51 protein-coding genes and 1 pseudogene (1 of these 52 cut by a window edge) are annotated in these 57,142 nt (G+C 72.9%); 30 read left to right on the plus strand and 22 right to left on the minus strand.

Annotated elements, in window-relative coordinates; all coding sequences use genetic code 11:
• Positions 1-467, minus strand: a 467-nt coding sequence (locus WA640_RS27540; protein ID WP_335992063.1) for a cellulose binding domain-containing protein, incomplete at its 3' end; no start/stop codon positions are given.
• Between the two features lie 180 nt (positions 468-647).
• On the opposite strand from WA640_RS27540, the pseudogene WA640_RS28975 reads away from it, so the two are divergent.
• A pseudogene (locus WA640_RS28975) lies at positions 648-1,817 on the plus strand (ROK family transcriptional regulator); the annotation flags it as partial.
• A 225-nt stretch (positions 1,818-2,042) separates the two neighbouring features.
• Entirely contained in the window at positions 2,043-3,512 is a 1,470-nt protein-coding gene (locus WA640_RS28980) for a non-reducing end alpha-L-arabinofuranosidase family hydrolase (protein ID WP_442904853.1), read from the plus strand.
• Between the two features lie 573 nt (positions 3,513-4,085).
• On the opposite strand, the gene WA640_RS27550 is transcribed toward WA640_RS28980, so the two are convergent.
• On the minus strand, positions 4,086-5,237 hold the full coding sequence (locus WA640_RS27550; RefSeq protein WP_335992065.1) for a LacI family DNA-binding transcriptional regulator: 1,152 nt from the start codon (positions 5,235-5,237) through the stop codon (positions 4,086-4,088).
• 250 nt (positions 5,238-5,487) lie between these two features.
• Here WA640_RS27550 and WA640_RS27555 point away from each other — a divergent pair, with 250 nt between their 5' ends.
• The 7 genes from WA640_RS27555 to WA640_RS27585 all read left to right on the plus strand — a co-directional run bounded on the left by WA640_RS27555 (position 5,488) and on the right by WA640_RS27585 (position 14,487).
• On the plus strand, positions 5,488-8,013 hold the full coding sequence (locus tag WA640_RS27555; protein WP_335992066.1) for a carbohydrate-binding protein: 2,526 nt from the start codon (positions 5,488-5,490) through the stop codon (positions 8,011-8,013).
• A gap of 284 nt (positions 8,014-8,297) precedes the next feature.
• Positions 8,298-9,680 (plus strand): serine/threonine protein kinase, encoded by a 1,383-nt coding sequence (locus WA640_RS27560; protein WP_335992067.1) that lies wholly within the window; start codon positions 8,298-8,300, stop codon positions 9,678-9,680.
• Positions 9,681-9,839: 159 nt separating this feature from the next.
• Entirely contained in the window at positions 9,840-10,745 is a 906-nt protein-coding gene (locus WA640_RS27565; protein ID WP_335992068.1) for an efflux RND transporter periplasmic adaptor subunit, read from the plus strand.
• An 83-nt stretch (positions 10,746-10,828) separates the two neighbouring features.
• Entirely contained in the window at positions 10,829-12,034 is a 1,206-nt protein-coding gene (locus WA640_RS27570; protein WP_335992069.1) for an efflux RND transporter periplasmic adaptor subunit, read from the plus strand.
• Positions 12,034-12,756, plus strand: a complete 723-nt coding sequence (locus WA640_RS27575; protein WP_335992070.1) for an ABC transporter ATP-binding protein — start codon at positions 12,034-12,036, stop codon at positions 12,754-12,756. The genes WA640_RS27570 and WA640_RS27575 overlap by 1 nt, the downstream gene beginning before the upstream one ends.
• The gene (locus tag WA640_RS27580) at positions 12,743-13,948 is read left to right on the plus strand and encodes an ABC transporter permease (RefSeq protein ID WP_335992071.1); all 1,206 of its coding nucleotides are present in this window, start codon (positions 12,743-12,745) and stop codon (positions 13,946-13,948) included. The genes WA640_RS27575 and WA640_RS27580 overlap by 14 nt, the downstream gene beginning before the upstream one ends.
• A 23-nt stretch (positions 13,949-13,971) precedes the next feature.
• A complete protein-coding gene (locus WA640_RS27585) occupies positions 13,972-14,487 on the plus strand; it encodes a hypothetical protein (protein ID WP_335992072.1) in 516 nt (171 codons plus the stop codon).
• Positions 14,488-14,545: 58 nt separating this feature from the next.
• Here the strand turns inward: WA640_RS27585 and WA640_RS27590 are convergent, their stop codons facing one another.
• Complete coding sequence (locus tag WA640_RS27590; RefSeq protein WP_335992073.1) at positions 14,546-15,145, minus strand: dihydrofolate reductase family protein; 600 nt, start codon at positions 15,143-15,145, stop codon at positions 14,546-14,548.
• A gap of 55 nt (positions 15,146-15,200) precedes the next feature.
• On the minus strand, positions 15,201-15,674 hold the full coding sequence (locus WA640_RS27595; RefSeq protein WP_335992074.1) for a DUF1579 family protein: 474 nt from the start codon (positions 15,672-15,674) through the stop codon (positions 15,201-15,203).
• Positions 15,675-15,795: 121 nt separating this feature from the next.
• Here WA640_RS27595 and WA640_RS27600 point away from each other — a divergent pair, with 121 nt between their 5' ends.
• The 4 genes from WA640_RS27600 (at position 15,796) to WA640_RS27615 (ending at position 21,319) form a co-directional block, all read left to right on the plus strand.
• Positions 15,796-18,396 carry a helix-turn-helix transcriptional regulator gene (locus tag WA640_RS27600; protein ID WP_335992075.1) on the plus strand — a complete coding sequence of 867 codons (2,601 nt, stop codon included), beginning with the start codon at positions 15,796-15,798 and terminating at the stop codon, positions 18,394-18,396.
• Between the two features lie 57 nt (positions 18,397-18,453).
• A complete protein-coding gene (locus WA640_RS27605) occupies positions 18,454-19,026 on the plus strand; it encodes a hypothetical protein (RefSeq protein ID WP_335992076.1) in 573 nt (190 codons plus the stop codon).
• 116 nt (positions 19,027-19,142) lie between these two features.
• Complete coding sequence (locus WA640_RS27610) at positions 19,143-19,979, plus strand: helix-turn-helix domain-containing protein (protein ID WP_335992077.1); 837 nt, start codon at positions 19,143-19,145, stop codon at positions 19,977-19,979.
• 53 nt (positions 19,980-20,032) lie between these two features.
• A complete protein-coding gene (locus WA640_RS27615; RefSeq protein WP_335992078.1) occupies positions 20,033-21,319 on the plus strand; it encodes an FAD-binding oxidoreductase in 1,287 nt (428 codons plus the stop codon).
• Between the two features lie 63 nt (positions 21,320-21,382).
• On the opposite strand, the gene WA640_RS27620 is transcribed toward WA640_RS27615, so the two are convergent.
• The 7 genes from WA640_RS27620 to WA640_RS27650 are packed head-to-tail and all read right to left on the minus strand — an operon-like array spanning position 21,383 to position 26,937.
• On the minus strand, positions 21,383-21,799 hold the full coding sequence (locus tag WA640_RS27620; RefSeq protein WP_335992079.1) for a nuclear transport factor 2 family protein: 417 nt from the start codon (positions 21,797-21,799) through the stop codon (positions 21,383-21,385).
• A complete protein-coding gene (locus WA640_RS27625) occupies positions 21,796-23,292 on the minus strand; it encodes an FAD-dependent monooxygenase (protein ID WP_335992080.1) in 1,497 nt (498 codons plus the stop codon). The genes WA640_RS27620 and WA640_RS27625 overlap by 4 nt, the downstream gene beginning before the upstream one ends.
• The gene (locus tag WA640_RS27630) at positions 23,285-23,950 is read right to left on the minus strand and encodes a VC0807 family protein (protein ID WP_335992082.1); all 666 of its coding nucleotides are present in this window, start codon (positions 23,948-23,950) and stop codon (positions 23,285-23,287) included. Before WA640_RS27630 ends, WA640_RS27625 begins: the two co-directional genes overlap by 8 nt.
• Complete coding sequence (locus tag WA640_RS27635; RefSeq protein WP_335992083.1) at positions 23,947-24,606, minus strand: TetR/AcrR family transcriptional regulator; 660 nt, start codon at positions 24,604-24,606, stop codon at positions 23,947-23,949. Before WA640_RS27635 ends, WA640_RS27630 begins: the two co-directional genes overlap by 4 nt.
• Before the next feature lie 32 nt (positions 24,607-24,638).
• Positions 24,639-25,601, minus strand: coding sequence for a molybdopterin-dependent oxidoreductase (locus tag WA640_RS27640; RefSeq protein WP_335992084.1), 963 nt, complete (start codon positions 25,599-25,601; stop codon positions 24,639-24,641).
• Positions 25,598-25,954, minus strand: coding sequence for a gamma-glutamylcyclotransferase family protein (locus tag WA640_RS27645; protein ID WP_335992086.1), 357 nt, complete (start codon positions 25,952-25,954; stop codon positions 25,598-25,600). Before WA640_RS27645 ends, WA640_RS27640 begins: the two co-directional genes overlap by 4 nt.
• Positions 25,951-26,937 carry an NAD(P)/FAD-dependent oxidoreductase gene (locus tag WA640_RS27650; protein WP_335992087.1) on the minus strand — a complete coding sequence of 329 codons (987 nt, stop codon included), beginning with the start codon at positions 26,935-26,937 and terminating at the stop codon, positions 25,951-25,953. The genes WA640_RS27645 and WA640_RS27650 overlap by 4 nt, the downstream gene beginning before the upstream one ends.
• A gap of 90 nt (positions 26,938-27,027) precedes the next feature.
• Here WA640_RS27650 and WA640_RS27655 point away from each other — a divergent pair, with 90 nt between their 5' ends.
• Positions 27,028-27,423, plus strand: coding sequence for a MerR family transcriptional regulator (locus tag WA640_RS27655; RefSeq protein WP_335992088.1), 396 nt, complete (start codon positions 27,028-27,030; stop codon positions 27,421-27,423).
• 64 nt (positions 27,424-27,487) lie between these two features.
• Here the strand turns inward: WA640_RS27655 and WA640_RS27660 are convergent, their stop codons facing one another.
• Positions 27,488-27,901 carry an arsenate reductase ArsC gene (locus WA640_RS27660; protein ID WP_335992089.1) on the minus strand — a complete coding sequence of 138 codons (414 nt, stop codon included), beginning with the start codon at positions 27,899-27,901 and terminating at the stop codon, positions 27,488-27,490.
• A gap of 95 nt (positions 27,902-27,996) precedes the next feature.
• On the minus strand, positions 27,997-29,508 hold the full coding sequence (locus tag WA640_RS27665; protein ID WP_335992090.1) for a flavoprotein: 1,512 nt from the start codon (positions 29,506-29,508) through the stop codon (positions 27,997-27,999).
• Positions 29,509-29,616: 108 nt separating this feature from the next.
• Between WA640_RS27665 and WA640_RS27670 the strand changes: the two genes are divergently transcribed.
• Together WA640_RS27670 and WA640_RS27675 are read left to right on the plus strand one after the other, a co-directional pair.
• A complete protein-coding gene (locus WA640_RS27670) occupies positions 29,617-29,979 on the plus strand; it encodes an ArsR/SmtB family transcription factor (protein ID WP_106363866.1) in 363 nt (120 codons plus the stop codon).
• Between the two features lie 98 nt (positions 29,980-30,077).
• Complete coding sequence (locus WA640_RS27675) at positions 30,078-30,431, plus strand: iron chaperone (RefSeq protein WP_335992092.1); 354 nt, start codon at positions 30,078-30,080, stop codon at positions 30,429-30,431.
• A 33-nt stretch (positions 30,432-30,464) separates the two neighbouring features.
• Here the strand turns inward: WA640_RS27675 and WA640_RS27680 are convergent, their stop codons facing one another.
• Complete coding sequence (locus WA640_RS27680; protein ID WP_335992093.1) at positions 30,465-31,766, minus strand: hypothetical protein; 1,302 nt, start codon at positions 31,764-31,766, stop codon at positions 30,465-30,467.
• Positions 31,767-31,960: 194 nt separating this feature from the next.
• On the opposite strand from WA640_RS27680, the gene WA640_RS27685 reads away from it, so the two are divergent.
• The 5 genes from WA640_RS27685 to WA640_RS27705 all read left to right on the plus strand — a co-directional run bounded on the left by WA640_RS27685 (position 31,961) and on the right by WA640_RS27705 (position 37,409).
• Entirely contained in the window at positions 31,961-32,470 is a 510-nt protein-coding gene (locus WA640_RS27685) for a hypothetical protein (RefSeq protein ID WP_335992094.1), read from the plus strand.
• Positions 32,471-32,723: 253 nt separating this feature from the next.
• Complete coding sequence (locus WA640_RS27690; protein ID WP_335992095.1) at positions 32,724-35,279, plus strand: sensor histidine kinase; 2,556 nt, start codon at positions 32,724-32,726, stop codon at positions 35,277-35,279.
• Positions 35,280-35,395: 116 nt separating this feature from the next.
• Positions 35,396-35,812 (plus strand): pyridoxamine 5'-phosphate oxidase family protein, encoded by a 417-nt coding sequence (locus WA640_RS27695; RefSeq protein ID WP_335992096.1) that lies wholly within the window; start codon positions 35,396-35,398, stop codon positions 35,810-35,812.
• A 97-nt stretch (positions 35,813-35,909) separates the two neighbouring features.
• Positions 35,910-36,347, plus strand: coding sequence for a universal stress protein (locus WA640_RS27700; RefSeq protein WP_335992097.1), 438 nt, complete (start codon positions 35,910-35,912; stop codon positions 36,345-36,347).
• A gap of 66 nt (positions 36,348-36,413) precedes the next feature.
• On the plus strand, positions 36,414-37,409 hold the full coding sequence (locus tag WA640_RS27705; RefSeq protein ID WP_335992098.1) for a 2-hydroxyacid dehydrogenase: 996 nt from the start codon (positions 36,414-36,416) through the stop codon (positions 37,407-37,409).
• A gap of 54 nt (positions 37,410-37,463) precedes the next feature.
• Here the strand turns inward: WA640_RS27705 and WA640_RS27710 are convergent, their stop codons facing one another.
• Both WA640_RS27710 and WA640_RS27715 read right to left on the minus strand, forming a co-directional pair.
• A complete protein-coding gene (locus tag WA640_RS27710; RefSeq protein ID WP_335992099.1) occupies positions 37,464-39,842 on the minus strand; it encodes a phosphoketolase family protein in 2,379 nt (792 codons plus the stop codon).
• 117 nt (positions 39,843-39,959) lie between these two features.
• Positions 39,960-40,601: a response regulator transcription factor gene (locus WA640_RS27715; RefSeq protein ID WP_335992100.1), complete on the minus strand. Its 642-nt coding sequence runs from the start codon at positions 40,599-40,601 to the stop codon at positions 39,960-39,962.
• Between the two features lie 205 nt (positions 40,602-40,806).
• Here WA640_RS27715 and WA640_RS27720 point away from each other — a divergent pair, with 205 nt between their 5' ends.
• The 4 genes from WA640_RS27720 (at position 40,807) to WA640_RS27735 (ending at position 46,902) form a co-directional block, all read left to right on the plus strand.
• Positions 40,807-41,244, plus strand: coding sequence for a universal stress protein (locus WA640_RS27720; protein WP_335992101.1), 438 nt, complete (start codon positions 40,807-40,809; stop codon positions 41,242-41,244).
• 105 nt (positions 41,245-41,349) lie between these two features.
• Positions 41,350-42,600, plus strand: coding sequence for a GAF domain-containing sensor histidine kinase (locus WA640_RS27725; protein ID WP_335992102.1), 1,251 nt, complete (start codon positions 41,350-41,352; stop codon positions 42,598-42,600).
• A 162-nt stretch (positions 42,601-42,762) separates the two neighbouring features.
• Entirely contained in the window at positions 42,763-45,435 is a 2,673-nt protein-coding gene (locus WA640_RS27730) for a bifunctional acetate--CoA ligase family protein/GNAT family N-acetyltransferase (RefSeq protein ID WP_335992103.1), read from the plus strand.
• A 141-nt stretch (positions 45,436-45,576) separates the two neighbouring features.
• Positions 45,577-46,902 (plus strand): NAD(P)/FAD-dependent oxidoreductase, encoded by a 1,326-nt coding sequence (locus WA640_RS27735; protein ID WP_335992104.1) that lies wholly within the window; start codon positions 45,577-45,579, stop codon positions 46,900-46,902.
• Positions 46,903-46,942: 40 nt separating this feature from the next.
• Here WA640_RS27735 and WA640_RS27740 read toward each other — a convergent pair whose 3' ends face one another.
• Positions 46,943-47,428: a hydrogenase maturation protease gene (locus tag WA640_RS27740; RefSeq protein WP_335992105.1), complete on the minus strand. Its 486-nt coding sequence runs from the start codon at positions 47,426-47,428 to the stop codon at positions 46,943-46,945.
• Between the two features lie 148 nt (positions 47,429-47,576).
• Here WA640_RS27740 and hypF point away from each other — a divergent pair, with 148 nt between their 5' ends.
• Both hypF and WA640_RS27750 read left to right on the plus strand, forming a co-directional pair.
• Positions 47,577-49,652, plus strand: coding sequence for a carbamoyltransferase HypF (gene hypF, locus WA640_RS27745; RefSeq protein ID WP_335992106.1), 2,076 nt, complete (start codon positions 47,577-47,579; stop codon positions 49,650-49,652).
• Positions 49,652-49,903 (plus strand): HypC/HybG/HupF family hydrogenase formation chaperone, encoded by a 252-nt coding sequence (locus tag WA640_RS27750; protein WP_335992107.1) that lies wholly within the window; start codon positions 49,652-49,654, stop codon positions 49,901-49,903. The genes hypF and WA640_RS27750 overlap by 1 nt, the downstream gene beginning before the upstream one ends.
• 42 nt (positions 49,904-49,945) lie before the next feature.
• On the opposite strand, the gene WA640_RS27755 is transcribed toward WA640_RS27750, so the two are convergent.
• Positions 49,946-50,557: a hypothetical protein gene (locus WA640_RS27755; protein ID WP_335992108.1), complete on the minus strand. Its 612-nt coding sequence runs from the start codon at positions 50,555-50,557 to the stop codon at positions 49,946-49,948.
• Positions 50,554-50,805, minus strand: coding sequence for an SHOCT domain-containing protein (locus WA640_RS27760; RefSeq protein WP_335992109.1), 252 nt, complete (start codon positions 50,803-50,805; stop codon positions 50,554-50,556). Before WA640_RS27760 ends, WA640_RS27755 begins: the two co-directional genes overlap by 4 nt.
• 217 nt (positions 50,806-51,022) lie before the next feature.
• Between WA640_RS27760 and ppdK the strand changes: the two genes are divergently transcribed.
• Together ppdK and WA640_RS27770 are read left to right on the plus strand one after the other, a co-directional pair.
• Positions 51,023-53,716, plus strand: coding sequence for a pyruvate, phosphate dikinase (gene ppdK, locus WA640_RS27765; RefSeq protein WP_335992110.1), 2,694 nt, complete (start codon positions 51,023-51,025; stop codon positions 53,714-53,716).
• Positions 53,717-53,834: 118 nt separating this feature from the next.
• Positions 53,835-54,347: a flavodoxin family protein gene (locus tag WA640_RS27770; RefSeq protein WP_335992112.1), complete on the plus strand. Its 513-nt coding sequence runs from the start codon at positions 53,835-53,837 to the stop codon at positions 54,345-54,347.
• Between the two features lie 54 nt (positions 54,348-54,401).
• On the opposite strand, the gene WA640_RS27775 is transcribed toward WA640_RS27770, so the two are convergent.
• The 3 genes from WA640_RS27775 to WA640_RS27785 all read right to left on the minus strand — a co-directional run bounded on the left by WA640_RS27775 (position 54,402) and on the right by WA640_RS27785 (position 56,247).
• Positions 54,402-54,938 carry a DoxX family membrane protein gene (locus WA640_RS27775; protein ID WP_335992113.1) on the minus strand — a complete coding sequence of 179 codons (537 nt, stop codon included), beginning with the start codon at positions 54,936-54,938 and terminating at the stop codon, positions 54,402-54,404.
• A gap of 133 nt (positions 54,939-55,071) precedes the next feature.
• Positions 55,072-55,506, minus strand: a complete 435-nt coding sequence (locus tag WA640_RS27780; RefSeq protein ID WP_335992114.1) for a universal stress protein — start codon at positions 55,504-55,506, stop codon at positions 55,072-55,074.
• 63 nt (positions 55,507-55,569) lie between these two features.
• Positions 55,570-56,247 carry a hypothetical protein gene (locus tag WA640_RS27785; RefSeq protein ID WP_335992115.1) on the minus strand — a complete coding sequence of 226 codons (678 nt, stop codon included), beginning with the start codon at positions 56,245-56,247 and terminating at the stop codon, positions 55,570-55,572.
• Between the two features lie 351 nt (positions 56,248-56,598).
• Between WA640_RS27785 and msrA the strand changes: the two genes are divergently transcribed.
• Positions 56,599-57,142 carry the 5' portion of a peptide-methionine (S)-S-oxide reductase MsrA gene (gene msrA / locus WA640_RS27790; protein ID WP_335992117.1) on the plus strand. 11 nt of this gene lie beyond the right edge of the window, so 544 of the gene's 555 nt are visible here — the first part of the coding sequence; the start codon lies at positions 56,599-56,601; its stop codon lies off the right edge, out of view.

A 57,142-nucleotide genomic window follows, 5' to 3' on the forward strand; every position in this document is an offset into this window, starting at 1 on the left:
GTGGTGGTCGGGTCCTCGCTGGGGGTGGTGGTCGGGCCCTCGGTGGGTGTCGTCGAGCCGGTGCAGGGCGTGCCGTTGAGCGCGAAGGACGCCGGTACCGGGTTGGCGTCGCCCCATGCGCCGACGAATCCGATCGAGGTCGAGGCGTCGGTGGCCAGCGACCCGTTCCAGCCCATGCTGGCGGCGGAGACGCTGGCGCCGGATTGGGTCCAGACGGCGCTCCAGCCCTGGGTGACCCGCTGGCCGGCGTTCGGGAAGTCGAAGGTCAATGTCCAGTCGGACGTCGCCTCGCCGAGGTTGGTGACGTCCAGGTCGGCGCGGAACCCGCCCGGCCACTCGCTCTGCACGGTATAGGTGACCGCGCAGCCCGAGGCGGCCGCCGATGCGGGAAGGGTCGCCGTTGCCAGGCCGCCCAGGACGAGCGCGCCGACGGCGCCTGCGACCAGCAGTGTCTGACGATGTCGCATCTCAGCTCCTTTCGTGAGGGATGAATGGGAGCGCTTCCGTTCTCACCTTAGTTAGGCGCCCGAAGAAAGTCAAGAAGTGACATAGATCTATGCTTGGTGGGCATCGAGCAGCCCATCGGACGGAACGGGAAGCAGACGAGTAAGCAAGGCGCCCTAACGGGTACAGCGAAGGAGGCATACGTGGCGCTCGGCCCGACGTGGACGAACAGATCGAGGACCAGGGGCCTGATCCTGGACGCCATCCGCGCGGCCCGCACGGTCAGCCGGGTGGAGCTCGCGTCGGCGACGGGTCTCACCGGCGCCACGATCTCCGAGCTCGTGCGCGAGCTCATCGACGACGGACTGGTCGTCGAGGCCGGCCGAGGCGCGCCGACCGGCGGCAAGCCGCGCACGCTGGTGCGGCTCGACCCCCGGGCCCGCTACAGCGTCGGAATCCTGATGGAGCGCAACGCCTGCGTCATCGTCGTCGTCGACCTGGCCGGTCGCCCGGTGGCCCGAACCTCGTTCCACGGCGTGGCGTCGATGCCGCCGGACCGGGCGCTGCCGATGATCGCCTCGCATGTGGACGACCTGCTGGCCGCGGCCGCCGTCGACCGCGACCGGGTGCTGGGGGTCGGGCTGGTCAGCTACGGGCCGCAGGACCGCCGCGCGGGGGTGCTGCTGAGCCCGCAGCCTTCCGAGCCATGGCTCGAATACCCGGTCGCGGAGCGGCTCGCGCAGCGCCTCGGCCTGCCCGTGCTGCTCGACAACGACGCCGCGGCCGCCGCGATCGGCGAGTACTGGATGGGCGCGGTCGACCGGCGAAGCACCTACGGCTGCATCTACATGGCCAGCGGGATCGGCGGCGGGATCGTGGTCGCGGGCGAGGTGTACCGCGGCAGCTCCTCCAACAGCGTCGAACTCGGCCACATGTCGATCGATGTCGACGGCGACCAGTGCCCGTGCGGCAACGTCGGCTGCCTGGAGAACTACGCCGGCCCTTCGGCCCTGGTCCGGCAGGCCGCGGCCACGCCCGGGCTGGCCGAGCGTCTGACACCCGACCCCGACACCGCCGACTTCCTCACCGAGTTCGCGCGGATCGCGGCGGCGGCCGACGCCGGCGATCCGGACGCCCGCCGCCTCATCGAGCGGTCGGCCCGCTACCTCGGCGCCGCCGCCGTCACCATGACCATCCTGTTCGATGTGGACGCGATAGTCCTGGCCGGTCCGAGCTTCGCGGTGGCGGGCGCTGCGTACCAGACCGTGATCCAGGAGGAGGTGGACCGCCGCACCGCCCACTGGCGGACGCACCCGGTGCGGGTGATGCCGTCCGTCAACGGCCCCGACGCGGCGGCGATCGGCGCAGCGGCCCTCGTGCTGCAGAGCGAGCTGACCCATGGCCGCGCTCGACGCGACGGCTTAACGCCAGGTGCGCCAACAAACTTCGGTCGAGCCGTTGACTATACATCGAGACTTCTCTATAGTTCGAATCGCTGGAAAATCATCAGATGTTTCGGAGTCGAGTTGCGACATGTGAGCGATAACAAGCCACTTCACAACCGACGAACCTCAACTAAGGAGGCCACTATGGCCTGGATGGAAACCCCCAAGAGCCGCAGGCGAATGCTCATCGGCGGAGCCGGCGTGCTCGCCGGGGCCGCCGCCGCGACCGTCCTCAATCCCTTCGGCGGCTCGGCTGCGGCCGCCACAGTCGACACCTCCGCCTGGTACGTGCTGGTGAACCGCGGCAGCGGCAAGGTCCTCGACGTCAGCGGTGCGTCCACCTCCGACGGGGCCCTGCTGCAACAGTGGACCCGCACGAGCTCCAACAACCAGCAGTTCCAGTTCGTGGACGCCGGCGGCGGCTACTACCGGATCAGGGCGCGGCACTCGGGCAAGGTGCTCGACGTCTCCGGCTGGTCGACCGCCGACGGCGCCGCCGTCCATCAGTGGACCGACCACGGCGGCGCCAACCAGCAGTTCCGCCTGGCCGACTCCGCCGGCGGCTACGTGCGCCTGATCAACCGCAACAGCAGCAAGGCGGTCGAGGTCCAGGGCGCGGCGACCAACGACGGCGCGGCCGTCGTGCAGTACACCGACTGGGGCGGCGCCAACCAGCAGTGGCAGCTCGCCCTCGTCGACGGCGGCAGCGGCGCCTGCGCCCTTCCGTCGACGTACCGCTGGACCTCGACGGGCCCGCTCGCGGAACCGAGGAACGGCTCGGTCTGCCTCAAGGACTTCTCAGCCGTCCGCCACAACGGCAAGTACCTCGTCTACGCGACGACGCACGACACGGGAACCAGCTGGGGCTCGATGGCCTTCACCCCCTTCACGAACTGGTCCGACATGGCCACGACCGGCCAGAACCAGATGCCGTTCGGCGCCGTCGCGCCGACGCTCTTCTTCCACGCCCCGAAGAACATCTGGGTGCTCGCGTACCAGTGGGGCTGGCCGTACACCTTCTCCTACCGCACGTCGAGCGACCCCGCCAACGTCAACGCCTGGGGCGCGCACCAGGAGCTCTTCACGGGAACCCTGCCCTCCGGGGCCCCCATCGACCAGACGATCATCGCCGACGACAGGAACATCTACCTGTTCTTCGCCGACGACGCCGGCAGCATCTACCGGGCCAGCATGCCGATCGGGAACTTCCCGGGCAGCTTCGGCTCGAACTACACGAAGATCATGAGCGACACGGCCAAGAACCTGTTCGAGGCGGTCGAGGTCTACAAGGTCCAGGGCCAGAACCAGTACCTCATGATCGTCGAGGCGAGGGGCGCCAACGAGCACCGCTTCTTCCGCTCGTTCACGGCCACCAGCCTGGACGGCACGTGGACCCCGCAGGCCGCCACCGAGAGCAACCCCTTCGCCGGCAAGGCCAACAGCGGCGCCACGTGGACCAACGACATCAGCCACGGCGACCTGGTGCGCACCAACCCCGACCAGACCAAGACCATCGACCCGTGCAACCTGCAATTCCTCTACCAGGGACGCGACCCGAGATCTGACGGCACCGACTACGGCCTCCTGCCGTACCGGCCGGGCGTGCTGACCTTGCAGCGCTAGCGGCGCGACAGTGCCATCGGCACGACGCAGGTCCGGCTCGGGTGCTCCCGAGACGGCGGGCGGGCTCGGTGCGAGACCGAGCCCGCCCGGTAACCGGATCCCGGAGGCGGCCTGAAGGACGCTCCTTGATTCCAATGGATTCCAATGCAAACTGGCCGGTAGCGGTCGCGGCTGGTTTGCTGAAGAGCGCCCCCACTTCCACTCTGGAGCGATCCACCATGGCCGATCCCCCGCAGTACCCCGTGTACTCCTACCCGCCCGATCCGTACACTCGGCCCTCGTTCCCCGGGCCGCCGCGCCGACCGGGCCTGACGACCGCGGCGGTGGTCCTCATGTGGATCCTGTTCGGACTCGGGCTTCTCGGTGGCATCGGCACAGCGGTGACGTTGACGGCGGCTCGGGACCTTTTCGAGACGACCTACCCGGCGTTCGCAGGATGGACGCCGCTGGTACTGCTGGTGTGGTCGGCGCAGGCACTCGCGTTCGCAGGGCTCCGTGGGCTGTTCGCGGTGCGGATCATGCGCCGGAGCGCATCGGCACGGCGCGGTGCGATGGCCGTGGAGGGCGTGAGCATCACGTTTCAGGTGGTGTCGCAGGCGGTCCTGTTCTCGGCGATGTTCCCGGTCCGGGAGGGCGCCGGGTTCGGCTTCCGCTTCGACTGCACTGGGGTTGTCCTGTCGATCCTGGTGCTGTGCTTCCTCGGCGGGGCGCGGTCGGCGCAGTGGTGCCTCGCTCGATGAGGTGGACGTCCAGCGCGGTCGCCTGGTCGGGGCGAGGGGCCCCGGCCAGCCGGTCGAGGAGGAGCCTGACGGCCAACGCGGACTTGGCGTGCAGGTCCTGGGCGACGGTGGTGAGCTTCGGGGTCACCAGGGAGGCGACGTCGGCGTCGTCGTAGCCGACGATCGAGACGTCGCCGGGGACCGTCTTCCCCTCGGCCGCAAGGCCCTCCATGACGCCGATGGCGAGCGTGTCGGCGGTGGCGACCACCGCCGTCACGTCCGGGGTCCCTGCGGCGATCCGGCGCCCGACCTCGCGGCCGGCGGCGAGACTGGTGTCCACAGTGAATCGAAGTGACTCCTCCCAAGTGAGGCCCGCGTCGGCGAACGCCTGCAGGAACCCTTCGAACCGCTCCCGTACGACGCCGGTGGCCGGGCATTCGGGTCCGGCGAAGGCGATGCGGCGGTGGCCGAGGTCGAGGAGGTGACGCGTGGCGAGGCGCGCGCCCGCGCGGTCGTCGGAGCGCACCCGGAGCGCCAGCGGGTTGTCGGCGTAGGAGTCCATGGCGACCAGGGCGACGTCGCCGACGGACCGTCGCCGCAGCCGGTTGATCTCGGCGTCGTGGAAGCCGAGCAGCACCGCCCCGTCGAGGTTCCAGGTCCGCAGCGCCTCCGCGACCTCGGACGGGCGGGCGATGCCGCGGATCATCAGGTGGTAGTCGTGCGCCCGCAGGGCGCGTTCGAGCGTGCCGATGACGCCGGCGGTGTGCGGGCTGAGGGTGAGGCTGTCCTTGTCGGCCGCTGGGATGAGCAGGCCGATGATCCGTGAGGACCTGGCGGCGAGGCTTCGCGCGGGGGCGCTCGGCACATAGCCGTGGCGCTCGACGATCCGCAGGATGCGGTCGCGGGTGCCGGGGGAGACGCGCGACCGGTTCCCGTTGATCACGTTGGAGACGGTGGCAGCGCTGACGCCCGCCTCCGCGGCGATGTCCTTCAACGTGGGCGGCAAGGCGTGCTCCCTTCGGGGCGGGTCGGTGCGGCGTCGGCCGGACTCGCCTGGAATCGCGACATTGACAAGTCTGACATCCGGAGCTACGCTCAGCAATCAGGTTTAGCGCTTAACCTGCCTTCATCTGCAATTTCACTATCGAAACACCTTCGAATACTTCGAGATCCGTCGATGGTTGACCCTCCTCGGCGCTCGCCTCCGAACCGAGCCGGTCGGCCGAGCGCCGCGGTCGCCAGAAAGGACGACACCGATGCCGCACCGCATCAGACACCTCCTCGCCGCACTCCTCGCCGTCCCCCTGCTGCTGGGCCCCGCCGGCACCCCCGCCCAGGCCGCGCAGACCGTCATCGAAGCCGAGAGCGCCGCCCTGACCGGAGGGGCGCGCACCGAGACCGAGCACGCCGGGTACTCCGGATCGGGCTACGTCGGCGGCTTCACCGACGCCAACAAGGGCGCCGCGGCAGTGGCCTTCACCGTCTCCGCCTCCCGAGCGGGCGGGCACGACGTCGCGCTGCGGTACGCCAACGGCACCGGCGCCGCCATGACCCTCTCCCTGTACGTGAACGGAACGAAGAGCCGCCAGGTGACGCTGTCCTCCCCGGGCGGCTGGAGCACCTGGGGCACGGTGACCGTCCCGGTCGACCTCGCCGCCGGCGACAACGCGCTGGCGTTCCGCTTCGACACGACCGACTCCGGCAACGTCAACCTCGACCGGATCACCGTGGACGAGCCCGCCGAAACCGGTGGGGCCGTGGCGGTGCCGGGCGCGGCCGAGGCCGAGACGGCCGTCCTCTCGGGCGGGGCGCGGCCCGAGTCCGAGCACGCGGGGTACTCGGGCTCCGGCTACGTCGGCGGCCTGACCGACGCCAACAAGGGCGCCGCGGCGGTCGCGTTCGCCTTCACCGCCGCCGCAGCCGGTCCCCATGACTTGGAGCTGCGGTACGCCAACGGCACCGGCGCCGCCATGACCCTCTCCCTGTACGTCAACGGCGCCAAGGCGAGCCGGCTCGTCCTCCCCGCCACCGGCGGATGGGCGTCATGGGGCGCCGTCGACGCCGCCGTGAGCCTTGCCGCGGGCGAGAACGACATCGTCATCCGCTTCGACGCCGACGACTCCGGGAACGTCAACCTCGACCGGCTCGCCGTCGCGGCCGCCGACGGCGGCTCCGGCGGAGCGAACGGCGGCGACGGCGCCGACCTGCCCTACACCGAGTACGAAGCCGAAGCGGCGGCCACGAACGGGTCGGTCCTCGGCCCCGACCGCACCTACCGCACCGTCCCCTCCGAGGCGTCCGGACGCCAGGCCGTGCGCCTCGACCGGGCCGGCGAGTACATCGAGTTCACCCTCGCCGAAGCCGCCGACGCCCTCGTCGTGCGCTACTCGATCCCCGACTCCGCCGACGGCACCGGCCTCACCGCGCCGCTCGCCGTGTACGCGAACGGGCAGAAGCGCACCGACATCGAACTGACCAGCGCGTACAGCTGGGTCTACGGCGCCTATCCGTTCTCGAACAACCCCGCCGACGGCCTCGCGCACCGGTTCTTCGACGAATCCCGCATCGAGCTCGGCGGCCTCCCCGCCGGGACCGTCCTGCGGCTCCAGAACGACGCCGCGGCGGTCGGCCACATCGACATCGACCTCGTCGACGCCGAACAGGTCCCCGACCCGGTCGCCGCCCCCGCCGGATACGTCGACATCACCGACCACGGCGCCGTGCCCGACGACGGCGCCGACGACACCGCCGCGCTGCGCGCGGCCATCGCCGCCGCAGGCGGCAGCGGCGGCGTGTGGATCCCCGAGGGCCGCTTCACCATCAGCGAACGCGTCCAGGTCAACGGCACCGACGTGCGCGGCGCCGGCCCCTGGTACTCGGTCCTGGAAGGCGTGAACGGCCGAGGCGGCATCGAGCCCACCGGCGGGCAGGTCGCGCTCGCCGACTTCATGTTCGACGGCGACGTGCGCTACCGCGACCCCGACGACCGCATCACCACCGACACCGCGATCGAAGGCGTCTTCGGACCCGGCTCCACGGTCTCGAACGTGTGGATCGAGCACGCCAAGGTCGGCTTGTGGATCCACAACGGCACCGACGGACTCACCGTCACCGGCGCCCGGGTCCGCAACACCTTCGCCGACGGCATCCACCTCAACGGCGGCACCCGGAACACCGTGGTCGAGCAGAGCCACATCCGCGGCACCGGCGACGACGCACTCGCCATGTGGTCCAACGGCACCGCCGTGACGAACTCGGCGTTCCGCGACAACACGGTGCAGACGCCGAACCTCGCCAACGGCATCGCCATCTACGGCGGCGACGGCAACAGCGCCACCGGCAACCGCATCGCCGACACGGTCACCGCCTCCGCGGGCATCACCGTGAGCACCCGGTTCAGCCCCGTCCCCTTCAGCGGCGAGACCCTCATCGAGGGGAACACGCTCGTGCGCACCGGCGGGCTCGAACCGAATTGGAACAGCCAGTTCGGCGCACTGTGGATCTACGCCGACACCGCCGACATCACCGCGCCGGTCACGGTGCGCGACATGGTCATCGAGGACAGCACCTACGCGGCCGTCCTGATGAGCTGGCAGCGCACGATCCAGAACGTCACGTTCGAGGACGTGGTGATCGACGGCGCTGGCACCTGGGGCATCGAGATCCAGGCGACCGGCTCGGCCTCGTTCACCGACACGACCGTCACCGGCGCCGCCTCCGGCGGCCTCACCGCCTCGGCCGGATTCACCGTCCTGCGAGGCACCGGCAACTCCGGGTTCTGACCACCGGGCCGGACGCGCACCCGCCGCGTCCGGCCCGCAAGTTCCACGACTTGAGCGGTGGCTCTCGGTGGTCCGGTCGCACGGAAGGGTGAATTCCGCGCATGCGAATCCGCAGGTCCGAAGCGTTGGAGAACGTCGAAATGCCTGAGGGGCAGCGAAATCGGGGCCGCCCGCACCCCCGTGTTGCGGCGCGGTGCGGCGGCGGTGGATCGGTACGCTCCGGATGCCGTTCATTACCCGCCGAAGGCCGCCAGTGCGCCGAGTTCGGCTATCAAGGAGCCATTGTGGATACCGGGTCGCTCGTCGCCGGGCGCTACCGCCTCGACCTCCCCATCGCAGCCGGAGGCATGGGGGAGGTGTGGCGAGGCTACGACCTCCTGCTCGAACGACCGGTGGCGGTCAAACTGCTCCACCGGGCCCACCGGCAGTCCCGCGAGGCGCGCGACCGGTTCGCCCGCGAAGCCAAGACGCTCGCCGGCCTCCGCGGTCCCGGCCTCGTCGAGGTGTACGACTACGGCGAGGACCCCTATCGCCGGACCGTGCGCTTCATCGTCATGGAACTCGTCGACGGCACCTCGCTGGCGACCCTCATCGAGGAGCGGGGGACGCTCACCGTCGAGGAGACCCTCCGGTTCGTCGGCGCGACCGCCGAGACGCTCGCGCTCGCGCACCGCAACGGCGTCGTGCACCGGGACATCAAGCCGGGCAACCTCCTCGTGGAGTCCGACGGGCGCCTGCGGGTCGTCGACTTCGGCATCTCGCAGGCCGAGGGCGACGACCGGCTCACGCTGGTCGGCGACATCATGGGCACCCCCTCCTACATCGCGCCCGAACAGCTCAGCGGCGGGCGCGTCAGCGGAGCCGCCGACATCTACTCCCTCGGCGTGGTCGCCTACGAATGCCTCAGCGGGCGGCGCCCTTTCATCGCCGCCGACCCGCGCGGCGTGGCCCACCAGCACCTGCACCGCCGACCGCCGCCGCTCCCGGAATCCCTGCCCCCCGCCGTGACCGCGCTCGTGATGCGCTGCCTGGAGAAGGAGCCCGACGCGCGCTGGCCCAGCGCGGAGGCGCTCGCGGCCGCGTGCCGCGTCGCCGCCGATGCGACCCCCGTCCCGGGCGGCACCGGGCCTTCCGGCGCGCCGACGGTGCGCCTGCGCCGACCGCTGCCGTGGCTCGCTGCCGTCGCGCTGACACCGGTCCTCGTGCTCGCCGCGGTCCTAGCCATGTGGCACCCGTGGACGCCGGTCCGGGCCGACACCGAGCTCGAAGCCGATGCCGTGACCGCGGAAAGCCCCTCGGCGCCGGTGACCGCAGGCGCCACCCTCGACGCGGTCTCCGGGGCGCCGTCCGCCGAATCCTCCGAATTCGCGGAAGCGACGACGGTGCCCGCAGCGGACGAAGGCCGACCGGACCCCGCCGACCCGGCCGGGACCACCGCGGCGCTCGCAGCGGCGCTGCCCGACGTCGTCGGGATGGACGCGACCGAAGCCCGGGCCCACCTCAGTTCGCTCGGCTGGACCGACGTCCGCATCGTCCCCACGCTCCTGTTCGACGGGCCCGCCCCTGAAGCCTGCGAGATCGTGTCGCAACAACCGAGACCGGACACGGCCGTCGGCTACGGCGACCCCGTGGAGATCGCCTACTGGGGACTGCACGACTGTCCCTGACGACGCAACGGAGGCCCTCGGCCGCCGGGCGGCCCGGCGACCCGCTTGAACGGGCGGTGAACCGCATGTTGCCGGACGGGGAAGGTACGGCCGGGGCTCCGACGGAATTCCGAGGCGCGCATGACGGGCCCGCGATCTGCCCGCCCTAACTTCTCCCGCATGCGAACGCAACACTCCAAGCGCCGCGCGAAGGCGATAGGCGCGGGCGCCGTCGCGGTGGCCGCCGCAGCGGGCGCGACGGCGTACGTCCTGATGGGCGGCGACGCTCCCGACCCCGCCGACGCGACGGCCGTCGAGCGCCCTGACGCGGTGGCCCTGGCCGCGCCCGGCACCGTCGCGCCCACACGGTCCTGGTCGCTGTCCTTCAGCGACGACGCCCGGATCACCGAAGTGAACGTGGCCGCAGGCGACGTCGTCAAGGAAGGCGACGTGCTCGCCGTCGCCGACGACGGCGACGCCGCCGAGGCCGTCGCCGAAGCCGAGGACGCCCTGGACGAGGCGCAAGAGTCCCTCGACGACGCCGAGGACCTCTCGGCGACCTGCGAGGACGAGGAGGACGCGGCCGAGTCCGCGGCCGCAGCCCCTTCCGGAGACCCCGCCGGGGTCCCCGCTCAGAGCGGGACCTCGACGGCCACGACCGCGTGCACCGGCTCCGATCCGATCCTCACCGCGCAGCAGTCGCTCAACGAGGCCGAGCAGCAGCTGGAGGAGGCCGAAGCCGTCCTCGCGGGCATGACCATCACCGCGCCCGCCGACGGCACCGTCCTCTCCATCGCCGCCAGCGACGGGACCGAGGTCGCGGCGGGCACGACCCTCATCGAGTTCGGCCAGCTCTCCACCATCGTGGTCGACACCGCGGTCTCCGAGGCCGACGCCACCGGGCTCACGGTCGGACAGGCCGTCACCGTCGAATTCGACGACACCGCCGCCGAAGCCGAGATCGCCACGATCGCGCTGACGCCGACCGCCGACGGCGACCTCGTCACCTACGCCGTCACCGTCACCGTCGCCGACCCGCCCGAGAACGTCCTCTCGGGATCCAGCGTGGTCGTCACCCTCGCCTGAACCGCGGGGCGCCGCCGCGCGCTCCAGCGCACCTCATCCCCGCGGACGTTCCGCACCGGGCATCATCGAAAGGATTCGCTCCCATGCGAACACCAGCACCTGTCGTCCTCGTCAACGGGGGCCTCGCGCTCGCCTTGGCCGTCGGCGGCGGGGCCACCTACCTCCTGTTGCGCGGCACCGACCTCGCGCTTCTTCCAGCGGCCGAAGCGGCGGAGGAAGACGTGGCCGCCTCGACGACCGCGACAGCGGAGGTCGGGTCGCTGACCCGAACGGTCGCCGCCGACGGCACGGTCACCGCCGCCTCGACGCTCACCGCCGAGTTCGCGAACTCGGGCACCGTCACCGACATAGCGGTGCAGGTCGGCGACGTGGTCGAAGCGGGCCAGCAGCTCGCCACCATCGACAGCGCCGACGCCGAGCGCGACCTCGAGACGGCCGAGGAGAACCTCGACGCCGCCGAGGACAGCCTCGACCGCGCCGAGAGCGACAGCGAGATCGAGCAGGCCGAGCAGGCCGTCGACGACGCGGAGGACGCGGTCGAGGAAGCCGAGCAGGCGGTCGACGACACCGTCCTGACCGCCCCGGGGGGCGGCACCGTGATCGCCGTCAACGGGACCGTCGGCGGATCGTCGGGAGCCGCCGCCGGCAGCGGATCCGACGGCACCGGCATGACCGGCGACGACTCGGGGTCGACGGCCTCGGAGGGCTTCATCGAGATCGCGGACCTGTCGGACCTGACGGTGACCGCGTCGGTCGCCGAGGGCGACGCCACCGACGTCGCCGTCGGCCAGGCCGTCCAGACCACATGGAACGCCCTCGACGCCTCGATCGGCGGCGAACTGCTCGCCGTCTCGCCGACCTCGACCGCGGACGGCTCGGTCGCCGCCTACGACGTGACGGTGAGCCTCGCCGAACTCCCCGAAGGCGTGCGCCTGGGGCAGACCGTGTCCGTCTCGATCACCGTCGAAGAGGCGCAGGACGTGCTGTACGTGCCGACCGCGGCCGTCGAAGGCGGCGGCGACGCCGCCACCGTCACGCTCATCGGCGACGACGGCACCCGCACCGAGACCTCCGTGGTCCTCGGCGTCGAAGGCGACAGCGGCGTCGAGATCGTCTCCGGCCTGGCCGAAGGCGACACGGTGGCGGTGACGGTCGACGAGAGCGACACCGGCACCGGCGAGTTCACCTTCCCCGGCGGGGGCGGCACGCCCGAGGGCGGCTTCCCCGCAGGCGGCAGCGGCGGTGGCGGCGGCTTCCCCGCCGGCGGCGGCCTCCCCGGAGGCAGCTGATGCCGCCCGCCACCAGACCCGTCATCGACATCCGCGCGCTCGTCAAGCGCTACGGCCACGGCGACACCGAGGTGCACGCCCTGCGCGGCGTCTCGCTCACCGTCGAACGCGGCGAATACGTCGCCGTCATGGGCGCGTCGGGATCCGGCAAGTCCACGCTCATGCACATCCTCGGGCTGCTCGACGCGCCCACGAGCGGGACCTACCGCCTCGACGGCACCGACGTGAACGGCCTCGACGAGGGCGCGCTCGGCCTGGTCCGCAACCGCCGCATCGGGTTCGTGTTCCAGTCGTTCAACCTCATCCCCCGCACCACCGCCTACGCGAACGTGGAGCTCCCGCTCACCTACGCCGGGGTCAAAGCGCCCGAGCGGCGCCGCCGCACCGCGGCGGCCCTCGCGCAGGTCGGCCTCTCCGACCGGGCCGACCACCTGCCGAACCAGCTCTCGGGCGGCCAGCAGCAGCGCGTCGCCGTGGCCCGCGCCCTGGTCACCTCGCCCGCGCTCCTGCTCGCCGACGAGCCGACCGGGAACCTCGACAGCCGCTCCACCTCCGACGTCCTCGACCTGTTCGACCGCCTGAGCGACCTCGGCCGCACCATCGTGCTCATCACCCACGAGGACGACGTCGCGGCCAGGGCGAGCCGCGTCATCCGACTGCGGGACGGCGAGATCCTCTCCGACACCAAGACCGGCCTGGAGGTGACCCATGGGGCTGCGTGAACTGCTGCGGTTCGCCGCCGCCGGCGTGATCGCGAACAAGCTGCGCTCCTCGCTGACGGTCCTCGGCGTCCTCATCGGCGTCGCCTCGGTGATCCTCCTCGTCGGCGTCGGAACCGCGTCCCAGCAGAGCGTCCAGGAGTCGATCGAGTCGCTCGGCTCCGGGACGCTCACCGTCTCCGCCTCCGGCGGCAGCGGCACCCAGACCGAGATCGCCGAACTCGACCTCGGAGCGGTCGAGGCGATCGACCGGTCGGAGCTCACCCCCGACGTCGCGGGCGTCTCCCCGGTCGTCAACGGCACGGCCACGGCCGTCTGGCAGGGCGCGGAGTACGAGATCGCCTCCGTCGTCGGCTCCGACGAGGACTACCTGGACGCCTCGAACTACGAGGTCAGCGAAGGCACCGGCATCCTCGCCGAGGACGTGGCCGAGGACCGGCGCGTCCTGGTCATCGGCTCGACCGTCGCCGACGAGCTCTTCGGCGGCGACGACGCCCTCGGCCAGCAGGTCAACCTCGGCGCGGCCGTCTACACCGTCGTCGGCGTCCTCGCCGAGTCGGACTCCGGCACCGGGTTCAGCGACGCCAACGACATCGCGGTCGCCCCCGTCGGCGCCGTCCGCGACACCCTCACCGGCTACGGCGCGCTCTCCCAGATCCTCGTCCAGGCCGCCGACTCCGACGCCGTCGACGCCGCCTCCGCCGAGGTGAGCGCGGTCCTCGACGACTACTACGCCGTGGCGGACGGCGACACCGCGCCCTACCAGGTGCAGAACGCCTCGGACCTGCTGGAGACCCAGGAGGACACCGCCGAGACGTTCACGCTGCTGCTCGGCGCGGTGGCCGCGATCAGCCTCCTGGTGGGAGGCATCGGCATCACCAACATCATGCTCGTCTCGGTCACCGAGCGGACCCGCGAGATCGGCATCCGCAAGGCCCTCGGCGCGCCGCGGCGCGTGATCCTCACCCAGTTCCTCGCCGAGGCCACCGCGCTGAGCCTCACCGGCGGCGGGCTCGGAGTCGCGCTGGCCTACCTGCTGTCGAACTTCAGCTTCGCCGGCTACGAGACGGTCATCGTCCCCTCTTCGGTCGGGCTGGCACTCGGCGTCTCCGTCGCCATCGGCCTGTTCTTCGGGGGCTACCCGGCCTCGCGCGCCGCCAAGCTCCGGCCCATCGACGCACTCCGCTACGAATGACCCCACCGACCAAGGAGAACGGCATGAATCCCGCCGAGCAATCACCGACAGCGACCATCGAGGACATCCCGCCGATGGCGGACGACCTGGACGAAGCCCTTGCCGCGCGGCGCAAGCGGCCGCGCACCAACAGGGCCACCAAGTGGCTGGCCGCAGGCGTGCTGGTCGTCGCGGGCCTCGCCGGCGGCATCGTGCTCCAGCAGCAGTTCGGCATCGTCGACGGCGGCGCCGAGACCGCGTCCGACACAGGGGGCATGCCCGACTTCGGCGCCATGGGCGGCGAGTTCCCCGGGGGCATGGGCGGATTCGGCGGCCAGGCCACCACCGGGACGGTCGTCGAAGTCGGCGACGGCACCGTCACCATCGAGACCGAGGACGGCACGACGTACACCGTCGTCGTCGAAGAAGGCACCGTCCTCACCGCCGAGACCGCGGCGTCGCTTGCGGACTTGGCCGCCGGGGACACGGTCGAGGTCACCGGCGCCACTGAGGACGGCACCATCACCGCGGACTCGGTCACCGAGCAGACCGCGGAGTAGCCGCCGGACACCGCGTCGGGCCGCCGTCCACCGGACGGCGGCCCGACGCGGGCCCGGGCTAGCGGGCCCGGTCGTAGATCAGGGCCATCTCGCCGAGCTTGCCGGTGTGCTGCTCGGTGAGGGCCCAGGTCGTGGCGGGCAGGCCGTCCTCGAAGAGGCGCTCGCCGCCGCCGACGATCTCGGGGATCACCACCAGGTAGAGCCGGTCGACCAGGTCGGCTTCGAGGAGCGCCTTGATGACCGTGGGGCTGGTGTTGGCGAGGATGTCGCCGCTGCCGGTCGCCTTCAGGCCGGCGACGACCTCCGCGGTGGGCGCGTTCGCGATCGTGGTCCGCTCCCACGGCGCCTCGGTGAGCGTGGTCGACAGGACGACCTTGTCGACGTTCACGAGCCACTCGGCGTAGGCGCGGTCGCGCGGGTCGGCCTCCTCGCTCCCGGCGACCGAGGGCCAGAAGCCCAGGAAGCCTTCGGCGTTGACGCGGCCGAGGACCGCGGTCGTGGCGTGCTCGATCATGCGGGCCATGTGGTCGCGGGCCGTGTCGGAGGTCGCGTAGGGAATGAAGGTGCCGAAGTCGGCGGGTCCGCCGGGGCCGTGGTAGCGGCCGTCGAGGGAGATGCAGAGATTGGCGATGACCTTGCGGCCGTTGGTGTCAGACATTGTCTTGAGTGCTCCGGTTCTCATCGGTGTAGTCGCGGTTCGGGATCGGACCGGGTCAGACCCGGTGCCCGCTCACGTCGTACGGGAAGTTGACGTCCTCGTCGGCGCCGGGATTGGGACGCCAGCCGCCGGCGAAGGTGTCGCCGCCGCCGCTGAAGCGGCCGCGGAAGGTCGCGTCGAGCGGGCCGTGCGCGACGGTGATCGTCACGTCGTCCCCCTCGATCGACCAGGTGTAGGGCAGGTCCTGCGGGGACATGTTCGAGTAGACCCGCGACGGGAAGGTCTTCGACCGCGGGTCGTAGCCGACCAGTTCGAGGCTGTCGACCCGCACCATTCCGTCGAAGTCCAGCTCCACGTGCTGCTCCAGGAAGAAGCCGCCGGGCAGCCACCGGTAGGAGGCGCGGCCTCTGATGGCCGTCCCTTCGGAGCCGAGCGTGCGCCCCTCCATGGCCCACTCGCCCACGAACCGGTCCAGGACCGCCAGCGCGGGGTCGGGGCCGAGCGGCATCGGCCGGTGCTCGTCGCTCATGTCCACTCCTCGGTCTCGGTGTTCTCGCTGTTGAAGACCATGTTCGTCGGTTCGGCGGCCCGGAAAATCGGCCAGGTGGCCGATATCGGCGACCGGCCGGGAGGGGTGGCAGACTCATCCCATGGACGATGGCCTGATCCCGCTCGAACTCACCGGTTTCATCGGGCGCGAGGACGAGCTCCGCGCGGTCGGCGCCGCAGTGGCGTCGTCGCGCCTGGTCAGCCTGGTCGGTCCGGGCGGGAGCGGGAAGACGCGGCTGGCGGTCCGCGCGGCCCGGGACGCGGCCTTCGAGCACCGCCACTGGGTCGACCTGGCCGCGACCGCCGACCCGCTCGTCGTCCCCGAACTCGTGGCGGCCGCGCTCGGGGTGCTGCGAACGGCCGACCGGGACGGCATCGGCGTGCTCGCGGGACGGCTCGCGGACCGGCGCACGCTGCTGTGCCTGGACAACTGCGAGCACGTGCGCGAGGCCGCCGCCGACGTCGTGGGGGAGCTGCTGCGGCGGTGCCCGCTGCTGACGGTCCTGTGCACCAGTCGCGAGCCGCTGCGGCTGCCGGGCGAGACGGTGTGGCGGGTGCCGCCGATGAGCAGGGAGGACTCGGTGCGGCTGTTCGCCGAGCGGGCCCGGGACCTCGGCGCCGCGCAGGACCCGGCGGTGGTCGCCGCCTGCGCGCGCATGGAGGGGATGCCGCTGGCGGTCGAGCTGGCGGCGGCCTGGTCGGGGATCTTGTCGCCGCGGGAGATCCTGGACGGCCTCGACGACCGGTTCCGGCTCCTGGTGCGCGGCCCGCACGGCGTGGCGGCCCGCCACCAGACGCTCGCGGCGTCGATGGCATGGAGCTACGACCTGCTCCAGGAGGCCGACCGCGCACTGTTCGAGCGGCTCGCGGTCTTCCGCGGCGGGTTCTCCGCGGCCTCCGCCCAGTCGCTGTGCGGGGAGCGCGCCCCCGTGCTGGAGGGGCTGCGGAGCCTGGTCGAGAAGTCGCTGCTCGTCGCGGACACCGGCGGCGCGGCGACCCGGTTCAGGATGCTGGAGACGGTCCGCGAATTCGCCGAGCAGCGGCTTGAGGAAGCCGGTGCGGCCGACGCGGCCCGCGACCGCCACCTGGAGGCATGCCTGGAGCTGGTGCGGTCGTGGCGGGACCTGATCGACGCCGACAAGGACGCGTGGCGGGCCGCGGTCGCGGCCGAGTACGAGAACTTCCATGCCGCCCTCGGCTGGGGCCTGTCGCGACCGGACCCCTCCCTCGGACGCGAGCTGGCGGCCGAGCTGCCGTGGTTCTGGCATTCGAGCCGCCGCGGCCGCGAGGGGCTGGCGCTCCTGCGCCGGGCCGCGCGCCTCGGCGAAGGCGACCGGACCGCGCTCCAGGCGCGGCTGCTGACCGGGACGGCCCTGGTCGCCGACACGAACGAGCGGCGCGAGGGCAGCGAGCTCGCCGCCCGGGCGTTCGCACTCGCTGAAGCGGCGGGGGAGGAGCGCTCGGCCTGCCTCGCGCTGCTGCTGACGGCGATCGACCGGCTCTACGACGATCTCGAAGCGGCCCAGCGGATGGCGGCCGAGGCCCGGGAGCGCGCCGCCGGTCTCGGCGACGGCTTCGTCCACGACGCGGCGAACGTCCTCCTCGGCATGGTCCATCACCGCCGCGACGACCACGCGCGGGCCGCGGCGCTCCTGGAGGAGGGCATGCGCGGCCTTGCCGCGCGCGGCGACCGGGAAGTCGCCTCCACCGCATGCGGGATCCTCGCGGTGAGCGCGGCGCTCGGCGGCGACCTGCGCCGGGCCGACGAGCGGGCCCGCGAGTCCCTGGCGCTCGCCGAACCGCTGGGCGACTTCCACCGGATCGGCATGGCGCGCATCGCGATCGCGCGGATCGCACGGTGGGCGGGACGCCCCGAGGACGCGTGGGACGCACTGGAGCTGCTGCTCCAGACCGACGCGAACGTCGAACCGCCGCCGTTCGTGCCCTGGTTCTTCACGTGCGTCGGCGACCTCCACCTCGACGCGGGCGACCGAGAGCGGGCCCGGCACTGGTACGAGCGGGACCTCGCGAACCCGGGCGGGATCCCCGAGCACCTCCTTGCCCCGGACGCCCGGCTCGGGCTGGCCCGCGCGCTCGGGCCCGGCGAGGCCGCGAACGCCCACGTGGACATGGCGATGCGCGCCGGCCGCGACCTCGACATGCCCGGCCTCCTCGCCGACGCGTTCGAGGCCGCGGGCGAGCTCGCGCCCGATCCGAAGCGGGCCGAGGAGGCCCATCACGAAGCGCTCGCGATCCGCGCCGAGCACGGCCTGCGCCTCGGCTGCGTGCGCAGTCTCGAACACCTTGCGGCACTGGCAGACGCGTCGGGCTCCGGCCTGGAGGCCGCGCGCCTCCTCGGCGCCTGCGACAGGGCGCGCGAGGAGATCGGGCTCGCCGCATCCGGACTCGACGTCCCCGGTGAGGCGGAGGCCCGCCGGGAGGGGCGGTCGATGGCGCTTGAGGAGGCCGTCGCGTACGCGAGGCGGGCGCGCGGGCGCCGCTCCCGGCCCGCGAGCGGCTGGGCGAGCCTGACGCCGACCGAGGTGAGCGTGGTCGAACTCGCGATCACCGGGATGACCAATCCCGAGATCGCCGGGAAGCTGTTCATGAGCCGCGCGACCGTCAAGACCCACCTGTCGCACGCGTACGCGAAGCTCGGCATCGCCAACCGGACCCAGCTCGCCACCGTCGAGCGGCCCTAGCGGAGCCCCGCCGAATCGACATCCCCCGCCCTGGCCGGGCGCCGGTACCATCGCGCCATGACCGCACCCAGGTTCCGCCCCGGCGGGGCGACGCCGTTCACCCGGCTCGCGGCCTACGGCCGCACACCGGTGGTCGCAGTCGGCGTCGTCTGCGCGCTGGCGAGCGGATACGGGCTGGCCGCCGCGTTCGGCGACCTGTACGGCGAGAACCCCGCGAGCTGGCTGATGGTGCTCGCCCCCATCGTGGTGAGCCTCTTTCCGACGGTCGAGCTCACCTGGCGCCGGAACCGCGACCTGTCGATGGCGTCGATGAAGCGGCGATGGCTCGTCCTCCCGTTCCTCGGTGCGCTCGGCGCCGTCGTCGCCATGGGTCTCGCCGAGCTCGCGATGTACGCGGTCGACGCGCAGGCCGCCGCGCTGGCCGCGGACGTATGGCTCGACGGCTTCTCCGCGGACGGCCCGAGACTGGTGTCGGTGTCGTACGGGCTGCTCGGCTACCTCATCGGACTGCTGCTCGCCGTGGCCTTCTACACCGTGGTCCTGCTGCCCCTCCAGCTGATCCGCCGCACCGGGCGAACGGACACGGCGCACTCGGCCGACACCGCGGACCCGGACACGACCATCGACTGAGGACGACCCGGCCGCGGCCGACCCGGGGGGGCGAGCCGAGTTGGCTCAATTGAGCTGATAGCAGCTCATCCGAGCCACCCGCCAAATGCCATGGTGGCGCGGTGTAGCCTCCGAACGTGGACGAGTCTTACGTCGAACGGGCCCCCGTCGCCGCGCTGGCGGCGGTGGTGCGGACCGTCTGGATCCAGCGGACCGGTGCCGCGGCCTACGCGCAGCGGCACCTGCCGACCGGGGGAGTGGAGCTCCACTTCCCGCTCGGCGGACGCCCGCGCCTCCTCGGGCCGCTCACCGGCCCCAGCCTCGAAGTCCTTCCCCCGCATACCGTCCTCGTCGGCGTGCGCTTCCACCCCGGCACCGCCCCGCCCCTCCCCGAGGTCCTCGACGACCTCGTCGACCAGCGCATCGACCTCGAATCCCTATGGGGCGCCACCGCCGAGCGCCTGGCCGAGGAGACCACCGGCGCCCCGACCGCAGAAGCCGCGCTCGCCAACGTGCAATCCCATCTGCTGCAAGTCTTCCGGGCGTCGCCGGCACTCGACCCGCTCATGCGCGAGGCCGTGCGGCGGCTCATGCCCTGGCACCCCGTTCCGATAGCGACGCTCGCCGACCGCCTCGCGATCTCCCCCAGCCAGCTGCGGCGCCGCTGCCTCGGCGCGATCGGCATGGGCCCCAAGACACTCCAGCGGACGCTCCGGTTCCAGGGATTCCTCGCCCTCGCCCAGGCCGGGGCCGCGCCGAGCGGCCGCCGCGACGCCGACGGCATCGCCGGGCTCGCCGCCGACACCGGCTACGCGGACCACGCCCACCTCACACGCGAATGCGTGCGACTCACCGGCGTCAGCCCCAGATCGCTCCTCCACGGCAGCATCGACAAGTGCGGCTGCGGCCACGACCACGCCGCCTCCTTCCGGCCCTTCCTCGCCACCCGCGCCCTCCCGCCCCTGCGGTGGTGAGGACGCCCGAATCGTTCAAGCCCCGGGCGTGACGCGCCGATAGTGTCAGTGCCGTGAACGACCTCGCGCACCTCCGGCGCTCGCTCGACGGCGACCTCGTCGCCCCCGGCCACCCCGACTACGACACCGCCCGACGCCCGGTCGACCCCGCCCACCAGGACACCCGGCCCCGCTTCGTGATCCGCTGCGCCTCCGCCGCCGACGTCGCCCGCGGCCTCGCGTACGCCCGCGACACCGGCACCCCGGTCGTCCCGCGCGGCGGCGGCCACTGCTTCTCCGGCCGCTCCTCCACCACCGGGATCGTCCTCGACCTCCAACGCCTCCGGGACATCGCCTTCGACGGCGACCGCGCCGAGGTCGGCGCCGGAGCCCGCCTCGCCCAGGTCTACACCGCGCTCCACGCCCGCGGCCGCACGATCCCGGCCGGCTGCGGTGCGACCGTGGGCATCGCGGGCCTCGCGCTCGGCGGCGGCATCGGCCTCCTCGGGCGCGTCCACGGCCTCACCAGCGACCGCCTCGTCGCCGCCCGCGTGGTCCTCGCCGACGGCCGCACCGTCGACTGCGACGCCGAGCGCGAACCCGACCTGTTCTGGGCCCTGCGCGGCGCGGGCGGCGGCCAGTTCGGCGTCGTCGTCTCACTCGCCTTCGACACCGTGCCCGAACCGGTCGCGACCCGGTTCGCCCTGCGCTGGCGGCGGCCGCCGCACGCGGACCTCATCGCCGCCTGGCAGGAGTGGGCCCCGGACGCCCCCGACGCGGTCACCGCCGACCTCGCGCTCGGCGAGGAGGCCGTCCTGTTCGGCGCCTCGCTCCTGGACGAAGCCACCACTCGCGAGCTGCTGCAAGGGTTCTGCGATGCGGTCGGGGCAGCACCGGAGGCCGACGTGCAGGGCGGCATGCCGTTCCACCGCCTGAAACGCTCCTTCGAGGACCTCGACGCCCCGAGCGGCGCGATCCCGCGCTCGCGGTCGGCGTTCTTCTCGCGTCCGCTGCGGCCCGCCACGATCGAGGCGCTCACCGCCGCGCTGAGCGGCGGGCGGCGGCTCAACTTCACGGCCATGGGCGGCGCGTACGGCCGCGTGCCCGCCGACGCCACCGCGTTCGCCCACCGCGGCGAGCGGTTCATGCTGCAACTGGTCGCCCCGACCGCCGACCCGTGGCTCGACGCGTCCTGGGCGACCGCCTATGCGGAGAGCTCGAAGCGCGTCTACCCGAACTTCCCCGACCTGCGTCTGGAGGACTGGCCGACGGCGTACCACGGCGCCAACCTGGACCGGCTCCGCGCGGTCAAGCGCCGCTACGACCCCGACCGGTGCTTCGCGTTCCCGCAGTCGCTGTGACGGCCGCTCCGGCGGGGGAGCGGCCGTCGGCGTGCCGGGCCTCGCCGGCCGGAGTCGGCGCGGTCAGGCCCTGGGCGGCTCGTCGCGGTACGCCTCGGCGACGGCGAGCGTGTCCTCATAGAGGCAGTACCGCGTGATGAGTCCTTCATGGACGGTCAGGTGCAAGGCGAAGGCGGTATCGATGTCACGGCCGGTCGCCTTGACCTCGGAGACCATGCGCCCCAGGACCACCACGTCCTCGCCGTCCGCGACGATCCGCCGCGCGTCCATCTGCTTGGGCCGCACATGCTCGCCCAGCAGCTCGAAGAAGGCCCGCATCCCCTCCGCGGAGTCCACTTCGGGCACCCAAGGGACGTCCGGCGGGTGGGGGATCGAGAACGAGACCGCGTCGGCGAACAGGGCCGCCGCCTCGGCGGTCCTTCCTTCCGCGAGGAGCGGGAACAGGCGTTCCACGGTCTGCACGGGGGTCGAGGTGCTCATCGGATCGGTTCCTCTCGAAAGTGGTTGCGGCGGTGCGGGACCGCCTCGGTGTCCGGTCGGCCGAACCAGCGCGCCAGCGCCGCGTCGAGCCCGGCGTCGTCGTGCGGTCCGGCGGCGGCCCAGCAGATGTAGCCGTCGGGGCGGGCCAGCAGCCCGGCCGTCGCGGCGGACGGGACGTGCTCGACGCGGCCGCGCCACGGCGCGGCGGCATCGCCGAGCGGTTCCGGGCCGAACAGCACCGCCCGGCCCGAGCGCAGCGGCCCGGCCGCCTCGGCGGCGAGCGCGCCCGGAAGGCGCGCGCCCAGCAGCGGATGCGGCGCGGCCCCGGGCACGGGGTAGCGAATGCCGAGGCCCGAGACCTCCATGGCGATGCGCCGGTTGGCGTCCGGTTCGGTGAGCAGGTCGCCCACGACCTCCCGCAGCGCGAGCAGGTCGGTGTCGGAAATGGTGAGGACGCCCTGCGCCCGGGTGTTGACGAGCACCCGGGCCGCGACCGGGTGCCGCTCGTCGTGGTAGGTGTCGAGCAGTTGCGGCGCAACGTGTCCGCGGACCGCGGCGGCGAGTTTCCAGCCGAGGTTGAACGCGTCCTGGAGGCCGAGGTTGAGCCCCTGGCCGCCTGCGGGGAGGTGAACGTGCGCGGCGTCCCCGGCGAGGAGCATGCGCCCGTGCCGGTAGCGCTCGACCTGGCGCGAGGCGTCGCTGAACCGCGAACCCCATCGCACGGCCGCGACCGCGACGTCGTCGCCGTGCACCGCTTCGAGGGCGCGCTGCACTTCCGCGGCGGTGACCGGCACGGTCCGGTCCAGCGCCTGCTGCTCCTCGCCGCCGAACAGCACGCGGTAGACGCCGTCGCCGAGGGGCAGGAGGTATCCGAACCCGCCGCCGCCGAACTCGGGCGGCGCCCACTCGTCGGCCAGCCCGGAGGGCTTGCGCGCCAAGGTGATGTCGGCGACGGCCAGGCGCATCCGCGCGGCCCTTCCCGGGAACGGGACGCCGAGGGCGCGGCGGACGGCGCTGTGCGCGCCGTCGGCCGCCACGAGGTAGTCGGCGGTGATCTCCGTTGGGCCCGTGGGCGTCTCGACCATGGCCGCGACGCCGTCGGCGTCCTGGCGCACCGCGGTGCAGGCGTGCGCCCACCGGACCGGCGAACCGGCTTCCGCGATCCGCTGCTCCAGCACCTCCTCGATGCGGGCCTGCTCGACGCCGATCTGGTGCGGGAACGGGGTCTCCAGGACCGAGTAGTCGAGCGGCAGGCCCGCGAAGTGGCCGCGGGGGAGCAGCGCGTGCACGTGCGGGCGCAGCGGGTCCAGCCAGCCGCGCGCGTCGAGCAGCTCGGCCGAGCGCGGTTGCAGCGCAAGCGCTTTCGACTGCCCCGAGCGCTCCGGGAGCGCGTCGAGGACGACGGCCCCGACCCCGGCGAGCGCGAGTTCGGCGGCGACCGCCAGGCCCGTCGGGCCCGCCCCGACGACCAGGACCTCCGCACGCTCAGGCACGGAGATCGACCTTCTTCGTGTAGTACAGGTGGAACGCCAGCGCCGCGGCGAGGATCGCCCAGTACGTCCCGTTCGAGACCGCGGCGATGAGGTCGACCGGCAGCGTGTAGACGAGGACGAGACTCGCGACGGCGGCGGCCAGCAGCAGGGTCCCCCACACGGCGGTGAGGACGCGGATGCCGTGGCGGAAGCGCCGGTCGTGGTCCCAGCGCGCCGCCCACTTGGCGGCCCCGGCCGCGCCGGTCTTGGTCTCGGCGATGCCGCGGCCCAGGACCATGAGCGCGGGGCGTCCGATCCCGACGCTCACGATCATCCAGGCGCCGAACAGGCCCAGCAGCGAGCCGACCCAGCCTTCGCGGACCGCGAGGGCGCGGGGGTCGTCGGTGAGCAGGCCGATCACGAGGCTGAAGACGATGACGCTGAGCGTGAACGCCGCCATCACGTCGAAGCGGCGGCGCGTGAGGAGCTGGTGGGCCACGCGCGGCAGGACCACGAGGATCCCGGCCATCATCGCCCACCACTGGCCGACCCCGGCGGCGCGGAGGCCGTAGTAGGCGGCCATCGGCAGCAGCAGGTCGAACACGACGGTGGCGGCGTTGCGGCGCAGGAGCGCGCGCATGCCCTCCTTCACGCCCGGCTCGTTCCTGACCTCGCTCATCGCCGCGCTCCGTTCGCCAGGACGGCCCGCTCGAACGCGTCGGCCAGCTCGGTCCCGGCGCGGCGCAGGTCGATGCCGCCGTTCGCGTCGTCTGGTGCGGTGCCGTCGTGCGAGGCACTGTCATGCGAAGCGCCGACGAACGCGTCGATGGCGCCGGTGATCGCCAGCGCGAGCACCTCGGGGTTGAACGGCCCGAACTCCCCGGCCTCCTGTCCCGCGCGCAGGTGCTCGGCGAACCGGCGCGTGCGGGAGGCGAGGGCCGCCTCGCCCAGGCCGTCCTCGGCGTCGCGCACGTTCCGGAGGATCTCCACCAGCGCCCGCAGGTGCGCGGGCCGCTCCACCAGCAGGTCGAGGTTCGATTCGATGTAGGCGCGGAGTTTCGCGGCGTATCCGGCGGCCGCGTCGATGCGCGGCCGCATGAACTCGGTCGCCACGCCGGTGATCTCCTCGACGCAGGCGCGCAGGAGATCGTCCTTGCCGGCGAAGTGGTAGGAGATGCGGCTGGTGCTGCTCAGGCCCGCCCGGTCGGCGATCTTCGCGAACGACGCCCGCGCGTACCCCAGCTCGGCGACGGTCTCGATGGCCGCGGCCACGATCTGCGTGCGGCGGGCCGCCTCCGTCACGGTCAGCTCAGTTGAGCTCTTATCAGCTTGCATGAGCTGACAGTAGCTCAACTGAGCTACCCCTGTCAACCGCCGCTGGGGGCGTACCGGATGCGGACCTTCGCTTCGAAGATCTGATTGCGGCGCAGCTCGATGGGCTGCGTTCGCCCCGCCTCGTCGGTGGCGCGGGAGAGGATGCGGTATTCGCCCTGACCGGGAGGCGTCCACTGGAGCGAGAACCGCTGCCACGCGAAGTCCTGTCCGGGCGCCAGTTCCGCCGCCGTCCAGGTGCCGCCTCCGTCGGTGCTGACATCGAGCCGGGCGACCGCTTGCTCGGCCCAGCACCACCCCCAGATCTCCACCGGAGCCGCGCCCTCGCCCGCGGTCTGGTCGCTGACCGGGGCGACGATGATCGAGTTCGGTTCCATCGCCCACACCGGCGTCTCCCGGATCGTGTTCCCGACCGTTTCGCGATCGACGTAGTACTTCCGGGCGAATGCGCTTTCCGATCGCCTGGCCGACAGGCGCAGCGAACGCAGCCATTTCGTCGAGTTGGTGCCGTACCAGCCCGGCACGACGAGCCGGACGGGACCGCCGTGCCCGACCGGGAGGGGCTTGTCGTTCATCGCGGTGGCGAGCAGCGTCGCAGGGTGGAGCGCCTTCGCGAGCGGCAGGTCCTTCTCGTAGGCCGGATGGTGCGCGTGCTGCCAGGTGCCGCCGTCGGCGCCGCTGGAGAGCAGGTATCGGGCGTCCTCGTGCACCCCGGCCGCTTCGAGCACGGCGCGGAGCGGTACCCCGCGCCATTTGACGTTGGCCGCCTTGCGTTGCGGGAGGTGCGGGCGGAGCGGGCTGCCCGCGCACTCATGGCAGGCGATCACCTCGACGTGCGGCAGCTGCTCCAGATCGGACAATCCCAGCGCGAGGCGCTTCCGGACGAGCCCCTCGACGGCGAGCGTCCAGGTCTCGGTGTCCATGGCGGGGACGCCGAAGTGGCGTTCCTTGAAGACCATCGGCGTGGGCGTGATGAAGTCGGCTGCGACTCGGTTCACTTCGTCGTCCCGCTCGGGGCTTCGACGTAGATCCAGGCGGCGCTGCCGGAGGCGAGGGTGGTCCGGACGCGGATGTAGTCGTCGACCTCGTAGTCGTCGGCGGCTTTGAGGTCGGTGTCGGTGAGGGCGAGGGCGGTGCCGTCGACCCGGTCTGCGGGGTCGCCGGTGCGGACGGCGATCGGATGCCGGGCCGAGCCGGATTCGGCGATGACGGAGGGGTCGGTGATCTCGACGGTTTCGAGCCGGTAGCCGGGCAGCGCGTCGGGGACGCCGACGAGTTCGCGCCCGAAGCGGGCGCGCTGGACGGCGGGCAGTTGCAGGGTGCCGTAGGAGAACACCAGGTGGTCGGTCATTGCGGCTCCTCGATCATGCGGGTGCGGTCGGCTCTGATTCTCGCTGCGGGCGCCGCGGCGAAGGGCTCGGGCTGGCCGAGCGCCTCGCTGAGCAGGGACTGGTCGATCGCCGCCGCCGCGATCGTGCCGCTCGCCGCGGCGGCCGTCACGGCCGCGAACGGCACGGGGACGCTGGCGCGACGGGCCATGTCGCCGGCGGCGCTGACCCCAGGCACGGTGGTGCGGCCGAACTCGTCGACCTCGACGCACCCGTCCTCGAACCGCTTGCAGCCCAGCAGATCAGGCAGTTCGGATCGCTGGACTGCGGTGTTCTCCACGAACACCGCGCTCGCCTCCAGGGCCGAGCCGTCGGCGAAGGCGACCGCCTCCAGCCGCCCCCCGCGGCCGTCCATCCGGGCGATGGCGCCGCATTCGACCGCGACTTCATTGGCGGCCAGGAGTTCGCGCTGCGCCGGGTCGAGGGAGGCGCCGTCGGTGCACAAGGTCACGCGCTTGCCGAAGCGGCGCAGCTGGACCGCCAGGCGCAGACGCGGCATGGTCGAGCCGACCACCGCGATCGAGGCGCCGACCGTCTCGTACCCGTGGCAGTAGGGGCAGTGGAACGCCGAGCGTCCCCACAGCGCGGCCAGGCCCGGTGTCGGCGGCAGGACGTCGCGCAGCCCGGTCGCGAGCAGCAGCCGCCGGGCGCGCGCCCCGCCGCCGTCCCAGGCGAGTGCGAACCCGCCCGATTCGGCGTCCGCGAACGCGATCTCGACCCCCTCGCGGATCTCGACGGCGGGGTAGCGCGCGAGTTCGGCGCGGCCGATCGCGCGCAGCTCGGCCGGGGGAGTGCCGTCGCGGGTGAAGAGGTTGTGCACCGCCGCGGCGGGGGCGTTGCGCCCTTGGCCGCCGTCGACGAGCAGGACGCGCCGCCGGACGCGCCCCAAGGTCAGTGCGGCGGCCATCCCGGCCGGGCCGCCGCCTGCGATCACCGCATCGAACATGGTCCTGCTCCTGTCTCACGGGCGGATCTCCGATGCAGTCGAGTCTTCATGTTAAGGTCAACCTGAAGTCAATTCCGGAAAGGCGTGATCGTGCTCATAGGCGAACTGGCGGGCCGGTTCGGACTCGCCGCCCATGTGCTGCGCCACTGGGAGGACGAGGGCCTGCTCGCGCCCGAGCGCGTCAACGGGCGCCGGACCTACGGCGACCACCACGCCGTGCGCGTCGCGATGATCCTGCGCGGCAAGGCGGCCGGTTTGCGCCTCGACCAGCTCCGGGCGGTCCTCGACGCCCCCGGCGGCGCCTCCCGCCGCGAACTGCTCCGAGAGCACCGGGACGCCCTGGACGAGCACATCCGCGAACTCGCCGCCTCGCGCGAGCTGATCGACCACGTCCTGCACTGCGAGGCAGAGGACTTCACCCGGTGCCCGGCGTTCATCCGCCTGGTCGCCTCCCTCGAAGACGGCGCGGCCCCGCACTACTGCTGAGAGGACTCGACCGCCCCGGACCCGGCCCCGGGATCGGCGCCGATCCGGGTCCGAGCGAGGCGGTTCAGAGGTCGCCGCCGGGCAGCAGCTCCTTGATCAGGGCTTCGACGCGCGCCTTGATCTCGTCGCGGATGGGGCGGACGGCGTCCAGGCCTCGGCCTGCGGGGTCGTCGAGTTTCCAGTCCAGGTACCGCTTCCCGGGGAAGACGGGGCAGGCGTCGCCGCAGCCCATGGTGATGCACACGTCGGAGGCTTCGACGGCGTCGACGGTGAGGATCTTCGGCGACTCGGCCGAGATGTCGATCCCGACCTCGTTCATCGCCGCGACGGCGGCCGGGTTGACCTGGTCGGCGGGCGCCGACCCGGCGGAGCGGACCTCGATCCGGCCGCCCGCGAGATGGGCGAGCCACCCGGCGGCCATCTGGGAGCGGCCGGCGTTGTGGACGCAGACGAAGAGCACCGAGGGCTTCTCGGTCATGTCATCCTCCAAGGTCGTGGCGGCGTGCGCGGGGCACACCGAGCGTAGACGGACGAGCGGGCCGGAGACCACGTCGTCTCCGGCCCCTGAAGAGGTCAGCCGCAGCACCCGCCGCCGCTCGCCTTGAGCTGGGGGAGTTCGCGGCGCTCGCCGGAGCGCCCGTGCAGGACGCCGGTGGCGAGGCCGCGGGAGCCGATCGCGACCGGTTCGGGCGCTGCCGTCCCGCATCCTCCGGTCGCGGCGGTCTCGCCCGTCCCGCAGCCCGACCCGGTGTCGGCGCCGGTGCCGCAGCAGCCGCCGGCCTCTCCCGCTTCGGCGATCGAGGTGGCGTCGAGGGACCGGCTGGAGGAGCAGACGCCGGTCTCGGGCAGGTCGAGTTCGACCGCGTCGGCGGCTTCGCGGTCCCCCGCGAGGGCGGCGGCGATGGAGCGGACCTGCTCGTAGCCGGTGGCGAGCAGGAAGGTCGGCGCGCGACCGTAGCTCTTCATGCCCGCGAGGTAGAAGCCCTCGTCGGGCTGGGCGAGGTCGGCTTCGCCGTGCGGGGGCACGGTACCGCAGGAGTGGAAGTTCGGGTCGATCAGCGGCGCGAGCTTCGAGGGCGCTTCGACGGTCGAGTCGAGGTCGAGCCGGATCTCGCGCAGCATCTCCAGGTCGGGACGGAACCCCGTCGCGGCGGCGACCTGGTCGGCATCGATGACGTGCTCGACGCCGCCGACCTCGCCCACGACAGACACCGAGCCGCCGGGTCCCGGCTCGAAGTGGTCGATCGTGAAGCCGGTGACCAGTTCGATCGCACCGGATTCGACGAGTCCGCGCAGGCGGGTGCCGATGGTGCCGCGGGCGGGGAGCGCGTCGGCCGACCCGCCGCCGTACAGCCGCGCCGGGGAGTCGCCGCGGATGGCCCAGGCGACCGCGGTCTCCGGCTCCTGCTCGGCGAGCTGCGCGAGGTTGAGCAGGGTGTTCGCGGCGGAGTGGCCCATGCCGACCACCAGGGTCCGCTTGCCGGCGAACCGGTCCCGCTCGGTTCCGAGCACATCCGGCAGCGGCCCGGCGGACCACGCCGCCCCGTGGTCCTCACCTGGCGCGGCGAGGCCGTGCGCGCCGAGCGGGTTGCGCCGGCCCCAGGTGCCGGAGGCGTCGATGACCGCGTCGACGACCAGGTCCGACCACGCGCCCGCAGTGGTGCGGAGGCGAACGAGGTAGGGGCGGCCGTCGCGGCCGATGGTGCGGGTCTTGTCGACGCCGAGGCGCGACACCGCCACCGCCTTCGTGCCGTAGCGGATATGGGTCGACAGCTCCGGGGTCCGGGCGAGCGGGGCGAGGTAGGCGTCGATGAGCTCGGCGCCGGTGGGCAGGCCGTCGGGGTCGGGCGCGGTCCAGCCGTGCGCTTCGAGCAGCCTGCGGGCGGCCGAGTCGATGTCGAAGCGCCACGGGGAGAACAGTCGCACGTGCCCCCACTGGCGGATCGCATCGGCGGGGCCGTCCCCGGCTTCGAGGACGATCGGGGTCAGCCCGCGCTCAAGCAGATGGGCGGCCGCGGCCAGACCCACCGGGCCCGCGCCGATCACGGCGACGGTGGAGACGGGGTGCGCTTCGAAGTGGGACATGGTGATCCTTCGTTGGTCAGCGGGTCGCGTCGGTCGCGATCACATCAACATGTCTAACTAATATCAGTGATTGCTGTTGATAGCAAGTTCTGTGGTTTACTTGACGGCATGAGCCGCACGATCGAACTCACCCTGACCGACGTGACCGCCGCGGACCGCTCGGACGAGGCCGTGATCGCGCACGCCAAAGACCTCGCCCCCCAGTTCAAAGCCCTGTCGGACGAGAACCGCCTCGCCATCGTCCTCCTGCTCTCGGAGCGCCCGCGGACCGTCCGCGAGCTGACCGACGCCACCGGCCTCGCCCAGACCCTCGTCTCCCACCACCTCGCACCCCTGCGCGACCTCGGCCTGGTCACCGTGACCCCCAAGGGCCGCAGCAACATCTACGCCCTGTGCTGCGACGCCTTCGCCGCGCCCCTGCGCGCCCTCGCGGGACTCTCCAACCCCGCCGAGCACAACGGCTGCTGCTGACGCGCCGTCGGCCCGGATCCGTCCATGTCATGCCGGTGCCTCCCTGCCGCGTGCCTGCGGTCGTACGGTGGGGTCATGGACAAGAGCGAGGTGCGACCATGGCGATAGCCGACCACGACGAGTACATCGCCGCGGCACCCGAGCCGTTCCGGCCGACGCTGGAGCGCCTGCGCGCGCTCCTGTCGGCGACGCTGCCGGAGGCGGAGGAGATCGTGGCCTACGACATGCCGGGGTTCCGTATCGGCGGCACCGTCGTCGCGAGCTACGCGGCGTTCAGCAGGCAGTGCGGGCTGTACCTCCAAGCGAGCGCCATCTCCGAACATGCCGAGGCGATCGCGGCCGGGGGCTTCAAGGCGACCAAGACCGGCATCACCTTCTCGCCGCGGAAACCGATCCCCGACGACCTCGTCGTACGGCTGGTGCGAGCGTCGCGCGAGGCCGCCGGGGCCTGATCGGCCCCGCCGACGGCATGCGACCGGGTGCGGCTATGCGGCCGCGGCCGCGGGCCGGGTGCGGTCTTCGGTTCTGGCGAGGACCTCGATCACGGTGACGGCCACTGCGAGCGCGAGGGTGATCCACAGTGCTCCCGAGGCGCCGCGGTGGGGCCACAGGATCAGCCAGACCAGGGAGAGGACGACGGCGACCCACTCCAGCGCCCGGCGGTTGCGCGACAGGAACGCGGGCACCGGGCCGAGCGGGAGCCCGGTGCGCGCCAGGCCCTCGGCGGTCAGGTCGAGCGCCTTGGACGCGGCCCGCCGGATCGCGGTCGCCGCGGCGCCGGGGCCGGCGAGCCAGGCGAGGACGGCGACGATGAGCGCCACGACGATCGCGGTCTGCGCCCCGGCGGTGAGGAAGCGGACCACGATGTCGTACACCGAGGCGACGGCTTGGGGCGAGCGGACCTCGTCGGGAAGGTTCGCCAAAGTGATGGTGCGCGCGAGGGCCACCACGATGAGCAGCACGGCCATCGCTCCGGCCAGGAGCAGCGCTCCGATGAGGAGCGCGCGGCGCCGGTTCGGGGCGATCCAGACTCCGGCGAGCAGCAGCGCGATCGCGGTCAGCGGCAGCGCCCACGCGAGCACGTCGAGCAGCTGCGCGGCGCCCTGGGCGTTCGCGAGGCCCCGGACCTCGATGAGCGGGAACTGGACCGACACGGCGGGGATCCGCTCGGCGATCGTCAGGCCCCGGTCCACCAGCGCGTTCTTGACCTGCTCGACGAGCGGGCCGAGGTCGATGTAGAGCATGTCGCCCTGCACGTCGAGGGTCTCGGAGGCCTCGCCGCGCAGGATCGCGGCGACCGCCTCGTGCGCGGTGGCGTTGGCGCCTGTCCACAGCTGCGCGAACCGGTCCGAGTAGACGACCGCGCGGACCTGGTCGTCCACGAATCCGTCGACGGCCGAGGCGATCGGCGCGGCGAGCGCATCGAGCGCGTCGGGGGCGCCGCGCGTCTGGATCGCGTCCACGGCCTGGTCGATATAGGTCTCGATGTCGAGATGCTCGTTGACCGCCTCGGCGACCCGGTCCGACACCGCGGCCCGAACGTCGTCGTCCTGCGCCAGCGGGGCCACGGTCGCCACGTACCGGTCCGTGTCGAGCAGCTGGTCGCGGCCGTACAGCACCACGACCGACAGCATCCCGATCAACGCCGCCAGCACCAGCACGACCGAGGCGCCGACCCATCGCGCGCCGCGCCGCCCGGACCGGGTCCCGGCCCTCCGCGCCGCGGCCTCGGCGCGCAGCCGCTCCAGCTCGGCGCGCTCGCTCCGCGACAACGGCACCTCGTCCACCGGTCCCCCCACCCGCTCGATCCCCGGAGCCAACGTATCGAACCCGAGGCCTCGTCGCGGCCGACAAGGCGAAACTGTTTGACGGGCTTCCTACGCCGATTTGACGGTCTGCATGCGGCGGAACGGCTTCAGCCGGGCCTACGGTGGACCCGCTTCCCGGCTCGCAACGGCTGCACTGACGAAGGAGTCCCCTCATGGACGACGGCATCGAACCCGAACATAGGCGCGCCCTCGGCGGACTCGCCGCCATCGCGGCGGTATGCCTGCTGGTGACCGCCGTGTTCGCCGTCGCGTTCGCCGCGAACTCGCGGGCGCTGGTCGACGGGTACCGGGCCTCGGCCGGCAGCGCCGGGATGCCGGGGGAGGCCGTGGTCACCGCCATCGAGGACCGGCGCGACGGCCAGGTCTGCCTCGGCCTGTTCACCCCCGAGAACGGCGGCGCCGCCGTCGAGGCGCGCATCGAGGTCCGAGGGGAGTGCGAGGCCGATCAGCGGATCGACGCCAGGCTGGCCTCGGCCCACACCTCGCCGTTCATCGGCGACGAGCACCCGCGCGCCTGGGAGCCGGGCGCCGGCGACTGGGGCATGTTCGTGCCGTTCACCGTCCTGTTCGCGCTCGCGTGCGCCGTACCCGGACTCATCGCGGCGGCGGCCCTGTCGAGGTGCGCCGTGCTCGCCTTCGGCCGCCCGCGCCCGCGGACCTGAGCCCGACGCGCGGTGGACCGCCGCGCCCGCGCCGGCCTCCGACTGCTACCCGGCCGAACGCGGAGCCGCCGTCAAGACCTCATCAAGGTTCGCTCCCGGCCCGTATCGATGACGTCAAGCACTCTGGGCAACCGGCTCGAACCGGCGTTCACTCGGTCTAGCCGACCCGCCCCAAGTCGTCGGCGCGGCGTCGCCTGCGCCTACCCCGACCATCAGGAGGGTTCCGGCCGCCCTGAGCGGAGAGGAGGAACCGATGACGCGCGGACAGTTCCGCATCTACCTGGGCGCGGCCCCCGGCGTCGGCAAGACCTACGCCGCACTGGAGGAGGCCCACCGCCGGGCGGCACGCGGGACCGACGTCGTGATCGGCTTCGTGGAGACGCACGGCCGACCGGCCACGAGCGACCTCATCGGGGACCTCGAAGTCGTCCCCCGCCGCGCCGTCGAGTACCGGGGATCCTCTTTCGAGGAGTTCGATGTGGACGCCGTCATCACGCGGGCGCCCGCCGTGGCGCTCGTGGACGAGCTCGCGCACACGAACGTGCCGGGCTCGCGGAACCAGAAGCGCTGGCAGGACATCGACGAGCTGCTGGACGCCGGGATCGACGTCATCTCGACGGTGAACGTGCAGCACCTCGAATCGCTCAACGACGTGGTCGCCGAAATCACCGGGGTGCCGCAGCGCGAGACGGTCCCCGACGAGGTGGTGCGCCGCGCCGATCAGGTGGAGCTGGCCGACATCACGCCGGAGGCGCTGCGGCGGCGCATGGTCCACGGCAACGTGTACCCGCCGGAGAAAGTCGATGCGGCGTTGTCGAACTACTTCCGGGTCGGGAACCTGACGGCGCTCCGGGAGATCGCACTGCTCTGGCTGGCCGACAAGGTCGAGGACCAGCTGGAGCAGTACCGCGACGCGCAGCAGATCACCGCGGTGTGGGAGTCCAAAGAGCGCGTGGTGATCGCTCTGTCCGGCGGCGACGAGGGCGACACGCTCATCCGCCGGGCCGCCCGGATCGCCGCGCGCTCGGGCGGCGCGGACCTCAAGGCCGTGTACGTCGCGTCGGGCGACGGGCTCACCAGCGCCGGCGCCGCAAGGAACCTGGCCCGGCAGCGGACCCTCATCGAGGACTTGGGCGGAACCTTCCACCAGGTCGTGGGGGACTCGATCCCCGACGCGCTCTTGGAGTTCGCGCGCGACGCGAACGCGACGCAGCTGGTCCTGGGGGCCTCGCGCCGCGGCCGGTTCGCCCAGGCGATCTCGCGCGGCGTCGGCGTCACCACGACAGCCCGGTCGGGGAAGATCGACGTGCACCTGGTCAGCCACGAACGCGTCGCCAAGGCGAGCCGGGGCCGACCGACCAACGGCGCCCTCGGCTCGGGCCGAAGGCTGCTCGGCGTCACGCTCGCGCTGGTCGGCATTCCCCTCCTGGTGATAGCCCTCAACCCCCTGCACGACGAGCTGTCGCTGACCACGATCATCCTCATCGTCCTCACCGCCGTCATGGGGCTCACGCTCACCGGAGGCATGTGGCCCGCGCTCCTGGCCGCGCTCCTCGGGTTCTTCCTCTTGAACTTCTTCTTCACCGAGCCGTACTACTCGTTCAAGGTCGACGACCAGGAGCAGCTGATCGCCCTCGGCATCTTCGTGGCCCTCGCCCTCGGCGGCGCCGCGGTGGTGAACCTGTCGGCCGCCCGCGCCCGCCTCGCCGCGCGGGCCAGCGCCGAAGCCCAGATGCTCGCTGCGCTCGCGGGGAACGTGCTGCGCGGCGGCGACCGCCTCGACGACCTCCTGGAGCAGCTGCGCGAGACGTTCGGCCTCGAATCGGTGACCCTCCTGGAACGGACCCAGCCCGGGGCGGGGCCGGACGAGCGCTCCGTCGCCAGGTACTGGCACCCGGTCGGCGGCGTCGGCCCCGTCTGCGACAGCCCCGGCGCCGCCGACAACGACCTCCCCGTCACCGACGAGCTCGCCCTCGCCCTGCGCGGGCACACCCTCGACACCTCGGAGCGGCGGATCGCGCAGGCGTTCGCGATGCACGCCGCCGCTGCGCTGGAGCGCGAACGCCTTGAGCGCCAAGCCGAAGCGGTCGAGCGGCTCACCGATGCGGACAAACTGCGGACCGCGCTGCTGGCCGCGGTCTCGCACGACCTGCGCACACCGCTGGCCTCCGCCCGGGTCGCCGTGTCGAGCCTGAAATCCACCGGAGAGCTGTTCACCCCTGGAGAACGCATGGAGCTGCTCGACTCGGCCGAGCAGTCGCTGGCGCGCTTGACGGGCCTGGTCGACAACCTGCTCGACATGAGCCGCCTCCAAGCAGGCGTGCTCGGCGCCGACCCCGTACCGATCGCCCTCGACGAAGCCGTCCCGTGGGCGCTCGACGAGATCGGCGAGACCGCCGCCGACATCGCCTTGGACGTGCCTGCCGACCTCGCCGAGGTCGTCGCCGATCCCGGTCTGCTCCAGCGGATCCTGGTGAACGTCATCGCCAACTCGCTGCGCTACAGCCCCGACGGGGTACCGCCCCGGGTGACCGCCGGCGTGCAGGGCCGGACCGTCGAACTCCGCGTGGTCGACCGCGGCCCCGGCGTCCCTGACGCGGACCGCGAGACGATGTTCCGGCCGTTCCAGCGGCTCGGCGACCGCGACAACACGACCGGCGTCGGCCTCGGGCTCGCGCTCTCGCGCGGCCTGGCCGAAGCGATGGGCGGCACGCTCACCGCCGAGGCCACCCCCGGTGGCGGCCTCACGATGGTGCTGGCACTGCCGCAGGTCGAACCGGCCGACGGTCTGCGCTCAATCACCGACTGATCGACACCCGTGCGGTGCCGTGTCCAGTCTCGGTGAGGACGGCGCCATGGGGGCGTCGGCGCTGCTACGGTCGAGGTGGGGAGACCCGCCCGGGCGCGATCTGAGGGGAGCCGGCCGTGGAGGACGAGCGGAAACCGGTCGAGTTGGAGCCGAAGGTCGCGCTGGGGCTGCTCACGCGCGCCGAGTTCGGGCGGGTCGCGTTCGTCGCGGACGGACTGCCGGTCATCAGGCCCCTGAACCACGTCGTGTTCGAGGGGCGCGTCATCGTATGCACGCAGAGTTCGTCGGTCTTCGCCGCGGCGGTGCGGGCGCAGCCGCATCTGGCGGTCGCCTATCAGGCCGACGAGATCGAGTCGCACGGCCGGATCGGCTGGAGCGTCCTGGTCGACGGCACCGCCGCCGACATCACCGGCGAGCCCGGCGCCGAGCGCCTGGGCATGCGGGTCCAGTCGTGGATCGATCGGCCCCTGGACACGGTCATCGCCATCTCGCCCGAGCACGTGAGCGGACTGCGCCTGACCATCGGCCACTGAACCGCCGGTGACCACCGGCCCGCCGCGCGGGGACCTTCGGCTCTGACCGGGGTCCGGGCGGGCGGCGAGACTGGAGCCTGAGAGGAAGGAGCGGGCCATGTCGAACCGCAAGCAGGAGCACGGGGTCGTCGTCGGCGTCGACGGGTCGGCGTCGTCGCGCAAGGCCCTGGAATGGGCCCTGGAGTACGCCGCCGCGCTGGACTTGACGGTGACGGCCGTGCAGGCGTGGCAGATCCCCTTGGCCTACGGCACCGGCGCGATGGTCCTGCCCGGTCAGGAGCTCGCCGAGGCGGCCCGCAGCGTCCTGGACAAGACCGTCGACGAGGTCGCCGCCGCGTGGCCGCAGGTCCACGTCGAGCGCCGAATCGAGGAGGGCCACCCGGCGAAGGTGCTGCTGAAGGCCGCCGAAGAGGCGAAGATGCTCGTCGTCGGCTCCCGCGGCCACGGCGGTTTCGTCGGCGCCCTCATCGGCTCGGTCAGCCAGCACTGCGTCACCCACGCCCACTGCCCGGTCCTGGTCGTCCGCACCAGGTGAGGGTTGTTCCACGACGGGGCGGCCGGTGCCGCCCCGTTTCCGTATCGTCGGAAGAGGAGGTGCATCATGCGGGTTGCCGTGTTCTCCACGAAGCCGTACGACGAGGCGTTCCTGCGGAAGGCGAACGGCGACGGCGACCATGAACTGCTGTTCCTGGAGCCGCGCCTGAACGCGGGGACCGCGCCGCTGGCCGAGAGCTGCGAAGCGGTGTGCGCGTTCGTCAACGACGACCTCGGCGCCGAGACGCTCCAGGCGCTGGCCGCGCACGGGGTCAGCTTCGCCGCACTCAGGTCGGCCGGGTTCAACCACGTGGACCTGCGCGCGGCGGCGGCGCTGGGGATCGCGGTGGCGCGGGTCCCGGACTACTCGCCGCACGCGGTCGCCGAGCACTGCGCGGCCCTGGTGCTCGCGCTCAACCGCAAGACCCACCGCGCCTACAACCGGGTGCGCGAGCACAACTTCGCGCTCACCGGCCTGCTCGGATTCGACCTGCACGGGCGCACCGTCGGCGTGGTCGGGACCGGGAAGATCGGGGCGTGCTTCGCGAGGATCATGGCCGGGTTCGGCTGCCGCGTCCTCGCCAGCGACCCCTTCCCGAGCGAGGCGGCGCTGGCCGCCGGCGTCGAGTACACCGACCTGGAGGACCTGCTGCCGGCGTCGGACATCGTCTCGCTCCACTGCCCGCTCACGCCGGAGACTCACCACCTGATCGACGCCGAGCGGATCGCACTCATGCGCCCCGGCGTGATGCTGGTGAACACCAGCCGCGGGGCCCTGGTGGACACCGCGGCGGTGATCGACGGGCTCAAGTCGGGCCGGATCGGGCACCTCGGCCTGGACGTGTACGAGGAGGAGGACGAGCTGTTCTTCGAGGACCTCTCCGACCAGGTCATCGGCGACGACGTCTTCGACCGGCTCAACGCGTTCCCGAACGTGCTCATCACCGGTCACCAGGCGTTCTTCACCGTCGAGGCCATCGAGGCGATCGCGGCCACCACGATCGCGAACCTGACGGCCTTCGCCTGGACCGGCGCGGGCGTGTACCCCGTGGCGCTCGACTGAGCGGACGCGAAGCGGGGCGGGACCGGCCGGTCCCGCCCCGCTGCTGTTGCGGCGCTACAGGTTCAGCGGCCTGCCGGGGCGCCAGTCGGCGACGGCGGGGTGGTCGGTGCCGTGGGCGCGGGTGTACTCGCGGCACACCTGGCGGGCGTCCCACATCTCCTGGCGCAGCCCCGCGGCGTTCTGCCCGAGCCCTGGGACGCGGTCGATCACGTCGATGACGAGGGTGAACCGGTCGAGGTCATTGAGCATGACCATGTCGAACGGCGTGGTCGTGGTGCCCTCCTCCTTGTAGCCGCGCACGTGGAGGTGCTCGTGCCCGGCGCGTCGGTAGGTCAGCCGGTGGATGAGCGTCGGGTAGCCGTGGAACGCGAAGATCACCGGCTTGTCGGTGGTGAACAGCGCGTCGTACTCCCGGTCGGGCAGGCCGTGCGGGTGCTCGGTGCTCGGCTGGAGCCGCATGAGGTCCACGACGTTCACGACCCGCACCTTCAGGTGGGGGAGGTGGCGGCGCAGGAGGTCGGCGGCGGCGACGGTCTCCAGGGTCGGGACGTCCCCGGCGCAGGCGAGGACCACGTCGGGCTCGGTGCCGCCGTTGCTGGAAGCCCACTCCCAGATGCCGAGGCCCCGTTCGCAGTGGCGCACGGCCTCGTCCATCGTCAGCCACGCCGGCGCGGGCTGCTTCCCGGCGACCACGACGTTCACGTACTGGCGCGAGCGCAGGCAGTGGTCCATCGTGGACAGCAGCGTGTTCGCGTCCGGCGGCAGGTAGACGCGGACGACCTCGGCCTTCTTGTTGACGACGTGGTCGATGAACCCCGGGTCCTGGTGCGAGAACCCGTTGTGGTCCTGGCGCCACACGTGGCTCGACAGCAGGTAGTTGAGCGAGGCGATGGGCCGCCGCCACGGGATGGCGTTCGTGGTCTTGAGCCACTTGGCGTGCTGGTTGAACATGGAGTCGACCAGGTGGATGAACGCCTCGTAGCTGGTGAACAGGCCGTGCCTGCCGGTGAGCAGGTACCCCTCCAGCCAGCCCTGGCACAGGTGCTCGGAGAGGACCTCCATGACGCGGCCGTCCGGTGCGAGGTGGTCGTCGCCGGGCTCGATCCGCGCGTTCCAGGCCCGGTCGGTGACCTCGAACGCGGCGCCGAGCCGGTTGGAGGCGACCTCGTCGGGGCCGAAGAGGCGGAACCGGTCGGGGTTGGCGGTGATGACGTCGCGGACCCAGGCGCCCAGGACCCGCGTGGCCTCGGCGTCGACGGCGCCCGGCCTCGGGACGTCCACGGCGTAGTCGCGGAAGTCGGGGAGCACGAGGTCGCGCAGGAGGATGCCGCCGTTGGCGTGCGGGTTGGCGCTCATGCGCCGGTCGCCGCGCGGCGCGGCCGCGCGCAGTTCGGCCGCCGGGGCGCCGGTCGCGTCGAACAGCTCCTCGGGCCGGTACGACCGCAGCCAGGCTTCCAGCATCGCCAGCTGGGCCGGGTCCTCGCGCACGGCGCCGAGCGGCACCTGGTGCGAGCGCCAGGTGCCCTCGACCGGGTGCCCGTCGAGTTCGCGCGGGCCGGTCCAGCCCTTGGGTGTGCGCAGGATGATCATCGGCCAGCGCGGCCGTCCCGCGGCAGCGCCCGAGCGGGCCTGGTCCTGGATCGCCCGGATGCGGTCGAGCGAGGCGTCGAGTGCGGCGGCGAGCGCCTGGTGGACGGTGTCGGGATCGTCCCCCTCGACCAGGTGCGGCTCGTATCCGAAGCCGCGCATCATCGCGAGGAGGTCCTCGCGGGGGATGCGGTCGAGGACCGTCGGGTTGGCGATCTTGTACCCGTTGAGGTTGAGGATCGGCAAGACCGCGCCGTCGCGGGCGGGGTTGAGGAACACGTTCGACAGCCAGGAGGCGGCCAGGGGCCCGGTCTCGGCCTCGCCGTCGCCGATGACGCAGGCGACGAGGAGGCCGGGGTTATCGAACGCGGCGCCGTAGGCGTGCATGAGCGCGTAGCCGAGCTCGCCGCCTTCGTGGATGGAGCCGGGGACCTCGGGGGCGGCGTGCGAGGGGACGCCGCCGGGGAAGGAGAACTGGCGGAACAGCCGCGCCATCCCGGCCTCGTCGCGCCCGATGGAGGGGTGGTGCTCGGTGTAGGTGCCCTCCAGCCAGGTGTTCGCGAGCATCGCGGGGCCGCCGTGGCCGGGTCCGGCAATGTAGATCGCGTCGAGGGCCCGCTCGGTGATGACCCGGTTCAGGTGGGCGTAGACGAGGTTGAGGGCCGGGCTGGTGCCCCAGTGGCCCAGCAGCCGCGGCTTGACGTGCTCAGAGCGCAGCGGCTCGCGCAGGAGCGGGTTGCCGAGCAGGTAGATCTGCCCGGCGGTGAGGTAGTTCGCGGCGCGCCAGCAGGCGTCGATCTGGCGCAGGCGCGCCTCGGTCAGCGGCGCGGGGAGCGTCTTGTCCATCGGAGGTCCTCTGCTCGTGGTCGGTGGGACTGCCTTCAGCCTCACGCGAACCGGCCCGTCCGCAGCAGGGACCGAAGTCCCGTTCCGCCGGGGCCAAGGCGAGTCACGCCCCCGCGCTCACTTGAACAGGCGGACGGCGAGGACGGCGGCCTGCGTGCGCCGTTCCAGGCCGAGCTTGCCGAGCACGCGGGTGACGTAGTTCTTGACGGTCTTCTCCGCCAGGTGCATGCGCTCGGCGATCTGGCGGTTCGTCAGGCCCTCGCCGATGAGCGCGAGGATGCGCTGCTCCTGCTCCGAGAGCGCTTCGAGCTCAGGGGCTTTGGCCGGGCCCGTGCGCAGCCGCTCCAGGACCGCGCCGGTCACGCGGGCGTCGAGGAGCGAGCCGCCCGCGGCGAGCTTGCGCACGCCGTCGACGAGGTCGTTGCCGCGTACCTGCTTGAGCAGGAACCCCGCCGCGCCGGCCTCGATCGCCGCGAACAGCGTCTCGTCGTCCTCATAGGAGGTGAGGATGACGACCGCGACATCGGGGTGGGTCTCCTTGATCCGGCGGCACACCTCGACCCCGGAGCCGTCGGGCAGCTGCGCGTCGAGGACCGCGACGTGGGGACGTGCGGCGGGATACCGCCGCAGGGCCTCGCCGACGCCCGCGGCCTCGCCGACCACCTCGATGTCGCCGTCGCGCTCCAGCAGCTCGCACAGTCCCCGCCGGACGACCTCGTGGTCGTCGAGCAGGAACACCCTGATGGTGTCCGTGTCCATCCTCCGAGTATGGCCCTCCGTGGCACCGGCCACACCTCGCCGAAGTCCGCACTGCAAGGGACCTTCGGCCCGTGCGATCCCGGGCTCAAGGGCGTTCGCCTCCCCGCGGCGGGCGGGACCGGCGGCCCCTGCGGAGGGGACCTTCGGCCCTGAACCGGGTCGGCGGCGGCGGCGAGACTGGACGCGGAACGAAGGAGGAGCGGTCATGACCGAGCACGAGAACGGCGCCGTCGTCGTCGGCGTCGACGGATCGGAGCCCGCCCGCAGGGCCCTGGAATGGGCGGTGGAGTACGCCGAACTGAAGGGCGCCGACGTCAAGGCCGTCCACGTCTGGCAGATCCCCTTCTCCGCCGGGGCCGACGGCATGGTCATGTCCGCCGCCGAGTACGCCGCCGACGCGCGGCGCGTCCTCGAAAAGGCCGTGGACGAGGTCGCGTCGGCGCGGCCCGGGGTGCCCGTCGCGATGCTCGCGGTGGAAGGGAACCCCGGGAGGACTCTGGTCGAGCTGTCCGAGCAAGCGGACCTGCTGGTCGTCGGCAGTCGCGGCCGCAGCGCCTTCGTGAGCGCGGTCCTCGGCTCGGTGGGCAAGTACTGCGTGATGCACGCGCACTGCCCGGTCCTGGTCGACCGCGGTCCCGAATGAGCCGGACAGGCCCGACCCGCCCTTCCCGTCCCGGAAGGGCGGTTCCGGCCCGCTTCGGCTCCGCTCAAAACTTGCGCTCCTGAAGGGACTCGCTACGATCAATGCATGGCTGAGACGACGCCGCACCGCCAGTTCCACTCCGGCCAGCCCTGGCGTCGAACCCCGATCGACGAGCTGCTGGTCGAGGTCGCCTCGCGGGTCGACGAGATCGTAGTGGACCGCGAGCGGCTGCGTGCGCTGCTGGACGCCGTGATCTCGATCGGCTCCGACCTCGAACTGTCGGCGATCCTCGACCGGATCGTCGTCGGCGCGATGACACTCGTGGACGCGAAGTACGGGGCCATGGGCGTCCTCGACGGCGCCGGCGGCCTCGCGGAGTTCCGCACCCAGGGGCTGTCGCGCGAGGAGATCGAGGCCCTCGGCGACCCGCCGACCGGTCGGGGCATCCTCGGCCACATCATCGACCACAACGAGCCCCTGCGCCTGGCCGACCTGTCCGCGCACCCCGCCTCGATCGGGTTCCCGCCCGGGCATCCGCCCATGCGGACCTTCCTCGGCGTCCCGGTCACCGTGGGCGAGAAGGCATGGGGGAACCTCTACCTCACCGACAAGGGCGGCGGGGAGCTGTTCACCGAGGACGACGAAGCGATCATCCAGGCCCTCGCCGCGGCCGCGGGCGTCGCGATCGACAACGCCCGCCTCTACACCGAGCTCGCCGCCTCCCAGGCCGACCGTGAGCGCCTGGTGGTCTTCCGCGACCGCGACCGCATCGGCCGGGACCTCCACGACCTGGTCATCCAGCGGCTCTTCGCGACCGGCCTGCAACTCCAGTCGATCGTCCACCTCGTCGACGCCCCCGAAGCGGCGGCGCGGATCAATTCGGCCGTGGACGAGATCGACGGGGCGATCAGCGACCTGCGGGCGGCGATCTTCAGCCTCCACACCGATGCGGACCAGGTGTTCTCGGCGACCGTACGGGGCCTGTGCGGCGTGGTGCGCCACCATCTCGGCTTCCCCCCGGACCTGACGTTCACCGGGCCCGTAGACGAAGCGGTGCCGGAGGCAGTGCGCATCGAGGTCCTCGCGATGCTCCGCGAAGCCCTCTCCAACGCCGCTCGCCACGCCAAGGCCTCCCGCGTCGCCGTCGTCACGGCCGTCCACGGATCGTCCCTGGTGATGACCGTGACCGACAACGGATGCGGCATCCCGCCGCAGGCGCCGCGGCGCGGACTCGCGAACCTCGCCTCCCGCGCCGCCGCGCTCGGCGGCGACTTCGCGATCGACGCGGTCGAACCGACCGGCACCGAGGTGCGCTGGACCATCCCCCTCGGCGACGCCCCCGCGAACGCGCGCTAGGAACCGCGCTTCGGGTCTCGGCTCAGGGCGTTCGCCCCGCCCGGATCCCTCCGGGACCAATGTCCCGAAAGGACCCGGGCCTTGGGCTCTGGCCGCGGCGGCTCCGCGATCGGAGGATCGGCTCTGGGCGGGTCGGACCGCCCCGAACCGCAAGGAGTCGACATGACACTTCGCACGCCCCCGGCCGTCGACGCGCTGGACGCCGACGGCCGCATCGTCCGCGTCCGCCCCGTCGCCACCGGCGACCTCACCGCGCTCATCGCCATGCACGAGCGGTGCACCACCGCCGACCTCCGGTACCGGTTCTTCGGTTCCGGACGCGGCGTCCTCGGCATCGAGGCGCGCCGGCTCGCGGGACTCAACGACACCGGCCGCGGCGTCGCGCTGGTCGTCGAGGACGACGGCGAGCTGATCGCCGCGGCCTCCTTCGAGTGCTTCCTCGAAGAGCCCGACCGGGCCGAGTTCGGCGTCCTCGTCACCGAGGCCCACCAGCACCGCGGCCTGGGGACGCTCCTGCTCGAACACCTCGCCCTCGCCGCCGGGTCCGGCGGGATCAAGGAGCTGTCCGGGCAGATCCTCGGCGGCAACCACAAGATGCTGCGCCTGGCGCGGCGCCTCGTCCCCGGTGCGCCGATGCCCTATGCCGACGGCGTCGTCGACGTCGTCCTCACCGCCGACCTCGACGGGGCCTTCGCCGACGAGGTCGCCGCGCGCGAGCGGGCCGCCGAGCGGCTCTCGCTGCGGTTCCTGCTCGACCCCGTTTCGGTCGCGGTCGTCGGGGCGAGCCGGACCGGCCGCGGCGTCGGCGCCCGCATCCTCCGCTCCATCGTCGAAGGCGGGTTCACCGGACCCGTCGCCGCCGTCCACCCCGAGGCCGAAGAGCTCGAAGGCGTCCCGACCGCCGCCTCCTTCGCCGAGCTGCCGCACCCCGTGGACCTGGCGATCGTCGCCGTCCCCGCGCCGCAGGTCGCGGGCGTGCTGCGCGACGCGGGCGAGGCCGGCGTCCGCGCGGCGGTCGTCGTCACCGCCGGGTTCGCCGAGACCGGCGACGTCGCGGCACAGGAGGAGCTGGTGCGCATCGCCCGCTCCCACGACATGCGCCTGGTCGGGCCCAACTGCCTCGGCATCGTCAATACCGACGGCGCGATCCGGCTCCAGGCGAGCTTCGCCCCCGAGCCGCCCGAGCCCGGCGGCCTGGCCCTGGCCTCTCAGTCCGGCGCGGTCGGCATCGCGGCGCTCGCCCACGCCACCCGCACCGGGCTCGGCGTCCACTCGTTCGTGTCCCTCGGCAACAAGGCCGACGTCTCCGGCAACGACCTGCTCGCCTACTGGTACGACGACCCCGGCGCCGAAGCCGTCGCCCTCTACCTGGAGTCCTTCGGGAATCCGCGCAAGTTCGCGCGCATCGCGCGCGCCGTGGCCCGCCGCAAGCCGGTCCTGGCCGTCAAGGGCGGCCGCTCCGAACCCGGACGCCGCGCCGGGCTCTCGCACACCGCGGCCGCCGCCAATCCCGAGGTCGCCGTCGACTCGCTGTTCGCGCAGGCCGGGGTCATCCGCTGCGACACCCTCGAACAGCTCCTCGACACCGCCCGCGTCCTCGTCGGGCAGCCGCTGCCCCGGGGACGGCGCATCGGTGTGGTCGGCAACGCCGGGGGCGTCGGCGTCCTCGCGGCCGACGCGGCCGCCGCCGCCGGGCTCTACCTGCCGGACCCGGGAGCCGCCGCCCGCGAGCGCCTGGCCCGCGCCGCCGCCGCCGGCAACCCCGTCGACCTGGGCGCCGCCGCCGACCCCGGCGCGTTCGCCGACGCGCTCGACGCGGTGGGCGCCTCCGGCGAGGTCGACGCGGTCGTCGCGGTATTCGCCGCCACGGGCACCGGCGACGTCGAAGGGAGCCTCGCCGCGATCGGCGACGCGCTCGACGCCCTGCCCGACCTCCCCGCCGCGGCCGTCGTCATGGGCCTGCCGGAAGCCCCGACCGCCCTGGGCGCCAGGCGCGTCCCCGTGTTCGCCTTCCCCGAGCCCGCCGTCGCCGCCCTGGGCCGCGCCGCCGACTACGCCGCCTGGCGGGCCCGCCCGCTCGGCACCCGCCCCGACCTGCCCGGCATCGACCGGACCCGTGCGCGCGGCCTCGTCGACCGGCTCCTGGAGCACGGCGACGGCTGGCAGACGGCCGCGGACGCCGCCGCGATCCTCGCCTGCTACGACATCCGGCTCGCTCCGGCCGTCCGGGTCGCCTCGAAGGGCGAGGCGGTCGCCGCCGCCCGCACCCTCGGCTACCCCGTGGCGGTCAAAGCCGACGACCCCCGGCTGGTCCACAAGACCGGCACCGGCACGATCCACCTCGGCCTCGACGACGCGCACGCGGTGCGGACGGCCTTCGCCGACGTCGCCACCCGCATCGAGGGCGGACCCGACGCCTCGGTGACGGTGCAGCCGATGCTCGACGCCGACATCGAGATGACCGCGGGGATCGTCCACGACCCCCGGTTCGGGTCCCTCGTCATGTTCGGCCTCGGCGGCACCGCCACCGACGTGCTGGCCGACAAGCAGTTCCGGCTGCTGCCGCTCACCGACGCCGACGCCGAGTCCATGTGGGGGTCGATCCGGTCCGAGCCGCTCCTGCACGGGTACCGGGGCTCGCGGCCGGTGGATCTGCGCGCGCTCACCGATCTCCTGGTCAGGCTCGGCCGCCTCGCCGAAGACCTGCCCGAGATCGCCGAGCTCGACCTCAACCCGGTCATGCCGGTCCGCTACGGCGTCCAGGCCGTCGACGTCAAGCTGCGGCTCGCGCGCATCGGCGACGAACCCGACCCGGTCGCCCGCCGCCTCCGCTGACGGGCCGGCCCGCGCGGCCGGGGGCCGCCCCGCCCCGGCCGCGCGGGCCCTAGGTCCCGCCGGGTCCGGCGCTTGGTCACTGCCCCGGCGGCCCCCGCCGCGCTGGGATGGAGGTACACAGCTGCAACCTCGGGAGGGGCCATGCACACCAGACCTCGGGTCGTCATCGTCGGCGGCGGCTTCGCCGGCCTCGAAACGGCCTTCACACTCCGCTCGCATCTGGGAAAGCGGGTCGATCTGCTGCTCATCGCCGACCAGCACGACTTCGTCTTCAAGCCGAACTCGATCTACCTGCCCTTCGGGGGCGACGAGGAGAAGATCCACGTCCCGCTCACCGAAGCGGCGACGCGCCGCGACATCGACCTGATCCGCGGCTCGCTCGCCCGGGTCGACACCGGCGGCCACCGCATCGAACTCGACGACGGCACCCTGGAGCACTACGACTTCCTGGTGCTCGCGACCGGCGCCGCCATGCGCCCCGAGGAGATCCCCGGGCTCGCCGCGCACGCCCGGACGATCTGGAACCCCGGGCAGATGCACGAACTCGGGGCCGACCTGGAGCGCCTGCGCGCCGACACGGCCGACGGCAAGGTCAAGCACGTGCTGTTCCTCGTGCCGCCCGGCAACAAGTGCGCCGGGCCGCTCTACGAGATCGTGTTCATGCTCGACACCTGGCTGCGCCGCCACCACCTGCGCGACCTCGTCTGCCTGACGTTCACCACCTTCGAATCGAACTTCATCCAGGCGTTCGGGCCCGGCGTCCACAAGGTCGTGACCGAGGAGTTCGCCGACCGGGGGATCAACGGCTACACCCACCACGCGGTCACCCGCGTCGAAGGCGGCAGGGGTGAGGGCGGCAGGGGTGAAGGCGGCAGGGGTGAAGGCGGCAGAGTCGAGTACGCCAACGGGACCTGCCACACGTTCGACCTGCTCGTCGCATTCCCGCCGTATGTCGCCGCCGTGGACTACCCGGGCCTGCCCACCGACGACCGCGGATTCCTGCTCACCGAGCCCGAGACCCGCCGCGTCAAGGGCACCGACAACGTCTACGCGCCCGGCGACGCCGGGGACTTCCCTGTCAAGCAGGCGTTCCTGGCGTTCCTCCAGGCCGACGCCGTCGCCGACGACATCGCCGCCCGCATCGACCCCGACGCCGTCCCACACCCGCGCCGGTTCGCGCCGATGAGCATGTGCGTCATGGAGATGCTCGACAAGGCCACGTTCGCGCAAGTGCCTCTCCAGACCACCGGCGACCCGGCCGCGCCGGTCCGCGTCGACCCCGACGCCGGGGACGACTACCTCGTCGGCGTCTCGCCGCTGTGGCGCCTGGGCAAGAAGGCCCTCGGCTACTACCTGCCGCACCAGTTCGGCGCGGGCAGGCCCTTCCACGGCGGTCTGCCTTGGCACACCATGGAACTGGGCCTCAAGGGCATGGCCAAGACCCTGGCCGCGCCGGTCCGGGACTGAGGAGCGCGGGGCCGGCCCCGGCCGGCCCCGCGCCGCCGCATCACACGGAGGTCCGCGCGGACACGGCGAACTCGGCCAGGTCCGCGCCGACGTGCTCGGCCACGTGCCCCGCCGCGCGCCGGACCGCCGCCGACATGCGCGTCCCGAACCCGTACTCGCCGATCTCGATCGCGTAGACCACGAGGCGCTCCGGCATCCGGTCGAGCTCGCGCGCGAGGCGGACCGCCGTCCCCATCCCCAATCCGTGCGAAGTGGACGAGGATTCGCCCGCGGCCGCGACGTCCTCGACTTCGAGCCGGTGGATCCGCCCCGGCACCGGCGAGCGGACCGCGAGCGCGTCCACCACGATCGCGAGCTCCGTGAACGACCACAGCTCGATCAGCCGGGACGGCTCGCCGTCGCAGACCGCGAGCCGCGCCCACCGCGGCGCCGCTTCCTCGCGGAGCCGGTCCACTACGGCCAATCCGACCCCGTCGTCCTGGCGGTACCTGTTGCCGATCCCGATGACCACTGCTGAAAGCGACATGCCGGCCTCCTTTCGACGCTTCCAGGGCAAACGTAGAACTCCAGCGTCCGAAGCGGACCGGACCGAAGGTCCCGTCGGGAAGGGAGCGAAGGCCCATGCGCGGCGCGGGCACGGGCGCGATGCTCGAAGTGACGGCGAAAGGAGCACCATGCGAACCCCCGGCCTCACCGCCCCGCTGACCGGCCGCCCGCGGCCGGGCTTCACGATCACGCCCAGCACCGCGGCCGAGTCCCTCGCCGCCGGCATCCCGCCCGACCTCGCCACCTGCGACGACTGCCTGCTGGAGCTGTTCGACCCCGCCGACCGCCGCTACCGGTACCCGTTCCTCAACTGCGCCTCGTGCGGCCCGCGCGCCTCCGTGATCGAGGGGCTCCCGTACGACCGCGAGCGGACCGCCATGCGGCGCTTCATCATGTGCGACGAATGCCGCGCCGAGTACGAGGACCCGGGCGACCGACGGTTCCACGCCGAGCCGATCGCCTGCCCGCGCTGCGGCCCCCGCCTGGACTGGAACGGCGGCGCCTCGTACGGCGACAGCGCGCTCGCCGACGCGGTCCGGACCGTCGCGAACGGCGGCCTCATCGCCCTCAAAGGCATCGGGGGCTACCAGCTCGTGTGCGACGCCGCCGACGAGGCCGCGATCGCCCGCATCAGGCTCCTCAAGGGACGCCCTGCCAAGGCCCTCGCCGTCATGGTCCCCGACCTCGGCGACGCGCTCGCCGCGGCCGTCCTCGACGACGCCGAGCAGCGGCTCCTGCTCGAAGCGGGCCGCCCGATCGTCCTGGCCGCATCGCGCCGGACCCTCCCGGACGCCCTCGCCCCCGGCTCGGACCGCATCGGCCTCCTCCTGCCCAACAGCCCACTGCACCACCTGCTGCTCGGCGCCCTCGACCGGCCCCTGGTCGCCACCAGCGCGAACCTGCCCGGGGAGCCCACGATCACCGCCGACGCGGAGGCCGCCGCCGTGTTCGGCCGCCGCGCCGACGGCGTCCTCGCCCACGACCGCCCCATCACCGCCCGCTACGACGACTCGGTGGCGCAGGTCGTCGACGGGCGGCCCCGACTGCTGCGCCGCGCCCGCGGCTACGCCCCGGCTCCGCTCGCGCTCCCGGAGCCGGCGGCGGTACCACTGCTCGCGGGCGGGGCGCAGCGCAAGCACACCTGCGCCGTCGCGGTCGGACACCAGGCGGTCCTCGGCCCGCACACGGGGGACCTGGAGAGCGCAGCGGCGTTCGAGGCGTTCACCCGCATGACCGCCGACCTGGGCCGCCTCTACGGCGTCGAGCCCGCCGCTGCCGCGCACGACCTCCACCCCGACTACGCCTCGACCCGCCACCTCGTCTCGCTCGAAGGCGTCGGCCACATCGGCGTGCAGCACCACCACGCGCACGTGGTCGCCTGCGCGGCCGAGCACGGCGTGCCCGCCCCGTTCATCGGCGTCGCCTACGACGGCCTCGGGTACGGCGCCGACGGCGGCCTGTGGGGCGGGGAGGTCATGGTCGCCGACTACGCCGGGTTCGAGCGCACCGCCCGCATCGCCCTCGCGCCCATGCCGGGCGGCGAGCGCGCGGTGCTGCGCCCGGCCCGCATGGCGATGGGCTACCTCCTCGGGTCCGAGCCCGGCCTCGACGCGGTCGACCCGGGCATCGCCCGGGCGTTCCTGCGCCGCTTCGACCCCTGGGAGGTCGCCGTCGTGCGCCGCATGATCGAGCACGACCTGAACTCGCCGCGGATCTCCAGCGCCGGACGGCTCTTCGACGCCGCGGCGAGCCTGCTCGGCCTGTGCGACGACATCACCTTCGAAGGCGAGGCCGCGATGCGCCTCGAAGCGGCCGCCGCCGACCGCTGGGGCCGCCCCCTGCCCTGGCGCATCACCGGCAAGGACGGGCTGCTCGTCCTCGATCCCGCGGTGACCCTCCAGGCGCTGCTCGCCGCGGCGCGCACCGAGCCGATCGGCACCGTCGCCGCCCGCTTCCACGCCACCATGGTCGAGGCCACCGCGGAACTGGTGCGCAGCGCCGCCGCCCGCGCCGGCACCCGGCGGGTGTGCCTCGGCGGCGGCGTGTTCGCCAACCGGCGGCTCTCCCAGGACCTGCTCGCCGTCCTGCGCGACGACGGGTGCGAACCCTATCTGGGCGAGCGCGTGCCGCCCGGCGACGGCGGCATCGCCTACGGGCAGGCCGCGGTCGCCGCCGCACGCCTCGCCCGGAAAGGAGGGGCGTGATGTGCCTGGGCGTGCCCGGGAAGATCCTCTCGGCCGGCGGCGGATTCCCTCCGATGGGGACCGTCGACTTCGGCGGGGTGCGGCGCGAGGTCTGCCTCGCCTACACGCCCGAAGCCGAGGCCGGGGACTTCGTCATCGTCCACGTGGGCTTCGCCATCGCCCGCATCTGGCCCGACGAGGCCGCGCGGTCCCTCGCCGCCCTCCGGGCCCTCCCGGGAGTCCTGGAGGCCGAACTCGGGGAGGCGCCGTGAAGTACCCTCCTCAGGTGCACATTGGTGCCGCGGCGGTCCCGGTCAGTCCGTGCCGGTGCGGGCGACGAAGCCGCCGAGCCAGGAGTGGGGCCAGACCTCGCCGGTACCGTCGCGGACCGAGATCAGCCGGGTCGGCGTGCCGGTCCCGTCCTCGGCGATCACGGTGCAGTAGCCGGGGAACGCCGTGACCTCGGCGGCCCGCTCGCCCGGCCGCTCGGCGGCGAGCCACTGGTCGGCGAGGGCCGCCGCACCGTCCGGATCGGACGCGGCCGGATCGGCCCACGCGGCCATGTGCGAGCCGTACTCGGTGTTCCACCGCATTGCCGGGCCCCGCTCGATCCACGCAGAGCCGCGAGCGGGGTCGACGAGGACCTCCGTCGCGGGGGTCCCCGACGGCTCGGTCAGCACCGCGTAGAAGCCGTTCTCGAACTCCATGACCTCGCCGACGACCAGCCCGAGGTCCGCGGCGAACGCGGCGGCGGCCCGCTCGGCGCCGTCCAGGTCCGCGACCGCGGAGCCGGAGTCCGAGCGCCAGTGCCCCCAAGGGCCGCTCCAGTCCCGGTCGGGGCCCGCGGCGATGAGGACGAACGAGGCGACCAGCAGCACCCCGGCGGTGACCAGCGCCGTCAAGGGCGCCAGCCTCCCGCGGGTCACGGCCGCTCACCGCCGTCCAGCTGCTCGCGGACCCTCAAGTAGTCGGCCTCGTCGATCTCGCCGGCCGCGTACCTGCGGTCGAGCACCTCCCGCGCAGTCTCCCGCGGTCGCGCCTCGGGATGCGGGCGACGGCCGTCCCCGTGCTGCGCCAAGCGCACCGCCGCCCAGACGATCACGCCTGCCAGCGCGATCCACAGCAGCGGCATCAGCATCATCCAGCCCCATCCGGGGTCGTACCCGTACATCATGGCGGCCACCTTCTTCCCGTGCTCCTGCCTTCAATCTCGCCCCGCCCTCCCCGCCGTGCCAGGGACCAACGCCCCCGGCCGCGCGGACGTGGGTCCCTCCCGGGAGCGGCCGGACGGGACCTAGGTCGGCGGCGCCGGTGCCCTCGGGCCCTCGCCGCGCACGCCCGTGCGGACTGCAATGAGGGGAGAGGCATCCGAGACGAGGAGGGTCAGTGCGATGACCGCGAAGAGGTACGTGTTCGCGTTCGCCGAAGGCGACAAGGACCACAAGGACCTGCTGGGAGGCAAGGGCGCCGGCCTCGCCGAGATGACGAACCTCGGCCTGCCCGTCCCGCCCGGCTTCACCGTCACCACCGAGGCGTGCCGCCGCTACCTCGCCACCGGCGACCAGCCGCCCGGCCTCGACGACGAGATCGACGCGCACCTGGCGCGCCTGGAGGCCGAGCGCGGCAAGCGGCTCGGGGACCCCGCCGACCCGCTGCTGGTGTCGGTGCGCTCGGGAGCGAAGTTCTCCATGCCCGGCATGATGGACACCGTCCTGGACGTCGGCCTCAACGACGACTCTGTGCACGGCCTCGCCGCCGCCGGAGGCGAGCGCTTCGCGTGGGACTCCTACCGGCGGCTCATCCAGATGTTCGGCACCACCGTCCTCGGCATCGAAGGCGACCGGTTCGAGGACGCGCTCGCCGAGGCCAAGCGGTTCAACGGCGCCGAACGCGACGTCGACCTCGACCCCGCGGCCCTGCGCGACCTCGTCGCCGCCTATCAGCGGATCGTCCGGGCCGCCACCGGCATCGACTTCCCCCAGGACCCCCGCGAGCAGCTCGACATGGCCGTGCGCGCCGTCTTCGACTCCTGGGACTCCGACCGCGCCCGCGTCTACCGGCGCCAGGAGCGCATTCCCGAGCACCTGGGCACTGCCGTCAATGTGATGGCCATGGTCTACGGCAACCTCGGACCCGACTCGGGCACGGGCGTCGCCTTCACCCGCGACCCCGCCACCGGCGCCCCGGGCGTCTACGGCGACTACCTGACCGACGCCCAGGGCGAGGACGTCGTCGCCGGGGTGCGCACCCCGGCGCCGCTCGCCGAGCTCGAACGCCTCGACCCCGCCTCCTACCGGGAGCTGCGGCGCATCATGGCGCTCCTGGAGGAGCACTACCGCGACCTGTGCGACATCGAGTTCACCATCGAGCACGGCCGCCTGTGGATGCTCCAGACCCGCATCGGCAAGCGCACCCCCGCGGCCGCCTTCCGCATCGCCCTCCAACTTGTGGACGAGGGCCGCATCAGCGTCGAGGAGGCGCTCGGCCGCGTCTCCGGCGAGCAGCTCGCGCAGCTCATGTTCCCCCAGTTCGACCCCGAGGCCAAACCCGAGCCGGTCGCCGTCGGCGTGCCCGCCTCGCCCGGCGCCGCGGTCGGCGCCGCCGTCTTCGACTCCGACGGCGCCTGGCGCCCGGGGCCGGTCATCCTGGTGCGCCGCGAGACCAGCCCGGACGACCTGCCCGGCATCATCGCCGCCGCCGGCGTCCTCACCAGCCGCGGCGGCAAGACCTCCCATGCGGCGGTCGTCGCCCGCGGCATGGGCAAGACCTGCGTCGTCGGTGCCGAGGACCTCCAGATCGACTACGCCCGCAAGCAGTTCACCGCCCCCGGCGGCATGGTCGTCCGCGAAGGCGACACCCTCTCCATCGACGGCGCCACCGGCGCGGTCTACCTCGGCGCCGTCCCGGTCGCCTCGCCCCCGGTCGTGGAGTACTTCGAGGGGCACCTCACGCGCGAGCAGCGCCGCTCCGACCCCGTCGTCCAGGCGGTCGCCCGCATGATGGTCTACGCCGACGAGCGGCGCCGCCTCGGCGTCCACGCGAACGCCGACACCCCCGAGGACGCCGCCCGGGCCCGCCGCTTCGGCGCCGACGGCATCGGCCTGTGCCGCACCGAGCACCTGTTCCTCGGCGAGCGCCGCCGCCTCATCGAACGGCTCGTCACCGCCGCCGACGACGACGAGCGCGACGCCGTGCTCGCCGAGCTCCTCCCGATCCAACTGGGGGACTTCACCGGCATCCTCGCCGCCATGGACGGCCTGCCGGTCACCATCCGCCTGCTCGACCCGCCGCTCCACGAGTTCCTGCCCGACCTCACCGACCTGTCGGTGAAGGTCGCGCTCGCCGAGGAGCGAGGCGAGGCCGATGCGGACGACGTGCGCCTCCTCGCCGCGGTGCGCCGCCTGCACGAGCAGAACCCGATGCTCGGCCTGCGGGGCGTCCGCCTCGCCCTGGCCGTGCCCGGACTCGCCGCCATGCAGGTGCGCGCCGTCGCCCTCGCCGCCGCGGCCCGGATCAGGGCCGGGGCCGACCCGCGCCCGGAGATCATGGTCCCGCTCATCGGCGGCACCGCCGAGTTCGAGCTCGTGCGCGAGGAGATCCGGCGGGTGCTCGACGAGGTCGCCGCGGAGACCGGCATCGCCCTCGACGTGCGCATCGGCACCATGATCGAGCTGCCGCGCGCGGCCCTCACCGCCGGGCGCATCGCCGCGCACGCCGAGTTCTTCTCGTTCGGCACCAACGACCTGACGCAGACGACCTGGGGCTTCTCCCGCGACGACGTCGAAGGCTCGTTCTTCCCCGTCTACCTCGCCAAGGGCGTCTTCGCCGACTCCCCGTTCGAGGTGCTCGACGAGGAGGGCGTGGGCCGCCTCGTCTCGATCGCGGTCGAGGAGGGGCGCGCGGTGCGCCCGGACCTGCCGGTCGGCGTCTGCGGCGAGCACGGCGGCGACCCGGCCTCGGTGCGGTTCTTCGACCGGACCGGCCTGGACTACGTCTCGTGCTCCCCGTTCCGTGTCCCCGTCGCCCGCCTGGAAGCGGGGCGGGCGGCCGCGGCCGCGAAGACCGGCGAGGCCGACACCAGGTGAGCCGCGGCGTGTTCCACGCTCCGGGCCCCGCGAGGGGTCCGGGCGGGGCCCGGCCCGGGCACCGGGGCCGGGCCCCGCGACCGTTCCAGACCCGGAAGAGAGAAGGAAGGCGGACGAGATGCGAGCCGCAGTGATCTACGAATCGATGTTCGGCAGCACCCGGCAGGTGGCCCAGGCGGTCGCCGCGGAGCTGGCCGAGCGCATGGAAGTCGACGTGTACGAAGTCGGCGAGGCCCCGCTGGTCCTCGACGAGGGCATCGGGCTCGTGGTCGTCGGCGGGCCCACCCACGCGTTCTCGCTGAGCCGCCCCTCGACCCGCGCCGAGGCGGCGCTCAAGGCGCCCGACGGACTGGTCTCGACGCAGATCGGTCTGCGCGAGTGGCTCGAAGCGGTCGAGGCGCCCGCGGGCGTCCAGTCGATCGCCTTCGACACCCGGGTGGACCGGCACTTCACCGGGTCCGCGGCCCGCTCCGCGACCCGGCGGCTGCGCCGGGCCGGGTTCCGGGTCCTGGGCGAGCCGGTGAGCTTCTTCGTCGACGGGATCCTCGGCCCGGTGGCCGCGGGCGAGTTCGGGCGGGCCCGCCTATGGGCGGCCGAGGTCGGCGCCGCCGCCTTCGCGATGGCGAGGTGAACGGCGCACAGAACGGGCCGCGACCTCAGGTCGCGGCCCGTTCCGTGCGGCGTGCTACTTGAGCCAGGGGTTCCTGGCGACGATTCCGGTTGCGGCCCAGGCCTTGCCGAGGCCGAGCGTGTCGCCTGCACGGGTCATGGCGAGGCCGATGAGGAGCCCGGCGTAGACGAGGTGGTCGTCCATGAACGGGTTGTTCTCCGGCCACAGCGCGGCCGACCACATGAGGACCAGCAGCAGCGCGCCTGCGGCGGCGGCGATGCGCATCCCGATGCCCAGGACCAGCGCGAGGCCGATGCCGAGCAGGCCCGCCATGAACAGCCAGTCGGCGAACGCCGATCCGGCCATGCCCTGGTAGAAGTCCGCGAGCGGGCCCTTGGTGCCGAAGGACAGGAAGCCCTCTGTGGGGCTGCCGCCGTTCAGCCAGGAGGCGTCCCGCTCGGTGGCGAAACCGAGGCCGAACGTCTTGTCCAGGAAGGCCCACAGGAAGACCCAGCCGAGCGCGATGCGCAGAACGGCCCACACGTAGTCGACGCCGCGGTGGGCGGCGGCCGCCGGAGTGATCGTGGATTCGGTTGCGGGAGAGGTGGTCATGACGGCTCCAATCGCGGTTCGCACCGGAAGTTCCATCCGGTGACACCTCAATGGAATCGCAGATCAGAGCCGTCTTCGAGGGGCCGCAGGGCGGAACCCGGGGGGACCAAGGTCCCCTCGCGCGGTCGGAGGCTCAGTCGGGTGATCGCACCACGACCACCGGGCAGGCGGCGTGGGAGACGCAGCGCAGGCTCACCGATCCGAGCAGCACGCCCTTGAAACCGCCCAGGCCGCGGTTGCCGACGACGAGCAGGTCCGCCGCGGCCGACCGCTCCACCAGGGCCTGCGACGGATAGCCGCCCTGCGGGATGCACCGGACCTTCGGCGACGTCCGGCCGCCGAGCTCCCGGTCGACGGTCGCTCTGAGCGCCTCCTGAGCGGCCTCGGCGATGCGGTCGCCGGGAAGGACGCGCACCGGGTCTCCGTACAGCGCCGGCACCTGCCACACGTAGACCACGTCCACGGTCGCGCCGGTCCGCTCCGCGTACCGGATCGCCCACCGCAGCGCCCCCACCGAAGCCTCCGAGCCGTCGACGCCGACGATGACCCTCTCCTGTGCCGCTTCCACAACCTGAGCGTAGCCCCGAGCCCGGCCGGTCGGGGTCGCAAAGCCGGAGCAGCCGCCGGACCGTCAGGGGCTGTCGATGCCGAGGGCGATGCCGGAGCCGTCGGCGAATTCGAGCAGGTGGAAGACGCCCTCCTTGGACCCCTTGGGTTTCCGCCGGTCTCGACCGCGGTCGTGGTACTGGTCGGAGGTCAGCTCGAAGACCGGTGCGGCGTCCACGGGGCCGAGCTGCCGGTCCTGCTGGAAGTCGGTCCACTCGCCGGGGAGGCGGCCGATGTGCCGCTTCAGGTCGTCCAGGTCCTCCTTGGTCGATGCCGAAGCAGCGGCTCGCTCGTCGCGGTCCCGGACTTCGACGAACGCGAAGCGCCGGTCGGTGAGGATCCAGACGCCGGTCCTGCCGCGCGCGGCGTCCGCCAGTGTCGCGGCCCGGCAGTCGGATTGCATGCCCGAGACCGTCACCGGCTCGACGCCTTTGACCTCCCCTGAGGAGTAGTAGGGGTGCATGGCGAATCTGACCAGCTTGACGAACAGCCGGACCAAGGCGAGCAGCGTCCATTTCAGCGCGGCCAGGGCGGCGGATCGCTTCGGGCTCCCGTTCCGCTGCCGGTCCCGCACGTCGTAGGCCGCGTTCGCGGGCGACGCGCCGTACACGAACAGGACCTCTTCTTCAGGGCGCAGGTACTGCGAGTGCATCACGGGCCGCGTGTCGAGTTCCGGATCGAAACCCCGGTGGTACGCCGTCACGCGCACGCTCCGATCGCGGACCGCTTCGGGGATCGGGCGGCTGAAGGCGGCTGGTGGAGAGGGATGGTCAAGTGCTTGCTCCGGGGGGATCGGACCTGATGCGCGGGACCGCCGCGGCGGATGAGACGGGATCGACGTTAGCGGGCGAGCGCCTTGTGCGGGGGCCCGCTTCGAGCGCCTGCCGGTGTCTTGCCGGTGTTCCGCCGCCCGGGAGTCCGCCGCGGCAGCCCTGCTGGAGGCTGCGACCGCGGTCACAGGGAGTGCTCCGGGGGTGCGGGACCAAATCCGGTCCCGGGAGTGTTGTGCCCAGTGACGCCCGTCCGCGACCACGAGCATGAAGGAGCATCCGCCATGACCAGCGGTATCACCGACACCGGAGCGATCACCCAGAACCCGGGCACCGAGACGGCCGTGCTGGCCGGCGGCTGCTTCTGGGGCATGGAGGACCTCATCCGCCGCCAGCCGGGCGTGCTCGCGACCCGCGTCGGCTACACCGGCGGCACGAACGACCACGCGACCTACCGAAACCACCCCGGCCACGCCGAGGCGGTCGAGATCGTCTTCGACCCGGCGCAGACCACGTACCGGGACGTGCTGGCGTTCTTCTTCCAGATCCACGACCCCACCACGCTCAACCGCCAGGGCAACGACCTGGGCACCAGCTACCGGTCGGCGATCTTCCCGCTCAGCCCCGAGCAGGAGCGGACCGCGCGCGACACGATCGCCGACGTCGACGCCTCGGGCCTGTGGCCGGGCAAGGCCGTCACCACGATCGAGCCGGCCGGCCCGTTCTGGGAGGCCGAACCCGAGCACCAGGACTACCTGCTCAACTACCCGAACGGCTACACCTGCCACTTCCCGCGCCCGGGCTGGGTCCTCCCCGCCCGCACCGCGA

This window comes from Glycomyces sp. MUSA5-2, assembly GCF_037034145.1.
Taxonomy (GTDB): Bacteria; Actinomycetota; Actinomycetes; order Mycobacteriales; family Micromonosporaceae; genus Glycomyces; species Glycomyces artemisiae.

Bases quoted from the DNA above. Each gene is read 5' to 3' on its own strand.
- WA640_RS27740 (WP_335992105.1), bottom strand. From the start codon at position 47,428: ATGTCGCTTTCAGCAGTGGTCATCGGGATCGGCAACAGGTACCGCCAG.
- WA640_RS27735 (WP_335992104.1), top strand. From the start codon at position 45,577: ATGCACACCAGACCTCGGGTCGTCATCGTCGGCGGCGGCTTCGCCGGC.
- WA640_RS28980 (WP_442904853.1), top strand. From the start codon at position 2,043: ATGGAAACCCCCAAGAGCCGCAGGCGAATGCTCATCGGCGGAGCCGGC.
- ppdK (WP_335992110.1), top strand. From the start codon at position 51,023: ATGACCGCGAAGAGGTACGTGTTCGCGTTCGCCGAAGGCGACAAGGAC.
- WA640_RS27775 (WP_335992113.1), bottom strand. From the start codon at position 54,938: ATGACCACCTCTCCCGCAACCGAATCCACGATCACTCCGGCGGCCGCC.
- WA640_RS27690 (WP_335992095.1), top strand. From the start codon at position 32,724: ATGACGCGCGGACAGTTCCGCATCTACCTGGGCGCGGCCCCCGGCGTC.
- WA640_RS27715 (WP_335992100.1), bottom strand. From the start codon at position 40,601: ATGGACACGGACACCATCAGGGTGTTCCTGCTCGACGACCACGAGGTC.
- WA640_RS27635 (WP_335992083.1), bottom strand. From the start codon at position 24,606: ATGCAAGCTGATAAGAGCTCAACTGAGCTGACCGTGACGGAGGCGGCC.
- WA640_RS27590 (WP_335992073.1), bottom strand. From the start codon at position 15,145: ATGTCTGACACCAACGGCCGCAAGGTCATCGCCAATCTCTGCATCTCC.
- WA640_RS27675 (WP_335992092.1), top strand. From the start codon at position 30,078: ATGGCGATAGCCGACCACGACGAGTACATCGCCGCGGCACCCGAGCCG.
- WA640_RS27645 (WP_335992086.1), bottom strand. From the start codon at position 25,954: ATGACCGACCACCTGGTGTTCTCCTACGGCACCCTGCAACTGCCCGCC.
- WA640_RS27620 (WP_335992079.1), bottom strand. From the start codon at position 21,799: ATGAGCACCTCGACCCCCGTGCAGACCGTGGAACGCCTGTTCCCGCTC.
- WA640_RS27725 (WP_335992102.1), top strand. From the start codon at position 41,350: ATGGCTGAGACGACGCCGCACCGCCAGTTCCACTCCGGCCAGCCCTGG.
- WA640_RS27660 (WP_335992089.1), bottom strand. From the start codon at position 27,901: ATGACCGAGAAGCCCTCGGTGCTCTTCGTCTGCGTCCACAACGCCGGC.
- WA640_RS27760 (WP_335992109.1), bottom strand. From the start codon at position 50,805: ATGATGTACGGGTACGACCCCGGATGGGGCTGGATGATGCTGATGCCG.
- WA640_RS27650 (WP_335992087.1), bottom strand. From the start codon at position 26,937: ATGTTCGATGCGGTGATCGCAGGCGGCGGCCCGGCCGGGATGGCCGCC.
- hypF (WP_335992106.1), top strand. From the start codon at position 47,577: ATGCGAACCCCCGGCCTCACCGCCCCGCTGACCGGCCGCCCGCGGCCG.
- WA640_RS27585 (WP_335992072.1), top strand. From the start codon at position 13,972: ATGAATCCCGCCGAGCAATCACCGACAGCGACCATCGAGGACATCCCG.
- WA640_RS27630 (WP_335992082.1), bottom strand. From the start codon at position 23,950: ATGAGCGAGGTCAGGAACGAGCCGGGCGTGAAGGAGGGCATGCGCGCG.
- WA640_RS27555 (WP_335992066.1), top strand. From the start codon at position 5,488: ATGCCGCACCGCATCAGACACCTCCTCGCCGCACTCCTCGCCGTCCCC.
- WA640_RS27750 (WP_335992107.1), top strand. From the start codon at position 49,652: ATGTGCCTGGGCGTGCCCGGGAAGATCCTCTCGGCCGGCGGCGGATTC.
- WA640_RS27570 (WP_335992069.1), top strand. From the start codon at position 10,829: ATGCGAACACCAGCACCTGTCGTCCTCGTCAACGGGGGCCTCGCGCTC.
- WA640_RS27580 (WP_335992071.1), top strand. From the start codon at position 12,743: ATGGGGCTGCGTGAACTGCTGCGGTTCGCCGCCGCCGGCGTGATCGCG.
- WA640_RS27705 (WP_335992098.1), top strand. From the start codon at position 36,414: ATGCGGGTTGCCGTGTTCTCCACGAAGCCGTACGACGAGGCGTTCCTG.
- WA640_RS27665 (WP_335992090.1), bottom strand. From the start codon at position 29,508: ATGTCCCACTTCGAAGCGCACCCCGTCTCCACCGTCGCCGTGATCGGC.
- WA640_RS27685 (WP_335992094.1), top strand. From the start codon at position 31,961: ATGGACGACGGCATCGAACCCGAACATAGGCGCGCCCTCGGCGGACTC.
- WA640_RS27700 (WP_335992097.1), top strand. From the start codon at position 35,910: ATGTCGAACCGCAAGCAGGAGCACGGGGTCGTCGTCGGCGTCGACGGG.
- WA640_RS27720 (WP_335992101.1), top strand. From the start codon at position 40,807: ATGACCGAGCACGAGAACGGCGCCGTCGTCGTCGGCGTCGACGGATCG.
- WA640_RS27670 (WP_106363866.1), top strand. From the start codon at position 29,617: ATGAGCCGCACGATCGAACTCACCCTGACCGACGTGACCGCCGCGGAC.
- WA640_RS27575 (WP_335992070.1), top strand. From the start codon at position 12,034: ATGCCGCCCGCCACCAGACCCGTCATCGACATCCGCGCGCTCGTCAAG.
- WA640_RS27605 (WP_335992076.1), top strand. From the start codon at position 18,454: ATGACCGCACCCAGGTTCCGCCCCGGCGGGGCGACGCCGTTCACCCGG.
- WA640_RS27600 (WP_335992075.1), top strand. From the start codon at position 15,796: ATGGACGATGGCCTGATCCCGCTCGAACTCACCGGTTTCATCGGGCGC.
- WA640_RS27595 (WP_335992074.1), bottom strand. From the start codon at position 15,674: ATGAGCGACGAGCACCGGCCGATGCCGCTCGGCCCCGACCCCGCGCTG.
- WA640_RS27770 (WP_335992112.1), top strand. From the start codon at position 53,835: ATGCGAGCCGCAGTGATCTACGAATCGATGTTCGGCAGCACCCGGCAG.
- WA640_RS27565 (WP_335992068.1), top strand. From the start codon at position 9,840: ATGCGAACGCAACACTCCAAGCGCCGCGCGAAGGCGATAGGCGCGGGC.
- WA640_RS27710 (WP_335992099.1), bottom strand. From the start codon at position 39,842: ATGGACAAGACGCTCCCCGCGCCGCTGACCGAGGCGCGCCTGCGCCAG.
- WA640_RS27730 (WP_335992103.1), top strand. From the start codon at position 42,763: ATGACACTTCGCACGCCCCCGGCCGTCGACGCGCTGGACGCCGACGGC.